At 56.8% G+C, this 57,671-nt stretch carries 40 protein-coding genes (1 of these 40 running past the window's edge); 6 read left to right on the forward strand and 34 right to left on the reverse strand.

The window, feature by feature from the left end; translation table 11 throughout:
• Positions 1–182: 182 nt before the first annotated feature.
• The 25 genes from D7M11_RS24445 to D7M11_RS36530 all read right to left on the reverse strand — a co-directional run bounded on the left by D7M11_RS24445 (position 183) and on the right by D7M11_RS36530 (position 37,260).
• A complete protein-coding gene (locus tag D7M11_RS24445; protein WP_120749889.1) occupies positions 183–1,058 on the reverse strand; it encodes a radical SAM/SPASM domain-containing protein in 876 nt (291 codons plus the stop codon).
• Positions 1,059–1,101: 43 nt separating this feature from the next.
• The gene (locus tag D7M11_RS24450) at positions 1,102–2,238 is read right to left on the reverse strand and encodes a YecA family protein (protein WP_193556269.1); all 1,137 of its coding nucleotides are present in this window, start codon (positions 2,236–2,238) and stop codon (positions 1,102–1,104) included.
• Positions 2,239–2,514: 276 nt separating this feature from the next.
• On the reverse strand, positions 2,515–3,699 hold the full coding sequence (locus D7M11_RS24455) for a VWA domain-containing protein (RefSeq protein ID WP_240041290.1): 1,185 nt from the start codon (positions 3,697–3,699) through the stop codon (positions 2,515–2,517).
• Between the two features lie 30 nt (positions 3,700–3,729).
• Complete coding sequence (locus tag D7M11_RS24460; RefSeq protein ID WP_120749892.1) at positions 3,730–6,093, reverse strand: DUF5682 family protein; 2,364 nt, start codon at positions 6,091–6,093, stop codon at positions 3,730–3,732.
• Positions 6,072–7,163, reverse strand: coding sequence for an ATP-binding protein (locus D7M11_RS24465; RefSeq protein ID WP_120749893.1), 1,092 nt, complete (start codon positions 7,161–7,163; stop codon positions 6,072–6,074). The genes D7M11_RS24460 and D7M11_RS24465 overlap by 22 nt, the downstream gene beginning before the upstream one ends.
• A gap of 42 nt (positions 7,164–7,205) precedes the next feature.
• Positions 7,206–8,927, reverse strand: coding sequence for a HEAT repeat domain-containing protein (locus tag D7M11_RS24470; protein WP_120749894.1), 1,722 nt, complete (start codon positions 8,925–8,927; stop codon positions 7,206–7,208).
• 24 nt (positions 8,928–8,951) lie between these two features.
• Positions 8,952–10,385 carry an SWIM zinc finger family protein gene (locus D7M11_RS24475; RefSeq protein WP_120749895.1) on the reverse strand — a complete coding sequence of 478 codons (1,434 nt, stop codon included), beginning with the start codon at positions 10,383–10,385 and terminating at the stop codon, positions 8,952–8,954.
• 503 nt (positions 10,386–10,888) lie between these two features.
• Complete coding sequence (locus D7M11_RS24480; RefSeq protein WP_120749896.1) at positions 10,889–12,544, reverse strand: hypothetical protein; 1,656 nt, start codon at positions 12,542–12,544, stop codon at positions 10,889–10,891.
• Between the two features lie 44 nt (positions 12,545–12,588).
• The gene (locus tag D7M11_RS24485; RefSeq protein WP_120749897.1) at positions 12,589–14,694 is read right to left on the reverse strand and encodes a phage tail protein; all 2,106 of its coding nucleotides are present in this window, start codon (positions 14,692–14,694) and stop codon (positions 12,589–12,591) included.
• Between the two features lie 58 nt (positions 14,695–14,752).
• On the reverse strand, positions 14,753–16,990 hold the full coding sequence (locus D7M11_RS24490) for a putative baseplate assembly protein (RefSeq protein WP_120749898.1): 2,238 nt from the start codon (positions 16,988–16,990) through the stop codon (positions 14,753–14,755).
• Positions 16,991–17,027: 37 nt separating this feature from the next.
• Positions 17,028–20,108 carry a baseplate J/gp47 family protein gene (locus D7M11_RS24495; protein WP_158606809.1) on the reverse strand — a complete coding sequence of 1,027 codons (3,081 nt, stop codon included), beginning with the start codon at positions 20,106–20,108 and terminating at the stop codon, positions 17,028–17,030.
• Positions 20,109–20,172: 64 nt separating this feature from the next.
• Positions 20,173–20,574, reverse strand: coding sequence for a GPW/gp25 family protein (locus D7M11_RS24500; protein WP_120749900.1), 402 nt, complete (start codon positions 20,572–20,574; stop codon positions 20,173–20,175).
• 45 nt (positions 20,575–20,619) lie between these two features.
• A complete protein-coding gene (locus D7M11_RS24505; protein ID WP_120749901.1) occupies positions 20,620–21,336 on the reverse strand; it encodes a phage baseplate assembly protein V in 717 nt (238 codons plus the stop codon).
• On the reverse strand, positions 21,333–22,421 hold the full coding sequence (locus tag D7M11_RS24510) for a phage late control D family protein (RefSeq protein WP_120749902.1): 1,089 nt from the start codon (positions 22,419–22,421) through the stop codon (positions 21,333–21,335). Before D7M11_RS24510 ends, D7M11_RS24505 begins: the two co-directional genes overlap by 4 nt.
• Before the next feature lie 3 nt (positions 22,422–22,424).
• Positions 22,425–23,051 carry a CIS tube protein gene (locus tag D7M11_RS24515; RefSeq protein WP_120749903.1) on the reverse strand — a complete coding sequence of 209 codons (627 nt, stop codon included), beginning with the start codon at positions 23,049–23,051 and terminating at the stop codon, positions 22,425–22,427.
• Between the two features lie 44 nt (positions 23,052–23,095).
• A complete protein-coding gene (locus D7M11_RS24520; RefSeq protein ID WP_120749904.1) occupies positions 23,096–28,432 on the reverse strand; it encodes a hypothetical protein in 5,337 nt (1,778 codons plus the stop codon).
• Between the two features lie 24 nt (positions 28,433–28,456).
• The gene (locus tag D7M11_RS24525; RefSeq protein ID WP_120749905.1) at positions 28,457–28,903 is read right to left on the reverse strand and encodes a phage tail protein; all 447 of its coding nucleotides are present in this window, start codon (positions 28,901–28,903) and stop codon (positions 28,457–28,459) included.
• 8 nt (positions 28,904–28,911) lie between these two features.
• Positions 28,912–29,115, reverse strand: a complete 204-nt coding sequence (locus tag D7M11_RS37950; protein WP_120749906.1) for a DUF6760 family protein — start codon at positions 29,113–29,115, stop codon at positions 28,912–28,914.
• Entirely contained in the window at positions 29,112–29,489 is a 378-nt protein-coding gene (locus D7M11_RS24535; protein ID WP_120749907.1) for a phage tail assembly protein, read from the reverse strand. Before D7M11_RS24535 ends, D7M11_RS37950 begins: the two co-directional genes overlap by 4 nt.
• Before the next feature lie 71 nt (positions 29,490–29,560).
• Positions 29,561–29,998, reverse strand: a complete 438-nt coding sequence (locus D7M11_RS24540; protein ID WP_120749908.1) for a phage tail protein — start codon at positions 29,996–29,998, stop codon at positions 29,561–29,563.
• A 51-nt stretch (positions 29,999–30,049) separates the two neighbouring features.
• A complete protein-coding gene (locus tag D7M11_RS24545; RefSeq protein WP_120750005.1) occupies positions 30,050–31,798 on the reverse strand; it encodes a phage tail sheath subtilisin-like domain-containing protein in 1,749 nt (582 codons plus the stop codon).
• 125 nt (positions 31,799–31,923) lie between these two features.
• Positions 31,924–32,724: a hypothetical protein gene (locus D7M11_RS24550; RefSeq protein WP_120749909.1), complete on the reverse strand. Its 801-nt coding sequence runs from the start codon at positions 32,722–32,724 to the stop codon at positions 31,924–31,926.
• A 22-nt stretch (positions 32,725–32,746) separates the two neighbouring features.
• Positions 32,747–33,379: a Pvc16 family protein gene (locus D7M11_RS24555; RefSeq protein WP_240041292.1), complete on the reverse strand. Its 633-nt coding sequence runs from the start codon at positions 33,377–33,379 to the stop codon at positions 32,747–32,749.
• Between the two features lie 81 nt (positions 33,380–33,460).
• The gene (locus D7M11_RS24560; RefSeq protein ID WP_120749910.1) at positions 33,461–35,665 is read right to left on the reverse strand and encodes an ATP-binding protein; all 2,205 of its coding nucleotides are present in this window, start codon (positions 35,663–35,665) and stop codon (positions 33,461–33,463) included.
• Positions 35,666–35,760: 95 nt separating this feature from the next.
• Positions 35,761–37,260 (reverse strand): sensor histidine kinase, encoded by a 1,500-nt coding sequence (locus tag D7M11_RS36530; protein WP_205127106.1) that lies wholly within the window; start codon positions 37,258–37,260, stop codon positions 35,761–35,763.
• Between the two features lie 915 nt (positions 37,261–38,175).
• On the opposite strand from D7M11_RS36530, the gene D7M11_RS36535 reads away from it, so the two are divergent.
• Positions 38,176–38,352: a hypothetical protein gene (locus D7M11_RS36535; protein ID WP_158606811.1), complete on the forward strand. Its 177-nt coding sequence runs from the start codon at positions 38,176–38,178 to the stop codon at positions 38,350–38,352.
• Positions 38,353–38,609: 257 nt separating this feature from the next.
• Here D7M11_RS36535 and D7M11_RS24570 read toward each other — a convergent pair whose 3' ends face one another.
• On the reverse strand, positions 38,610–39,305 hold the full coding sequence (locus D7M11_RS24570; protein WP_120749912.1) for a gamma-glutamyl-gamma-aminobutyrate hydrolase family protein: 696 nt from the start codon (positions 39,303–39,305) through the stop codon (positions 38,610–38,612).
• A gap of 168 nt (positions 39,306–39,473) precedes the next feature.
• Positions 39,474–41,027, reverse strand: a complete 1,554-nt coding sequence (locus D7M11_RS24575) for a DUF4127 family protein (RefSeq protein WP_120749913.1) — start codon at positions 41,025–41,027, stop codon at positions 39,474–39,476.
• A gap of 279 nt (positions 41,028–41,306) precedes the next feature.
• Here D7M11_RS24575 and nagZ point away from each other — a divergent pair, with 279 nt between their 5' ends.
• The gene (gene nagZ, locus D7M11_RS24580; RefSeq protein WP_120749914.1) at positions 41,307–42,563 is read left to right on the forward strand and encodes a beta-N-acetylhexosaminidase; all 1,257 of its coding nucleotides are present in this window, start codon (positions 41,307–41,309) and stop codon (positions 42,561–42,563) included.
• Positions 42,564–42,712: 149 nt separating this feature from the next.
• Complete coding sequence (locus D7M11_RS24585) at positions 42,713–43,228, forward strand: VOC family protein (RefSeq protein ID WP_120749915.1); 516 nt, start codon at positions 42,713–42,715, stop codon at positions 43,226–43,228.
• Between the two features lie 311 nt (positions 43,229–43,539).
• On the opposite strand, the gene D7M11_RS36965 is transcribed toward D7M11_RS24585, so the two are convergent.
• Genes D7M11_RS36965 through D7M11_RS24600 form a run of 3 tightly spaced genes read right to left on the reverse strand, consistent with a single transcriptional unit; the run spans position 43,540 to position 48,352 of the window.
• A complete protein-coding gene (locus D7M11_RS36965) occupies positions 43,540–45,654 on the reverse strand; it encodes a right-handed parallel beta-helix repeat-containing protein (protein ID WP_193556270.1) in 2,115 nt (704 codons plus the stop codon).
• Positions 45,655–45,714: 60 nt separating this feature from the next.
• Entirely contained in the window at positions 45,715–46,971 is a 1,257-nt protein-coding gene (locus D7M11_RS24595; protein WP_120749916.1) for a sialidase family protein, read from the reverse strand.
• Positions 46,972–47,011: 40 nt separating this feature from the next.
• Complete coding sequence (locus D7M11_RS24600) at positions 47,012–48,352, reverse strand: extracellular solute-binding protein (protein ID WP_120749917.1); 1,341 nt, start codon at positions 48,350–48,352, stop codon at positions 47,012–47,014.
• Between the two features lie 281 nt (positions 48,353–48,633).
• Between D7M11_RS24600 and D7M11_RS24605 the strand changes: the two genes are divergently transcribed.
• From D7M11_RS24605 to D7M11_RS37515, 3 genes are all read left to right on the forward strand, one after another.
• Positions 48,634–49,578, forward strand: coding sequence for a helix-turn-helix domain-containing protein (locus D7M11_RS24605; protein ID WP_120749918.1), 945 nt, complete (start codon positions 48,634–48,636; stop codon positions 49,576–49,578).
• A gap of 287 nt (positions 49,579–49,865) precedes the next feature.
• Positions 49,866–51,482, forward strand: coding sequence for a sensor histidine kinase (locus D7M11_RS37510; RefSeq protein WP_240041293.1), 1,617 nt, complete (start codon positions 49,866–49,868; stop codon positions 51,480–51,482).
• Positions 51,437–53,068, forward strand: coding sequence for an ATP-binding protein (locus D7M11_RS37515; RefSeq protein WP_240041294.1), 1,632 nt, complete (start codon positions 51,437–51,439; stop codon positions 53,066–53,068). The genes D7M11_RS37510 and D7M11_RS37515 overlap by 46 nt, the downstream gene beginning before the upstream one ends.
• 360 nt (positions 53,069–53,428) lie before the next feature.
• Here D7M11_RS37515 and D7M11_RS24615 read toward each other — a convergent pair whose 3' ends face one another.
• From D7M11_RS24615 to D7M11_RS24635, 4 genes are all read right to left on the reverse strand, one after another.
• Positions 53,429–53,980, reverse strand: a complete 552-nt coding sequence (locus tag D7M11_RS24615; protein WP_120749919.1) for a MarR family winged helix-turn-helix transcriptional regulator — start codon at positions 53,978–53,980, stop codon at positions 53,429–53,431.
• A 189-nt stretch (positions 53,981–54,169) separates the two neighbouring features.
• On the reverse strand, positions 54,170–54,907 hold the full coding sequence (locus tag D7M11_RS24620; RefSeq protein WP_120749920.1) for an SDR family oxidoreductase: 738 nt from the start codon (positions 54,905–54,907) through the stop codon (positions 54,170–54,172).
• A gap of 141 nt (positions 54,908–55,048) precedes the next feature.
• Positions 55,049–56,059: an aromatic acid exporter family protein gene (locus D7M11_RS24625; RefSeq protein WP_240041295.1), complete on the reverse strand. Its 1,011-nt coding sequence runs from the start codon at positions 56,057–56,059 to the stop codon at positions 55,049–55,051.
• Positions 56,060–56,603: 544 nt separating this feature from the next.
• A protein-coding gene (locus D7M11_RS24635) for an MFS transporter (protein WP_120749923.1) crosses the window boundary here: on the reverse strand, positions 56,604–57,671 show its 3' portion. It continues 96 nt past the right edge of the window; the window shows 1,068 of its 1,164 coding nt (coding positions 97–1,164); its start codon lies off the right edge, out of view; the stop codon is at positions 56,604–56,606.

Raw genomic sequence — 57,671 nt, forward strand, 5'->3', positions numbered from 1 at the left:
TAACACGCCTACCTTTTTACAATAGGAGATTTTTTTTATTTGGGCCATGAAAACACATCATAATTTAACAGATATAGTAAATACAAGAGATTGTATTTTTCATGTTAACTTCTTTGCAACGCTAGTGTCTTCAGAGGCACGTATTCTAAACAAATATTACCCGTTCATCTCGCCCGTTGCGCTCACATGCCGAACCGTTTGCGGTAGCCGCATTTTCTGCACAACTCCTCGACCGCTTCCCGCCGCGAAAATCCGTCGATTAGCCTGTTCGCCCGCTCTCCCTCGACAATGTCCGAAAACGAGGTTTGGTGAACGTTGCCGAGGTTGATGACGCCTTCGCCGTCCAGGCAGCAAGGCACTACCGTCCCGTCGACCAAAATCGCCGAGTGGCTACGGAGCGCATGGCAAAAGCCTTTCCCCTCATCCTCGGGCGCCTGCAGGCTCGGCCAGTCGAATTCGTGGTCCTGGTTCAAATAAATCCGCTCGGCCACCTTGATTCCGCCGCCGGGAACGACCTTTTCCTCAATCTTATAATCCAGCCCGAACTCCCGCTCAAGCAGCTCCAGCGTCTCCCGGTTCCGTCTGCGCTCCGCAATCGTCGCCTCGTCACGCTGCAAGTTCCATAAACGGAATGACACGAGCACGTTAAAAGCAACGACCTCGCGAACGAATGAGAAAATGTCGCTCAAATACCGCTCCCGGTCGGTCGAACCGATGTGGCCGTCGAAGCTGTGGAGCGAAAAATTCATCTGCCGGATCGCAGGCTTGCCGAGCAGCTTCGGCTTCGCTTTGTTGATCAGCGTGCCGTTGGTCGTAATATTGACCTTAAACCCTCTATCGTGAGCGGCATCCAGCAGCTCGTCCAGCTTCGGATGCAGCAAAGGTTCGCCTTTAACGTGAAGATAAATATGGTTCGTATGCGGCTTGATTTGATCCAGAACGGCGGTGAACGCATCCAGCTTGATAAAATTCGCCTTCCGTTCCGTCGGCGGGCAGAAGGTGCAGGCCAGATTGCATACGCTGGTGATCTCGATATACACTTTTTTGAATGTTTTCAATGGACGTGCGCCTCATTTCGGATCATCCGGCAGCCGCTTTCGTTCACTTGCCGCAGCATTTTTTGAACTTGTTGCCGCTGCCGCAAGGACATGGATCGTTACGGCCGATTTTTTTGCGAGTGGCCATATCGATAACTTCGGCGCCTTGTGCGCTTGCGGACGATGCCGGAGCTCGCCTTGCGGCAGACAGCGCATTTGGGGAATACCCTTTCAGCGCCCATTGGCCCGTATGATTATATAATGGAACCAGATGATCCATGCAGCGGCTGATCATCTCGAATTCTCTCATTTTCAAGCGAGATTGCAGCTTACCGACGAGATCGTTCGGCAGCGTTCCGTTTTTGAATGCCAGCACGCACTCATCCGCGATACGTTCTGCTTCCTCCCGGGACAAATCGCCGGCCTCCGTCAAAAATTCGGCAAACGGCCGATAATACGGATTCCGTTCAACATACCCCGGCTCCCCGGCAGCGAGGAGCTGCTCCTTCGTTACCGGAACAGGCGAGAGCTGCTCCCTGAACTGCTGCTCCTTCTCGATAGCGATCGGGTCTTGAATTCGGCTGTCCGAGAATCCCCAATCTTCGCAGCTAATCTGCCGGTAATACCACTGGGATTCGTAGAACATAAAGAGCTTGTCCATGCTCTCTAAAAAGCTGGTCTCCCCCAGCAGCTCCTCGATCCGCTGATCGAATTCTTCCTTCCCTACAAGGCCATAATAATAAAGCAGCCCATGCGCAAGCTTGATATATTCCGTGTTAGCGCGGATTTTTTTGCGATACGCTCCGTTGTCATGAAGCTCGAAAGCTCGAACTACTTCCTCCGGCATCGCGATCGTTTTTTTGCCGCGGTACATTCCCGTAAACAGCAGTCCCCGGCCCTTGAAGTAATCCAATTGTTCCGGTTCCAATGGAACAAAGCCGTGACCGCCGCCATCGGCGATTTTCTTCAAAACTTTATATCTCTCTTCGTCCATCTGGTCCAGCATGCCCGATAACGACTCGGGAATACGGTCCACCAGCACTTCTGCCAATCGCTGTTTAGTAAGCGTGCTAACCCCACGAATATCCAAAGCGGAACGTATGCTCGAAAGCTCATCCTTCGTAAGCTTTGCGAGTGCGCCGGCTAAAGATAACGGAATCTCCATTTCGGCCCAACGCTTTTCTTCTTCTTTGGTCTGCATTTGCATTTGTTTCGTATTCTCCGGAGCACTTAACAGCGCTTTTGGGTCTTGGCGACTCAAGCGCTTGTCCATGATCTCACCCTCTCAACATATGCCTGTTATCCTTTGGCATTCCCAATAGATGATTATACCATACGAGTCAAGCCAAATCGAAAACGCCGTTCATAACGGACATTTCCGCCGGTAAAAAACAGCCTACCGGAGCGCGAATGACTCGGCTCTGACAGGCTTATATCCCCAGTTTCGAAGCCTAAGCTCCACTTAGCTGGGGAATTTTCAATTCGTCCGCGAAGACTTGACCCGCCCCGCGATCGCTTTCAAATCAAACCCTTTAAGCGCGCCTTCGACCAGCTCCGGAAGCTTGTCGGGCGTGCAGCCGAAGCAGGGAATGCCGAAACCGGACAGCTTGCTTGCGACCGTATCGTCATACGACGGCGTTCCCTCATCGGACAAGGCAAGCAGGCAGAGGACTTGTACGCCGGCCTGCTTCATTTCAGCCAGACGGCGAATCAGGCTGGAGCGGTTTCCGCCCTCGTACAGGTCGGAGACGAGGATGAATATCGTTTTCCTCGGTTCCTCGATGAACGCCTCGCAGTAAGCGACCGATTTATTGATGTCCGTACCTCCGCCAAGCTGGATGCCGAACAGCATGTCGACCGGGTCGGTCTCGCAAGCCTCGCTCAGGTCGACGACCTCGGTATCGAAGGCGACGACTTTCGTGCTAAGCGACGGCATACTGGCGAATATCGAACCGACAATTGAAGCGTAGATGACCGAGCTGGCCATCGAGCCGCTTTGGTCGATATCGAGAATGACCGTCCATTCTCGGCTTTTGCGGGCGCGATCGAAAAAATACACTTTGTCGGGAATGAGCAGCTTTCGCTCACGATCGTAATGCTTCAAATTTTTGCGGATCGTCGCGTGAAAATCAAGGCCGGACAGCGCGGGCAGCGGCGAATGCCGCCTCCGGTTCAGCGCCCCCGTAACCGCGCGCCGTAAATCCTGCTCGAGGCGCTTCATGATTTCTTCGACGACGGACCGGATCAATTGCCTGGCCGTTTCCTTCGTCTTCTCGGGAATTTTGCCTTTGAGCGCCATCAGCGTCGCCACCATCTGGATATCCGGCTTCACCTGCGACAGCAGCTCGGGCTCGAACAGCAGCTGCTTCAGCCCTTTACGCTCGATCGCATCCGCCTGAATGACCGATACGACGTCGGACGGGAAGAAGGAACGGATATCCCCGAGCCACTTGGCCAGCTTCGGCGAGGACGACCCGAGTCCGGCGGACTTCGCGCCTCCCGGTCCGCGCGAGGCGAAACCGGCTGCATCGTAAGTCTCGTCATAGATGGCGGCAAGCGCCTCGTCCATCAACCGCGACTGATCGTCCAGCAGCGGACCGGCCCCGTAGGACTCCAGCTTTTCGTCCGCCGCCGCGCCCAGAATGAGGCGCCAACGTTTCATTTGCTCGTGCTTCTCTGCCGTTACCATAGGTTACAAATCGCCGAAATCGAAATCGTTAAGTTCATTCAGCTTCTCCTTCTCTTCCTCGGTCAGCGGCTCCTGCAGCTGGCTGCCGATCTGCTCCGCCTGGAAGCCCCACAGATCGCCCATCATTTCGGCGACGGCCGCTTTCTCGCGAGGCTCGAACGCCCCGAACGCGCGGCGCAAAAAGACGAGCGCCCGGTGAAACGCCTCCTCATCCAGCGTGGCGATATATTCGTCCAGCCTGCTCCACAGCGACATCCTCGACAGGAGCGCATACCGGTTCCGCATCGATACGCCCTCAAACCAGCCGGCGCCCAGATCGGCCGGAATCCCCGGAGACAACCGGCGCGATACTTCTATCGAACACTGTTCGTCGGACACTTCGTTTTTCTCCAGCAGCACCGCAAACGACAAGCCCGACAGCTTCGCATTGCGGTCGTCCCGCGAGGACAGCTGCCGCAGCTGTTCCAGCCATAGTCCGCTATCCACCGTTTCATAATGCTCCTGGGCTACCGTGTGCATCGTTTGGATCGCCGAAGCCATCGATACGGCAGCTTCGTCATTGCACGATGCGGCGTCAATCAGCAGCAGTGCGCCGCGAAGGAACAGCTGCCGCAGCAGCGGTACAAGCGGCTCCGTATCGATTCGGCGAACGGAACCGTAACTGATAAGCACGGACAGTTCGTAAACGGCTGCCGCTACTTGCTCGAAATTGCCCGCGTCGACCGCGAGCTGCTGCAGCGCCGCCCTCGCCTGCTCCATCAGCTTGCCGAGCGCGCAATCGCAGGCGATCCGGATGAGCCGGGACGCTTCGGCAATATCGCCGCAAGCTTCCAGCTTTTCCTTCAGCTCGAAGGCGGCCGCGAGCTCGATCGTCTCGCCTTTCAAGGTCGATTCGACCGTCTGAATTTCTGCTTCCGGGGTCCACTGCAGCGTCCACATCTCGGCCCAAGTCGCCGACTGCTGCCTTGCCCCCTGCTTCCGCGCAAAGCCGATGCCAAGCAGCTCCAGCCGGTGCAGCAGCACCGAGCGATTCAAGTCGAGGAACGCGGCGTCCGCAGACGAAACGCGGCGATTTTCGCGCAAATCCAGCTCCAGCGTCGTCGCCACCGCCGATTTGTACTTCTCCAGCTTCAGACGCTTCAGCTCCCGGTTTAAATCGTCCTGCACCGGTGTTTGGCTGACGCCTTCCGGCAAGCGGCCGATCGCCGTTCCGACATTCGTGCGGGCCAGCGCTTCCGCCACGACCGACAATTCGCCATAGCCGAGACCTACGATGGCCGCGTCCTGCAAATCCCGCCAGGTTGGCAAGCTGCCTTCCCGCAGCGAGGCGAGCGCCTCGGCCAGCCGCACGCATTCGATAACGGATGCCGTCGAGCGGTACGTCCCTTGCTCCCGCAAATGGGAAACGACCTCGGACATGTACAGCGCGGGCAGCTTGCCGATATCGCGCTGGCGCATACAGCGCCAAAGCAGCTCGAAGTAGGCCGGAGCCTGGTTGCCCGCGCCGTATCCCGATTGCGACGACAACTTGTAATACGAATACGGCATGAGCGTCAGCCGCGTCGGCGCCTTCGGGAGCAGCAGCAAATCCGCGTCCGACATCGCCGGAAGCCGCAGATCGAGCGCCGAGGCGTGATGCGCGCCGGTTACAACCACAATGCGTTCCGGGTCGTGGCCCGCTTCGATCGTTTCGCGAATTTTGCGTCTCATGTACGCTTCGCGAACTTCGTTATAGGCTGCTTCCGCGGGGGCCAGCTTCCATTCCTGCTCTTCGGTATGGCTTCTCATCAGCTCCGAGAACCGGTAAACCGCCTTTTCGTAAACGCGCGGCTGCAAGTTATGCTCGAACTCCCGCTCCCAGAACGATTCGTAGTCCGTCTCCCCGCTAAGCTCTGCGATCGCCAAGTATAGCGACGATTGGTCGGCCGCGTAGTCGGACGAACGGCGACCCGTGCCCTCGCCGCCTTCCCCCGTATCCGCATCCGATTCCGCTTCCGCACGGACCGTTCTCCGGTCATAGAGCGAAAGCGACCGGTCCGTCGGCAGGTCGATGAACTCCGCATGCACCCGGTTCTGGGATGCCCATACGAACGCCTGATATTCCGGCGAATAGTCGGCGAACGGATACATTACGGTCCGAATCGGGAGCTGATCGGTGTAAGCAAGCAGGGCAACCGGCGGGACGACTCCTTTGGCCGTCAGATGGGAAATGAGCCCGTTCGCATCGCTCGGTCCTTCGACGAGGACGGCCGTGGGCTTCGCTTCATCCAAGAAAGACAGCAGATGATAAGCGCCCGCCGGCGATAAATGCCGAATGCCGAATACGCGAAACGGCCGGTCGGCGCTTACTTGTTCATCTCCGAGCATGCGTGGTACAGATTTCTCCATGTCGCCCCCCGCTTTTTCATTACGTTGTCCAAGTACTCTTTCCACACGGTCCGGTCCTTCTCTTCGTCTTTCACAATGGCGCCTTGAAGTCCTGCGGCAATGTCCGCTTCGGTGATGTCCCCGCTTCCGAAGCTGGCGGCAAGCGCCATACTGCCGGTCAGCAGAGAGATCGCTTCCGCCGTCGAGATGACGCCGCTCGGGCCCTTCACTTTTTCCTTGCCGTCGAGCGTCATGCCGCTGCGCAGCTCGCGGAATATCGTCACGACCTTGCGCACCGCTTCCTCGTCAGGCAAAGCCGCCCGCAGCTCATAGCTGCCGGATATTTCCGCGACGCGCTTGCGGACGATTTCGATCTCGGTCTCGATGTCGGCGGGCGCCGGCAGCACGATGATGTTGAACCGGCGCTTCAGCGCCGCCGACATCTCATTGACGCCGCGGTCGCGCGTATTCGCCGTAGCGATGACGGAAAAGCCGCGTACGGCGGACATTTCCCGGCCCAGCTCGGGAATCGAAATCGTCTTTTCCGACAAGATCGAGATCAGCGCGTCCTGCACCTCCGATGCGCAGCGGGATATTTCCTCGAAACGGGCAATGCCTCCCGTCTCCATCGCGCGGTAGATCGGGCTGCGGATCAACGCCTGATCGGACGGCCCCTGCGCCAGCAGCATCGCGTAGTTCCATGAATAGCGGACATGCTCCTCGCTCGTTCCGGCCGTGCCCTGAATCACCTTGGACGAGTCGCCGTGAATCGCCGCGGTCAAATTTTCCGACAGCCACGACTTAGCCGTCCCCGGTTCGCCGATGAGCAGCAGCGCCCGGTCCGTCAGCAGAGTGGCGATCGCCATTTCGACGAGCCGCCGGTGGCCGATATATTTCGGCGTTATCGCAACGCCCTTCGCGCTTCCTCCGACAAGAAATGTCAGCACCGATTTCGGCGACAGCTGCCAGCCTGCCGGCTTAACATCCGTATCCGCCGCTTTCAGCGCCTCCAGCTCCTTCTCGTACAGAAGCTCCGCTGGCAATCTTACCGCATTTTGCATCTCAGCCATTCCCCTATCCCATTCCCTTCTATTTCGCTATGTATAGCGGCTTTACGCCTGATCTGCAAGCGAATCGGCAACGTCCAGCACCTGCCGCTTCACGCTTTCGTACGTCAGCGTTTCGGCGAAGGCGCGCAAGCGGTCGCCGTACGATGGCGGCAATTGCCGCAGCAGCCCAAGCTGCTCATCGTCCAAGTAATACAGCTGGCGTTTTCCGCCGCCCTCGAGTATACTCATCAGCAGCTCCGGCATGTCGCCGTAGCCGATCCGATGCAGCGCCGACAGCAGGCGGACCGTCCGGAAATGGCCGAAGTTCGGCTTTTCCTTGCACTTTTTGAGCAGGTAAGCCTCTATTTCGCGATCGGCGCCGGTCGCAAGTCGGCAAACGAGCTCCTCCTCGTCAATACCGGCGAGCAGCGTCACCCATCTCGGGTCGAACGCCGTCTGGCCCGGCGAACGCGGATCGTCCAGATCGTATTCGGTTTTGTACAGCGCCGCGATCAGATCGTTGCCGACCTTATTCCGCCTGCTCTTCAATAGAGGGGCGAACCGGTCGAACAATTCCGCTGCGGGAAGCAGCCGATAAGCCGCCCTGAAGCTGTACGATATAAATTTCCGGTTGTACTTCTCATCCAATGTGAGGGCGAACCGGTCCGCTTCGGGCTGGCGCGTATCCAGCAGCATATCTGCGGCCGCAACCTGAACGTCATCGGTGTCCGACGCGACAAACTTCGCCGAAGATAGCAGCCGGATAAGCAGCTCGGTAACTTCCGGCTGCGGCTTGCCTTCCAGACTACGAAGGTTTGCGAGCAACTGCTGTGCCGGCCGGGATACTTCCTCGCCGGACTCGATCTGCGCAAGCAGTTGCTCCGAAGAGCCGATTACGGTGAGCGCCATCGAAAACGTCTCGCATAGCCTTACCGGCTCGATCGCAAGCTCGCGGTCTTTGGAAGCCAGCGCTTCGTGCAATCTGCGGATCGCTTCGTCCGAGCCGATCCGCGACAAGGCGTAATACGCCGCAGAGCGAATCTCTTTTTTCTTGTCATCCGCCTGCTCCAGCACGAGGGGCAACTGCTCGGGATAATGCCCAAGCAGCTCGACCGCAGCCGCCCGCACCTCCACAGAGCCGGCCTCAGCCGCTTCCAGCAGCAGCTCCAGGGCGTCCAGACCGAGCAAACCATGAATCAGCTCCAGTCTCCGCGCGGCCCCCTTGCCGCCATCCATCCGGAACTGGCTGCGCAACTCGTACAACGCCTCCATCCCGTACTGCGGCAGGACGCTCTTGTGCAGGAACTCGGGGATTTCCGAGTAACCGTCATCCAGCGCTCTCACCGCCGCCGGAATAACGCGAAAATCGTGAAACAGCCGCTGCTCGAAGCCGGCTTGAAGCTGCTCGAGCCGCCCCTGCCCTTTCTGGGTCAACGCCTCCAGCAGAGGCTGCAGCTTGCGATACGGCACCGCTGTGGATGTCGTGTACGCAGTACCTTCAACATCGGTCAGCTCCCCGGGCACATCGGATTTTCCCTGCGTGTACAAAACAGCGTTCAGCAGCGCTCCCAGCTCCAGCAGCGCCGCTGCGGAAGCGGGCGGCGCCGCCTCTATCGCTTGCTGCACCGCGCTCGCGATACGCTGGAACACGGGTGCGGTCTCGCCGAGCTTTTGCAGCCCGGGCAGCATGCCTAACAAGCGTCTATCTCCGGCCGCCATACCGCTTCCGGCAACAAACAGGCGGGTTACTTCGCTTCGCAGGTCGAACAATACGGTTATGCTCATCCTCTATTCTCCTAATCGTTGTCTTCAATACAGCAGCCGGATGACGGCGTCGTCCGTGACGATGCTAAGCGGCTGCGCCGCCAGCCGTCCCAGCGCCATGTCATGCTCGAACATGACGAGATAGGCTTGATCCTTCAGCCACCGCTCGTTCAGCATAGGCAGCAGCGGTACGGTGGGATGGCCGAGACAGTCGATATCCGTCAGCAGAAGCCGATTTCCGCTCTCGTCCAGCAGAGCGTATAACCCGTCGTCCGTTCGTCCGATCGACGCCGCATGCAGCAGCAGCACCGGGTGCTTATCGGAGAGCGGATTTTTCATCTGGTTCTTCACCTGCTTAACCGCATCCGCTACCGACTTGACGGCATAAGAGCGAACGCGGCTGTAATCGCCCGCTTCCGCCTCCCGCATCGTCGCTTCCTCCCAACGCACTCTGGCGTTGCGATCGCCGGGATAACGGAACAGCTCCTTCGCCCGGATTACCTCATAAAACGAATCATCCTCGCGTATGTACTTCGCGGCGCGAAACGGCCGATACGTCTTCGTCGTATGGATACGGCCGGTGGGCAGATCGGCCCAAAAGCCCTCGTCGATATATTCTCCCCGCGCCTCGTCCGCATAAGATCGGAACGCGAGCTGGAGCAGCTCCGTTTCTCCCTCCGCCAGTCCGCTGTCCCGCAGCTCGGCGATCTGGAAGGCGTGGCCGATTCTCTCCTCAAGCGGCGTTTCGGTATCAAGCGGCGTATCCGGCTGGTCGGCCCGAATCTGCAAGTGCTCCCTGCTCTTCTTCAGCAGCGAATGCAGGTTGATCATGCCCTCGACCGCGCGGGCATAAACGGCTGTCCTGTCATCCTCGGAGCGAAGCACGAGCAGCAGTTCGCGCAGAGTCGTCTGAATGCCGGGAATGTAATGGTTCCCAAGCTGCTTGGCCTGCTCCTCCGCGGTTTGCAAGCTTTTTTTATCCAAGCTGCCGAGTCCTGACTGGACGATATGGTGCAGCAGCTTTTCGGCAATGCCGATTCCTTCAAGCTGAGCCGCCGCTTTTTTGGCGGCTGCCGCTTTGTTTGTTTTTCGTTTGACCGGCGTTTCCGTTTCGGCCGCTTCCTTCTTTTTCTCCTCGCGCTTCTCCGCCTTCTCCCGCTTCTCCAGCAAATCCGGCGGAATCGCCGCTACGCCGAACGTTTTGCCCGTTGTGCGCGAATAGAGCAGTCCCAACACGTGCTTGCACGGAAACTGTCTGCTTGGGCAGGAGCACCGGAATACCGGGCTCTCCTCTTTTACAAAATCGGCGGAGCAGCGGTACGGCTCTTTCCCGCTTCCCTGGCATTCGCCGAACAGCACTGTCTGATCCTCGGATATGCCGAGCAGGGTGAAGCTGTTCTTTTTGGCCAGATCGCGCCCGTTCTTGATCGCTCCGCTATTGAGCGCCAGGCTGTCCACATAAGCTTCGGTTACATTCATCGTCGCATACCTCTCGTGACTTGAGTTCACATGCAGGTGGTGAAAAAACAGGCGCTATCTCCCGATGGGGACAATACGCCTCTCCTTATCATCGGTAAAAACAGGCCGCACCGACAGGTCGTTTGGACCTATAATTTCTACAAATTCCTCATTCGACATTTTTCGCGATGTGAGGATGTACAAGGAAAACACTGAATTTATCCCGTCCAGCACCTCGACACAGCGTTAGCGGAACTACGAGTTCCGTTATTGCGGCTTCGCGTGTGGTATATACCCCTATAGAGGAAGCGCCGCTTCCTTTATGCCCCCTTTTCCAGCGTTTACTCGGCGTGCTGGTGGCCATAACGGAAATCTCGCTTCCTCTATCGCCCCATGCAGCGGAGCACCGCGAGCCATAGCGGAACTTTTACTTCCGCTCGCCCGCCGCCAAGGCAGCGCCGCAAGGCGCAAAAAAAGAGGGCTTTCGCCCTCTTCTGCCGATCCCCTGTACGCTTCGCGCCCGATTACAACTCGTTCTTGCTTTCCGCTCCGGCCGCCGCTTCCGATAACGTAACGCTGTCCGGGGACGATCCCGTTTCGCTTCCGCTCGCTTGACCGTTCCGATACGCCCACCAGCGAATGCGGATGGTGCGCGATTCGGATACTTGGCCCAGCTTGATGCCGACGCGGAACGTTCCCCGGTCCGGGTAGGAAACGGCGCCGAGCTGGTGCTCCGGAAGCCCCGATTCGAATTCGCTTCCCGTAAACACGTCCGCGGCCCCGAAGTAGGAGCGCTGCGAGCTGCCCGGAAACGCCCCGGACGTCTCCACGCTCGTCACGATCAGCACGTCGCCCGTACCGAGTCCGTGCTCGATCTCCGGCGACACGAAGCTTTTGACCGCCTTGCCGAACGATAGCGCCGACTTGGCGAACGGCGATATGGCGATATCTACCGTACCGGTCTGAATATCCGCAGCGCCCGGGACCCGGGAATGAAGGTGATGTTGATCCGCTGCGGTATGGGACGGCCTCTCTTGAACCGCAGCGGCGGCCGGTTCCGCTTCGGCGGCGCCAGCCGGGCGTTCCGCAGTCCCCTCCGGCTCGGAGCGGTGCCGGTCCCGCTTCGCCTGCGCCAGCGCCAGCCGGTACGATACGGAAGGGTTATAGACGTATTCGTCGAACGGAACCTGCTCCACCCGCTCGATGACGTAGGTCGGCCCCATTTGCAGCAGACTGATTTTGGCCAAATACAGGCAAGGCTCGGAAGGCGAGTCCAGCGCGGCCTCGAGCGGCTGCTTCAAATAATCGTCCATGAGCTGCTCCTCGATCGCGGCCGTCACGATGCTGATGTTCGCCATGTCCTTGACCAAAGAGCCGAGCTGTTTGTCACCGACGCGCAAACTGGACGATCCCGGTTTGACGCCAACGAGTGCTGTGCCGGAATGGAGCGCGTCGGCGCGCAGCTCCACCCGGAATTCGTATTCCGTCTCCTGGGCGTCCTGAGGCTCGCTGAACCGGACGGAGCGGCCCTCGAGCGCTTCCAGGCGATCGGTCGCCAGCTCGTACTCCAGCTCGATCTTGCCCGCCTGCAGCGTCTTCTCGATCCGAATGACGGCCTCTAACGTATGGCCCGGATTGACGTACTTCGGCGTTGTTTGCAGAACGCGGACTTGCGCATCCTGATACAACACGACGGTTTGCTCCGTCAGCTCGGCAAGCGGAAACGAAGACGGCTCGGGGGCTTCCTCGCGGATAAACAAACGGTAGCTTTCCAGCACGCGGTTGTATTCGCTCACTTCGTCCGCACGCACCGACGAATTGGCGATCGAGTGGACCGGTTCTTTCCCTTTTTCGTCGTAAGCGAGGCACAAGTATACATTTTTGGCATACTCGTTGTTCGTGAAGCCTTCCATCATCGACAGCTTCATCGTTACCGGCGCGGGTACGATTATTTCCCGTCCGAGCGCGTCGATCGCCGCCCCCATCTCGACTGAAACGGACTTGTCGTCGACGGCGATGACCTGAAGACCCGTAATGACACCCGGGCCGAACAACAGCCGGTTCATCATGCGCCGCTTGTCGTTAAAATATTTTTGCTCGGAATCGAAATCCCGAACCGTCAGCAGTTTGCCGTAAAAGTACCGGTTTCTCTCGAACGGGTAGTACCGCGATTTTCTCATGAGGCTTCCCCTTCCCCTTTCGTTACTTACTTCGGTAAGTTGCCTTAATCCAGTTCCGAATCGAGTCCCATGCGGGTATGGATATCGATCCGCTTATCCCGATCCTTGTCGACCAGCACGGTATGATGCGGCATGGACGATTGCTTGTCGAGCGTCAGTACGGTAGGCTCGGAGAGCACCGTGTTGATCCCGAGGTACGTATGCATATCCGTATGCATCCATGGCTGCAGGACGATCAGCTTGCCTTCCGTGTAAGCCGGCTTCTGGTCGTCGATGATTGTCTCTACCATGAGACGCTGCTTGTCGGTCCGCACGCAATCCGGCGGCAGCATCACGCAGAAGCTGTACGGATTGTCTCCGTAGAGCCGCCCGAGCAGCTGTCGCAACTCGGATTGCTCCTGCATATGCTTCAGCTCATGATGCTCGACGACAAACGGCTCCACTCCCGTATAAATATGCAGCATTCGCTTGAGTCCTGCCCGCGTCCCGCGCATCTTGTACAGCTCGGGCGCCTGCTTCATCAGCTCCCTGAGGTTCGGCTCCTCCCAGCTGTCCGCGATATCGAGCGCCAGCCAGCCGCCGAGCCATCTCAGATAAGCTCCCGTCACCGAATCCGGGTCGAAGTTCGAGCTGACGCCGGCGATGCGCTCCTCCATCTCCGCGAAAAACGTGCCGAATATGGCGAGAAACCGCTCCAGAAATCCGCCGCCGTCCGGATCTTCCTGATAGATCGGGGGCAAATAAACGATCGGCGATAACCGCGGAAAATGCAGGCGCAGCCTACGGATGACAGGCCCGCTGCGATCGCTGCCGGCCAGTTCGAGCCGGAACCGCAAATACCGGCCTCTGGCGTTCATCAGCAGCGCATCCTGCGGATTCACGACCGGCTCGGACCACAGATGGCGGCTCGCCGACCATTTTTGCGTCATCGGGATGGCTGGATCGGCAAAATAGCTCTCGTAGTCGACGACCTGGCCGTCCAGCACGCCGAAGCGCTCATCCGTGGCAAAATAGGAAATGCGCACTTGCGTTTCTTCCGGTATATCCGCCAGCAGCTCCATTTTATGCCACTCGGTTTCGTCCTCCGTGCTGTCGAGGGGGGCGGATATATACCAAGCCTCGGGCAGCCCGGTCGCAGGCATCGCCATCGTTCGCGATTGCAGATCGAGCAGAGTGACCGATCCCTTCTCCAGATCGAGCGCATACATCCGGGCGCGCCCGTCGTGCAGCAGCTTGTCGGCTCTGGCGCGATAGCCGGATACTTTGCCAAGCAGCTTGCCGCCGGCCGCGCAGCTGCGGATGAAGCGCTCGTTTTCCGCCGGGTCGCCCTCCTGGGCTTCCCCGATGTACAGCAGCCCGCGGGCATCGACCGATACGGACGCAAAGGCCGCCCCCGGCTCGGCGCGAAAAGCGGCTTTCAGCGAGCCGTCCGCGTGAAAGGACACGACCTGGCCGCTTGCCGTGTCGAGCATCGCAGGTTCGCCGCTGTCGCTCACCGTTACGGCGAAGCGTCTGTGCAGCGCAGACAAGGGGCTTGCGTGCTCCAGCCTGAACTCATCGTGCCCGAATTGCCGCATCATTTCGCCGGACAGCCCCCACTGGACAATGACGATACGGCCGCCTTCCGGCACTTCCGGCTCGTCCGCTTGTCCCGGCTGGGTGTCCAGCGGCACCGCCGTGTACAGCCGGCGCATACCATCAACGGCAACCGCCAGCGGGAACAGCTCCAGTCCGTTCCATTCGTGCGCCGCCCATACGATCTGGCCGTTAGACGGCGATATGGAGACGATACGCCGGTCCTGGCTTCGATCGGCGATATACAGCGAATCGCCCCGGGCCGCCAGCAGCGACTGACCCGTGAACAGATTATGGCCCGGAACGTAGAACGGCTCCGTGTAACGATTCTCGTAATCGTGGACCCATAGCGCCGCCTTCGCGTCCAGCACGTACAGCTTGCTGCCGGAACCTACGGCGAAGTCGGCGATGGCATCCGCGCCGTCGATGTCGGCCGTATGCACGGTCCGGTATATGGAATATTTATCGACCCGTCCGATCGTAACGCCGTCTTCGTTTATCGTCATATTCGACGCCGTGCCGGTTTCCCAGTCGGAAGGTTTGTTAAGCGAGAAAAACCGCGCCGGTTGCCGCATATCGTCCCTCCTTTCCGTTAGCTCCCTGGCTTCCTTACACCATGCGTATGGCGCCTGTCTACAAATCTGTAACGCCGATCAGCTCGACTTCGTGTTCGCCCGAATAAACGAGCCCGTACGGCGGAAGATGAATGTCGCCGCCGCCGTCCTTGCGAACAGCCGGCCCTTCCGCATCGATCCAGATGTCCTGCACGTAGACGACGCCCTTCAGCTTGCTGATGGCGCCGATAATGTCGCCCTTATGCACCGACCGGCCGAATTGCCAGCCCTCGCCGTCTCCATGCCCCATCGGACGCAGCAAACGCCTCAGCACATTCGCGACCGCCGACGTCTGCTCTTTATAGGCCGGCTCCACGACGACAACCGCGTGCACGGTCACTTTGATATAGGCGGCCGACATGACGTGCAGCTCGGTAGCGAGCAGCCGGTACGGCTCCAGATACCGGCGCACCGTCTCGAGAAAGCCGGGGCCTGCGAATGGCCGGTCGCTCTCGCTGTACGGCACGACAACTACGGTCATCTGGGCCGGCGCTTTTTCCCGCGGGTAGTCCCGCATGCCCGGCTTGAACAGCGGAATCGCCTTGACTCGGGCGACCCGCAGCCCCGGCGTATCGCGCACAATCTCCTCATAGTCGGCGGCCGTCACGGCCCGGGTCGGGACGCTCAGCTCCCGCTGCGCCCTTCGCTTCGCCTGCTCCAGTGTTTCCTCCTCGGAGCCGCCTGTCGCTTCGGCCGGATTCGTTACGTCAATGCCTTCCCACTCGGGGATAAAATCGGCGAACGCGCTAATCATCCCCATTTTGACGTTGCCGCGGGCTCCTCCGCCAGTCCGCAGCGCGACGAACCGAATGTTCGCCGCCCCCGAGCTCGGCGGGATGCGTCCCCGCTCATTGTCGCCGAACCGGATCAAACCTTCCGCGCGGTCATAGACGAAATGGCGGTCGGACGGACCGGAATGGTCGAAGTCGTCGACAGGCTCCCAATCCTCCCACAGCCATTCGTCCGTATCTCCGCTATGGACGGCGACTTGTATAAGCATGCCGTCTTTGCGAAACGTACCTTTCCGCGAGATGTCAAACGACTGGCCGGGCAAGCCGTCACTCGCCCCGATCCAGAGAAGCGGTTCTTTCTCAGAATCACTGCATACAATCCGAAGCGGCTGCACTCTGCCGGGTACCGCGCCATGGACGCCGTCGCCGAAACGGAGCTTCAGCCTCCTTGCCTCCGTGTCCCGCTCCAGCTCAAAGCGATAATCCCCGGCGCCGCACTTCTCCAGACCGGAGACGCTCCTCCATTCCCGCCACCGTCCGAGCTCATCGCACGTTTGCACGGCGATCGTCCCGGCATTTGCCAGATAGCCTTCCGGCTCCAGAACGAGTCCCGCCTCGCCGTCCGTATCGAAATGGACATATTCGCTTATCGTTTGCCGCTGCTCGGCCTGGACTGCATTGATGCACAAGTGCTCCACCTTCGGCGATAGTTCGTAGCCGCCGTGCTCGAGCGTACAGATCAGCCAGTACCGTTTCTTGTCGTCGGCCGGATACATCGACAGCGGCTTCATCGGTTCGGTCAGCCGGAGTGTCACATGACCGCTTTGCGATAAGTGGGCGGTCGTATCGCGAACGACGTGAAGCGGCTGCCAGCTGTCGCCTTCTTCTCCGGCCGCATATTTCCACGAGACGGATGCCGAAGCGACCAGAGAATGCTCCTGCGCCAAATCTCCGCCTCGCCCTACCGGAACCGGATAATGATCGGACAAGCGGACGGAGAGCGTAATATCCGTATGCAAGGGCAGTTCCCGGTCGAAGCCGACGAACATGCGGCTGCCTTCCCCGGCCTCTTGTCCGAACGCATAGAAGGCGATACCCGAGCGCAAATTCGAGGTCACGTCGCCGGTTGCCGTTTCCGTCCTCACAATCACCTTCTCCAGCACGGCGGGAATTAGCTCCAGCGTCTCCAGCGTCTCGAACGACTGGTCGTACGCATACAGCGGCGTACCGCGCGGAATCGTGACCGTTCGGCTCGCGCCGGCGAAGGCGACCTCGCATACGGCGGACGTCTCGCCCTGCGGGCTTAATCCGAGCAGCTTCAGAAACTTCCGCTCGCTCCGGGTTGTAATCCGGTCCAAATAATACTGCTGCATTTCCGAAATCCAGGCCAGCAGCTCAAGCAGCGTCAAGCCGGGATCGTGCGCATTTTCGTCCGTCCACCTGGGAAACAGCTTCGGAATTTTGTCTTTGGCTTCCCGGACGATCTGATCGTAGGTACGGTCGTCCAGATTGGGCAACGGTAGCATATGCCTCCTCCTTTCGCAGAGGTGAAGTCAGCCAAGTTTACAGCGTGTAACGGACCGACACTTTATGTTTGCCGCTGACGATGACGCCGTGCGGAATCTGCACCGGTCGGTTGCCGTCCAGCTCAATGCGGCTCTCGTCCTCCAGCTTGTATACGGTCATGTACAGCTTTTCCACGAACGATATCGTGCGGATCGTTTTGAGCAGCGCGTAAAATACCGACGGATGGATCGTCTGGCCGATGCCCCAGCCTAACCCGTCGAAGTTGCCCGTTAACGGATCGAGAAACCGCTCCAGCTTGCGGATGGCTTCGAGCTCCGTAGGCAGTACATTGTCGAAATGCTCGACCGCGACGATCGCCGTAATCGAAATTTCGAGAAATACCGGCGGAACCGCCTGAATATGTTCCGGCCAGGCGACCAGAGAGGACGCTCTTTCGATCAAGTACGCCTCCACCCTTTTTTTCAGCTCGCCGAAAGCCGGTATACCCGCCTGACCATCCTTCGGCAGCACGACCAGCGTCATCGAACCGGGCTCGTGCTCCATCCGGCTGTTGCGGTTCGCCATACATTTCACTTTTGCGATGTTCGGATACGCTTCGCGGGCCAGCCATTCGAAATCTTCGGTCGTCACCGCCCGACCGCGATGCTTCAGCGCTTGCGGCCCTCTGCGGATCGCCGCTTCGAGCGGCTCCGGATCGCAGCCGCCGGCGGCGGGTTCGACGTTCGTGACCCCGCTTACAAAGGCGATCGAATTTTCCAGATTTACGATCGTCCCGATATCGGCGTTCCCTCTTTGTCCGAGCGTGACGCTGTAGCGTACCTTTACGTTCTCAAGACCGTCCTGCGGCGGCTCCATGCCGTGGATGCCGTCGCCGAAGCGAAGCTTGCCCAGTGCGCGGTCGATCTGGTACAAACGCGCCTTGCCGCCGCTGCCAGCCAGCCGGTCGGTTTCGCTCCAGCGGACCCAAGCCTTCTGCAGCTTGCCGTCACTATCCCGCAGCGTTTCCACAATCGGATCGCCGCTTTCTTCGATAGCGGCAATATCTTCCTCCGTCAGCCGCTCCGTCTCATCCACCCAGACTTCCTCGGATACGATGTTGGGGCCGCTCAGCAAATAGACGTCGCCTTCCTCCAGCTCCCGGCGTTCGGGAAACTCCTCGGGCATCGCTTCCTGCTGTATCGCGCGCACCGTGTTCAGGAACAATCCGCATAGTCTGGGGAACGGCTGAGCCCCCTCCACATCCTCATACCGGTTATCCCGGTTGACCGCGCGAATCCAGTACCCGTACGTATCGAACAGGCGGCTGCCGGCAAAATCGGGCGGACCGGCAAATTGAATCGTGCCGCTTTCCGTAAGTCCCTTCGTTTCGTCGATCACCTTAAGCGGCGCCCACTCGGGCTTCCCGCTCGGCACGGCCGGCTCTCGCAAATATTCCCATTCCAGCCACGGACGGGCTTCGCCGCTCATCCGCTGGGGGAGGACCGCAGCGTAGATCGATATCGGTCCCTTCACCGGCGGCGAGTCGAAGGCGATATGCAATGTCGGATGCTCGGCGGCAAGCGGAACGAACGGCTCGAAGCCGCCCGCTTCGCCGCGGCAATACGGCGTCCGGTCCTCGTACACCATGTTGTTCAGCGTGAGGCACCGATCCGTCCGGTATACTCGGTCGTCGAAGCCGTAGCTAAGCCTGACATCGGTCAGCCACGGAGACATATAGATGGGATACGGCGCATACAGGTTCTCGATCTGCAAAACGCGGGCCCGAATCCAGCAGCTCTCGTGGCCGTTAACATGCAGCGCAGCCAGGTCACCCGGGCAGCGGAACGCCACCCGTTTTCGTTCGCCCTCTGTGTCCGGGCGGTAAAACAGCTGCTCCGCTTCTTTCCCGGCATGCAGCCGCACCCAGGCGCCGCCGTTCCAATATTCCCAGACCACTTGAGCGACGGAGGCTCTTGGCAGCTCCTTTTTGTCGAACTTGGACTTTTTCATAATCGGCTTCCAGTCGATTTGCTGCTCCGGCTCCGGCAGGAAGCGGTTTTCAATCGCCCGCAGCGTAAAATCGAGATGAATCCAGCCGTCCTTTTTGGTCAGCGCCTCGCGGCTCGCCAAATAAAACGCTCCGTACTGCACGAACTGGTCTCCGAACGGATAAAAGCCCGACGGATCGGCCTGAATATCGTTATAAAACATCAGATCCGGCTCCAAACCGCCTTGCTGCAGGCAGTCGGCGTAATCGGTTTTCAGTGCGATACGGTCAAGTATGACACCGCCGCCCGCAAGCGATTTCTTCCCCGGCACATGGTCCGGAAGCCGGCACTGAATCCAGCGGTGCGTATGACCCGACACGTCGCGTTCGACAATTTCGCCCGGCTCCGACTTCGTGAGCACGATGCGGCTCCCCTGCGCCTCCACCCGGTCAAACGGCTTCCAGCCATCCGAGGAAGCGTACAGCCACTCGGCAAGCCCGGGGTTCGTCAGCAGATTGCACATGCCGGTTTCGTCGAAGCGCCGCGCGGAATTGCCGATTTCCACTGCGATAACGGCCGTACCATACACGGTGAGCAGATCGTCATGCGCCAGGAACAGCGCATGCGATTGCAAGTTGTCCTCGCCGCGCAAGCGAAAGAGCGGGGCGGGAGCCGTTTTGCCGGTCACGGCATCGGTCAGCAGCCGCTGCGGAACGCGGACGATGCTGTCGTGCTGCTGGCTGGTCAAAAAGGCGGCCTGCCAGCGGGCCGGCGTCAGCAGCACGGTCCTCTCCGTCTCGAACGGGATGCTGACGTCGTCGCCGGCACTATTAATGCGGGTACCCGCGCGAATGAGCACAGGCTCCTTCGTCCCTTCGCTTAACGTGAACGCCGCGTAAGTGGCGGATGGACGGGCAGGCAGCAGCGACACGTCGAACATATTCAGGAAGGCGACGAGATTTTTGTAAGGGACCCGGTTGAGCCGCCTTACATTTTCGTGATACATATCCGCAAACAGCAGAAAAAGCGCCGTGCCGGGATCGGGATCGTCCGGCGTAAATCTCCACTCGGGCGTATAATAAGGCGCCAGCTCCTTCATGCGGGCGATCAGATCCGCCATCGTGCGGCCATCAAGCTGCGGAGGATTCACCCCTTCCTCCCCCCTTCGTTCGTTTTCGGCATACGGCGCGCTCCTTCGCGGCCGGGCAGCGCCCTTAGTTGGTTCCTTCATGCAAGTAGAACGGATAGACCTGGTTGAATAAATTGTTCGTCGTTCGGACGATATACCCGATCCGGATTTGCACTTTGCCCGGATCGAGCTTGTCCGGGACGGCCTTGACTTCGACTTCGTCCACCCTTGGCTCCCATACCCGGATCGCATCTAGAATGCTGCCCTCGAGCAAACGCAGCGTCATGTCGTCGGTCGTGCCGAACACAAAGCTCCGCATCTCGCAGCCGAAGCCCGGCCGCATGACGCGTTCCCCCCGGGATGTGCCGAGAATGATGCGGATCGACTCGGCAATATCTTCCTCGTACTCCGACAAACGAATCCGGCCGGTCGCGGGATCGACCTGGATCGGAAATTTCCAGCCGCGTCCGAGAAATTCGCTGGACATCGCTTCTTTCGCCCCTTTGCCTGCCGCAGCGGCGCTCGCCCGGCGTCAGTTGATTTTGACCAGCGAGCCTTTGATATTGATCATGCCGTCCGATTTAATGTCGAGCATGGCTCCCGCTTTGAGCTCCATCTTCGCCGATGCTTCGATGCCGATCTGCGCGGATTTGATCTTGACCTCTTTGACGCTTTCGATCGCCACGTTGCCTTTGGCGTCGATCGTAATTTTCGTGGAGCTGCTCTTAATGGAAATTTCGTTCGCGGAGCCGCCCTTGATCGTAATCGTATTGTTGCCGCTCTGATCGGCCACCTGGAGCGAATCGTCCTTGTCCGCGAGGACGACGGTTTGCCCCTTCTTCGTTTTGATCGTAATCGTTTCTTCACCGGATTTGTCGGAAAACAAAATATGACTGCCCGAGCGGGACACGATTTTGCGCTCGTCGTTTTTGTCGGCGGGAGCAGGCGGCGCATTTTTTTTGTTCCATAACGTTCCGATGACGATCGGATAGCGGATTTGGCCCAAATGAAAAGCGACCAGCACCTCGTCGCCGACCTCGGGAATGAACAGGCTGCCCATTTCCTTGCCCGCCATCATCGTGGCGATGCGCACCCAGTCCGTCTCCGATTGCTCGTCGTGAAGCGGGAGATGCAGCTTGACCCTTCCGAGCTTGTCCGGATCGTTGTTATTTGTCACGACTCCGATCATGACGCCGTCGATGCGGGGATTGAGCACATTCGGCATCAGGTCGATCGGAAATTCCATCATACGGCGTTCCCTCCTAATCGGAATCGCGTTACGTAGCCGTCCCCGTCGAGCAGATGGGTTGCGGAAGTGATGTAGTACGGCTGATTGTACGTCTTTCCTGCGCCGCTAATTTTCAAATACCGTCCCGCCCGGATTTCGGGGATACCGCCGCATTCGCCTGTCCCTGCCACGAGCTTCATCGAGCGACTGTTCAAGTAGGCGTTCGCATAGTTTTTCGCTTCGTCCGCAGAGCCCGCATTCATATACAGCGTTTCCGTATAATCGCCGATGGCGGCCAGCAAGTCTTTGCCCGTCTTGGAATTGCCGCCGAGCTTCTGAATCGCGCCGGCTTCGTTCAGCACAACCTTCTGCTCCTTGTCGTCCCAGAAACGGATTTTGACTCCGGTCAGCTGCTCGGCCAGATTATGCTCGATGGACAGCGACCGCAGTTCTCTCCCCAAAGCGAGCGTCACAACAGGCGACGTCTGTGTTAGCGGCTTGCGGAAATACAGATGCTTGCCGATGACGAAAAAATCGAAACCTAGCAGTTTGGCAAGGTGTTGGATGAAATGAAAATCGTCCATCATGTTTTGCGAAATGGTCGGCAGCTTCTCCGCCGTAGCGTCGATATGCGGCGTCGCTTTGTGCCGCGATGCGATCTCCTGCACCACATCGCTGATCTTCTTCTCATTCCACGTCTGCATCCGCGTGCCCTTCATCATGAAAAAACTTAAGTCCATGCCGCTGACGAGAAGCATCGCGCCTTCTTCCTGAGACTCGACCGTGACCGACGTAATGTACCCGCTGAACACCGGCGTAACCATATCGACGTAGCCGAACTTGATATCGATCGGCGCGCCGATCGGAAATACGCTCAGCCATAACCACTCACTCGATTTCCAGTCGAAGGCGTTCGTGATGCGGATCGTAAACGAGTCTGCGGTCGGCTCGATCGTCGTATGGACTCTGACGGAGGCTATGGCGATCCCATCCGATATTTTGCTGCCGTTTACGGTAATTTCGGCGGCCGGCGCGTAAAACTGCTTGTATTTGCTCTCCAGATCGGAGTAAGAGAATGAGCTCGTTTCAAGCTGCAACTGGGCCATAGCTTAGTACAACCTCGGAACCGTTATTTTTTTGCCGGACGGCGGCTTCGACGGGTTGTCGATCCGGTTCGCTCTGGCGATTTCCCGCCAAAGGCCCGGGTCCTGATATTCTTCGGCCGCAATCATCCACAGCTCCTCGCCCTGTTTGAGCATCTTCTGCTTCGTTCGGTCGGCGGAATGGCGCGGAATGTGCTGAAGCTGCTCCTCCTTTGTGTACCAAGAGGTTAGATTTACTTTCAGCTTGGCCCGCACCGGGATTCCCGTATCGAGAAACATCGTGAACGACTGCGTTACTTTTTCGACGACTCCCTTGAAGTCGAACGAACCCCATACGAACCGGCAAATCGGCGGAGCGTGAAGCTCCTTCTCCACATCGAGCAGGCCCGTAATTTTTTTCGTATATTCCCGCACATCCGTCTTTTTCTCGTATGTATCGAAAAACAAGTCGAGCGACAGCGTGGTATTGTTCCCGTTCACGAACTGCCCGAGCGGCAGCGACAGTCCGGGCACCCGCTCCCAATTGAAGTTGTTGCTCGACTCCAGATTGTATTCGTTAGGATTGAACAGCACTTCGATATCTTCCTTGCTGCCGCCCCGGTCTACGACGAATTTCGCTTTTTTGAGCGCCAAAGCCGTTTTCCCGCCTTTCTGCGATTGCCGATTTCATCGTTCGGTTAAAAGCCTCGCGTTTGCCGGTCAAAACGCATTTTCCGCTCGATCTCGCGATACACCCGTTCGGCGAGCTTCTTGATATCGAACTGCGGCAGCTTCTTGACCATCTTGAGCAGCTCTTCCATATCGGCCTTGGAATCCCTCGGAGCCTGCTCCACAGCCGCATTCGCGGTCGGACGCGGCATATAGCTTCTCCTGTAATCGAGATCGGCAGGCTCCATGACATGAACGCCGGACGGCGATTCGAAGCCGAGCTTGTGCTCCAGCAGCGGCGATGAAACGTTAGCCGAGTGCTGCACGCCTGTCTGCCCGCCGATTGTGGAAATGGCTCTGCCGGAATCGACCAGCGTCAGCGACGCTCGGCTCACGCCGCCGATTGTGTCGTTCGAAGCCGATCTTCTGGCGAAGGAACGCTGGAAGGCGACATCGTTTGCAGAAGCGAGGCTCGGACTGACGGCCGTTCGTGGCGCGACCGGTGACGGCATAACGGTCGATGCGGCAGACATGCGGCGCCGGATCGTATCCGCTTGTCCGTTTGCCCGTACCATCGAAGGACCGGACAGCGAGTGCGGCCGATTAGGTGAAAATCCGCTTGCGGCCGAATCGCCAGCCGTACCGGCCCCTGCGGCGATGCGTCTGCTTCCCGCGTACAGGGCTAATGTTGTTGTTTCCCCCACTGCCCGCTGCCAGATCGGCTTTACGACCGTTTCGAAGGAACGACTTACTTGCATCCCGGCATGATGCAGATTCGTATGCGATCTCCATAGGTGCTGCTCAAGCGCTCCGGACGCAAGACGGCGCTGCACTTCGCCCGGCAACTTCACCGCGGAATGGGATGCCGGCGCTCCTGTTATGGCTGCAATACGGCGCCCGGCAGCAGACGCTGCCGCCGTCCACGCTTCGCTTGGAATCACTTGTCTGCGTAGCGTCCTTAACGATCCGGCGTCCGTCCCCCGGCCGCCGAAGCTAATCGCCGGCACCGCAGCTCTCCCGGCCGTTTGACCGGGAAAAGCGGACCGAACCGGCTGCGAAACGATTCGTTGCAACATGGCCGCTTCTTCGCCCGCGGGAGAATACGGCGTACGCCGCCAAGCAAACGGAGGCGGGAAACGGCCCGCTCCAGCCACCGGAACGCTCGGTTTTACAGCTACTCTCTCCGGCAACCCCGCCCCTGCAACGGGCTGCCGCCCATCTGTTCGTCGGCGTGTCTGCATCTGCTGCCAGATAAACTCCTGCACGGTCTGCAAGAGCGTTCTTGCGGTCCTGATCCCCGGTTCCGCCGCTTTTGGCAGTATGCCGCGCCGCGCCGCAAGTTCGCCCGAGACTTGCGGCGGCTGCGCCGGGCCATTCATGTCCGTTACGATGACCGTACGGGCCGGCGTGTGCCGCCGTAAAATCGAGCTTGCTGCGGTTTGGAACCCGCCAATATCGCGTGACGGCGCATCCCCCTTGACTGGTCCCTCGTGAAGCCGATTTACAGAATCAAACCGGCGCCGAACGGGAGTATCCGTGGGCCACTGCACCGACACTGGAGCAAACGCATTCTCCCGTTGAATCGGCCCGGATAAGCGGCGTTGGATCGATGCCAAGGGGGATTCTGCCAAACCAGCCGCCGGCTTTTCGTTCGATGGAAATCCGCGAAGCGAGCTGCGCAATGATGCCGTTCGCCGGAACAGGCCCGGTTCAAACCGGTCGCTGTTCATATCTGTACTGCCTGCTGCCGGTGAGTTCGACCTGGTACCGGATAAGATCGTTCCGGTTCTGTACGTCCGTTCCGCTGGCGCTTCGTTTCGGCCGCTCCGGCTGTGTGCCGCTTCGGGCGGAACCATAGGCCATTGCGGGTTGATGCGCACGTCCAGTTTTTCGCGTTGCGAATTCGTTCGGAACGTTTCCGGAATGATACGAGTTAGCCGCCCGATCGAAGCAGTTCCTAACGGCGCTGGTTCTGTTGCCGTTGTGAGACGCTGCACTACTCGCTGCGTTTCCGGTTGCTGCTCAATTCGTGCCGAAAGCGGCGGACGGCTCGTTTCCGTTACCGACCGGATAAACTGCTTCATCTCTTGGGATGCGTAGAGCGGCTTTGGCTGTTCCTGCGTTGTCGCGCGACGCTGCACTACTCGCTGCGTTTCCGGTTGCCGCTCGGTTCGTGCCAAGAGCGGCGACCGATTCGCTTCCGTTATCAACCGGACGAGCCTTCTCGTCTCTTCGGTTGTATAGAGCGGCTTCGGCTGCTCCTGCAACGTCGCGCGACGCTGTACTACAACTCGCTGACCTCGCGGTTGCTGCTCAGCTCGTGCCGAGAGCGGAGACAGGCTCGCTTCCGTTATCAACCGGACAAGCCTTCTCGCCTCTTCGGATACGTAAAGCGGCTTCGGCTGCTCAAGCGCCGCCGTACGACGCTGCACTATTACTCGCCGATCTTCCGTTTGCATCTCGGTCCGTGACGCCAGCTGTTGACGGTTCACTTCCGCAACCATTCGAACGAGCCTTCTCGCTTCAGCTGTGAATAGCGGCCCTGGCTCCGGCAGCGTCGTCGTACTGCGCCGCACAACTCGTTGTGCCCCCGGCCAGCTATCTCCCCGGTACGGACGGAATAGCGCATTTGTCTCCGCTCGGGCGAGTAACGGCAGCCGCTTCCCTTTCCTCAAGACATCCTTGCCTAAGCTGAAGCGGCTTGCTGCATATGCCGTTCGAGTGTCAGCCGGAAGAGATTCCGCGGGCAACTGGCTTCGCGCTTGCATACGATCAGGCACATCTGCCTCGTTCGGACTTCTCCGCAGCGTTTGATCCGTAGTGGACCTCGCGCCGCTTGTAGAGCGATCCGGCTTGCCGCTACCTGTAACGGCGCCCCTCCCGCTCATGCCAAGCTTCCGGAGTAAACTTCTTGCATCCGAAATCGCCGTTCCTGGCAACCGAGGTAAAACCTCACTTCGTTCAATTGGCTCTAACCGACTCTTGCGAAACAGCCAATCATCGAAAGCGGGCTGCGCCGCTAGCGTATGTGCCGACAGCGTTGTGGACGGTGAGGCGACCGGCCTGCCTTCCTTGCTCACCTTCCTGAGCACCACGGCTGCGGGAATCGCCCGTGTTGGACTCGCTCCCGGAGCTTGGCGAATGAGTCTTGCAACCGGAGTCTCCCTCGTGCCATCGTCTTTAGCCGAAGCCAAACGGCGAATCGATTCCGTACGGGTCATCCCGCTCGATCGTTTGGCAGGAAACTCCCGGAGCCAAGCCGCGAAATCGCGAACAGGGCCGGGCAGCATCCGGTCGCCGTGGAAACGTGGGTTCGGCAAAGCCGTTCTCTTCGCTTCTGCGGTTCCGCCGGCGGCGCCAGCTCCCGTTCCCGCACTTGCCGTTGTCGCGACGATCGCGTCAGCGCCAGCCGCGAAATCCGGGTTGGGCGCTCTCTGTTCTCCCTCGCGCCGTCCCTCTGGCGAAACCCGCGTCGACGTCAAGAATCGTCTGTCCCCAACGCCTAAACTTTCGCTAGCCACCTGCTGAAACGAAGCAGGGACCGCTAGATGCGAACGGAACACAAGGCCGGTCATCGAGCTGCCTGATAGGAACGGCTTCCGGAGTATCGGATCGCTTGACGCGCTGTTTCTTACCGTCTGCAACACTGGCCGGTTAACGGCCGGCAGCCGGATCACGCCGGACGAGCGGTATATCGCCCCTTCTTCGGCCCGTACATGCTGTTCGGCAGGCATAGCGAGTGCTCTCTGTCCCCCGAAAGCAGCAGGAAAGCGTCCGGATTGCCGAAAAGGAGACAATACTTGATTCGCAAGAATCGAATCCATCGAAGCAGCCTCAGCGTCCCTCCGCGCTAATTGCCGACCGGCGGAAGACGCCAGGGAATCGGTAGCGGCGGAGCCGACTTTTCGTCCACTCAGGAAAACAGGATTTATTTGCGAATGCTGCGTACTATATAAGCTTCGCCTTATCAGGGCGATTGGATCTGCGCTGTGTATGTATTCGACTCGCGCCGCTATCTTCGCTATCGGCAGCGTCAATCGGGACTTAGTTTCAGTCATGCTGTGCTCCTGCGCATTAATCCATGGAGCCAAATGGGTAAAATATGTATATGGAAGTCGGATCGTTTCGGTACGGCCATGCCTTGACGTATCGCCTTCCGTCGCGAAAACCGCGCCGGGGCGTCCCGCTCGGCGGCCAAACGGCGCTACCGATCCTTCATCGTTTTCGTTGTTGACAGGCTTCTCGCGCGCGACATAGCGGCCGCTGCGAGCTTCGTGCTGCTCGGTGTCCATGGTGCGGAAGACAGTCCGGGTTCGGCTGTCCCCTTGAGTCACGCTGGCGTTCCGCAGCGGTAACGTTTCCTGCTCGGATCGCTGCCGGTTATATCGCAAATCTACTAGCTTAATTGGTAATTGCGTATCGATCCGATTCATCCGAATCGGATATCGTAATCGCTCCCGTTCGGCTGCTGCCCTGCTCGCTCGCAAGACGACCGGTACATCGTGTGTCTGGTTTAGACCTGTCGTCGATATCTGCCTAGCAGCCCGTTTGTCCGAAAAGGAGGCTGTATCCGGAGCCAGTGCGGGGAACCATAAGCTTCTATTAACGGTAAAGAAAGATTGCACATCTTGCTGCCGGATCACACCGGCCTTTTCTTCCGTATAACGGGTAAACCGATCATGCTGGCGCTCCGCTGCCGGGTCACGATCTTTCTGACCGGGTATAAACGGCCGACTCGCGCCGATTCCTTCCGGTCCGCGGCTCCCCCTTGCATCAGCTGTTGCGGATTTATTGCTTGTCACAGAGGCAGGCAACCCCCCAAGCTGCGACGTTGCAACAGACAAAACTCCATATGGCGGGCGAGGAGCATCATACTCGAATCGCGGCGACGGTACCGCATTCTGTCCGGGGAAGCTTAATTTGGCGATGGAAACGTTCGGCGTGACGACCGCCGGCTCGGCTCTCTCACGGATCACTCGGTTCACGAACGACACACTGCCGGTCGCGGGACCGACACTCCGACTATCGGCTGCCGTTAAGGCCGGCTTTACCGGCTGCTTCGCCCTGGTATCGTCGGCTGCGGCTTGCTTCGCTTGCTGCATCAGGATCAGCCGCTCGCCCGGCGTACCGCTTCGGCTGCCGGACCCGCCCATCACCTGACGAACGAGCTCTCGCTGCTGCTTGAATATGAGCGATATACGTCCCAGATAGTCGCCGTGTGCAACCCCGTACTTGCTCATAATACCGGAAGCGAACTCGGCAGCTCCGTTAAAGGTCAGAGTCTGTCTTCGCTTTCCGAAATCGGAATCGGCCGATCGCGTCATATCGGTCGGGATTCGGGATGTATGCGGTTGTCGCAAATGCATGAACGAATCCCCCTAACGCGAAAACTACTTGCTGAAAATCGCTTTCAGACCGTTATGCACAATCTCGATCGATTCGACCGCAAGGCTGTTTCCGGCTGCGTTCAAGCTCGGCCCGATCCATTTGACCGGAAAGGCTTCAAAAAAATTCCAGCGACAGATTTCATTACCGCCGTGATTGTACAAAATAACGGAACCGTTCTTCCGCTGCACGTTCCCGCCTGCCACGCCGTCATACCAATCCCATAGCTCGCTTGATTGCGTCATTCCGCGTTTGAGCACGATCCGGGTATACTTCGTTTGCTTGATCCAGTAATGAACGTGCGTATTCAGGCCCCCTTCGGGGAATTCCATCACTTCGGTTTCCGATCCTACGCCCGTCACCTCGGAAAATCCGCCTACGAGAAGCCCGTCCAGCTCCACCTTGAATCGGAAAGCGCCGATTGCGTCGTTTAATCGAGTGGGTGGGGCCATCGGTTTCGTCACCTCTTGTTAAACACATCGAACGGATTGCTCGGCTTGTCCTGCCCGTCCTCGTTCAAATTGCGGTTGATTTTCGATATTTCCTCGCACCAGCGTCTGCGCTCGCGATGCTCCATCGACATGATCTGCTCATGAGGCCAGTGAAAGTAGTAGGCGATGAAGCTCGCCTCCTCATAAATCTTGTCGATGGGATATCCGCTTATGCTTCCGCCGTCTCGTCCAAAAAAGACACGTCCACATCGAACTCATGATCGCATTTCGGGCAAGTACAGTGAACCTTCGGCGCCTCTACCTCGTTGATCGTGCGGTACATATTTTGCAAATACGCGAGGTCGGCCGTAAACAGCCCTTCGATCGTACGCGTGTCGATCGCCCGCAGGTCGCCCAGCTTCGTAATGACGCGGGCAAGCAAAATGATGCTGAGGTAGCCCGGATTTTGCTGTACGCGCGGATCGCGCATCGGCAAAATTTCGTCGGCCGCCGTAGCCAGCCTCATCGTGCCGCGCTTGTGCAGCGTGCCGCTGTCATCCACATAGCCGCGTGGAAGCTCGAATGGATACTCGGTTTGAAATGCCATGCTATTGCCCTCCTACTGGCTGCGGAGAGCGCCTGCCCCTAGGGCCGGCGCCGCTTCCGCAAAGTAACTGTCTATTTCGTGCGGGTCATGCCTTCGTGTGCCAGCTCCAAATTTTCGATCGCGACTTCGTTGCCGGAGCCGTTGAAGTTAGGAGCCGTATACTTGGTCGGCCAAGCTTCGATCACTTGCCATTGGGCCACGTCCTGGCCCTCTTCGTTAATGGCGATGATCGTCACCGTTTTACGCGAAATTTTGCCTTGCACCGTTTCGGACATCCAGTTGTACATATCCAAGGAATCCGTCACGCCCCATTTGAGCGTAATATTGCCGTACTTCGTCAGCCCGGGCAGCTTGCGCGGCGTTGTAACCTGGTTGCCCTCCCGGTATTCGATCACGGATACGCTCGCGTCAAAGCCGGATACCTCGCTGAAGCCGGCTTGCTGAATGCCGGCCACTTCGACGCGAAATCTAAAATTGCGGTATGGATCTTTGCGTTCACCTGCAGCCATAAGATACCCCTTTCTCCAATATCAAGTATACAGTTCGAAATTGGCGAATCATTATTCTTCCCGCGTTTTTTGCGTAAGGCGGAAGATGACGAATTCGGCAGGCTTCACCGGAGCGACGCCGATTACGCATATAAGCCGGCCGTTATCGATATCATCCTGCGTCATCGTACTGCGGCCGATATTGATATAAAACGCCTCGCCCGGACTGCTTCCCATCAGCGCGCCGTCTCTCCACACTCTCGTCAGGAAAGCGTCGATCGTGCGCTGTACGCGTGCCCAGAGCTGCTCGTCGTTCGGTTCGAACACGACCCAGTTCGTGCCGTTGCGAATCGATTCCTCCAGGAAAATAAACAAACGCCGTACATTCACATATTTCCACAAGCCGTTGGAAGAGCACGTGCGTGCGCCCCATACGCGAATGCCTTGTCCAGCGAATTGGCGGATCAGGTTGACCCCTTGCGGATTCAAGATGTCCTGCTCGCCCTTGTTATACTGGCAATCCAGTCCCACGACGCCGCGCACGACTTCGTTCGCCGGAGCCTTGTGTACGCCTCTGGAGTTGTCGGAGCGCGCGTAAATACCAACGATGGAACCCGAAGGAGGTATGTAAATATTGCGTTTGTCGAGAGGGTCGAACACTTGCAGCCACGGATTGTACATGGCGGCGTATTGGCTGTCGAAAATGTTGCGGTGCGTCATGACGTCCGCCACTTTCGTTTTGTCGCGGGGAATGTCCAGCACGGCAAAGCGGCTGCCCAAGTTTTCGCAATGCGCGACAAGAGCGAGCTGCACGTTCGGATCGGTTACGCCCGGCACGGCCATAATGCTGACGAAGTCGTTGTCGATGAACGCCTGGATGCCGGTCCGTTTGCCCGGTCCGCGGTCCTGGCCCATGAAATCCGATGCGGACAAGTTCGCGACCGTACCGTCGCTGCCGCCGGAAAGCGCGATCTGGAATTTGCCTGCCGTCTCGTTTTCTCCCGAGATCACTTCGAACGGAGCGACCGCCCCGGCGCTGCCTCCCGATATATCCTGCACCTTGATGATGTTGGAGCGGGCCGTTACTTTCTCGATATGGTTCGCCGCAGACACGTTAAGCGACATTTTCTCGAACGTTTCGGCTTCGTCCCCGTAGAAGACGTGCATCGTGAATTCGCAAGTCGTCAGCACCTTCGCCGGCAGCAGGTTTTGGTCGATGACCGCCTCGCCGCCCTCAAGCGCGGACTCCAGCTCGATAATGTTGTCTTGCGAAGAAATGACCTTGTTGTATTGCTTCGCGCCGTCCGCTTCGAAAGCGATGACGTCGCCCACGTTGAAGCCGGCGTTGTTTTTGACGCGATACTGCTTGGATTCGTCCGCATCGCCCAAAATTTCGTAAATTTGCGTCTTCGCCTTGCTCGACGGTACGATCGCGATCCGCACCTGGTTGCCCCATGCGCCCGGATTTTTCGATGAGATGCTCAGTACGGATGCTTCCTTGTTCGCTCCGGACTGATTGCCGGAAACCTTCGCATCGGAAGGCGCCACCCGCATGATGAAAGCCCTCGATCCTCCGTTCAGGAAGAAATGCTCCACGGCGTACGACAAAAAGCGGTAATCGCCGAAGGCGTTCTCGGACAAGTAGCTGCCGAAAATGCGATGGAAATCCGCTACACTCGTTACTAACTGAGGCAAGCCCTCGATCTCCCCGCGCTGCGCAAGACCGATAAAGCCGGCTGTACTGGTGCTGGCACCTTCTAACGGCGCTGCGCCGCTGTCAAACTCTTCCACATACACCCCTGGCGATAAATATTCAGCCATTGTTTCCCGGTCCAAATTGGCCGGCTGGCGGCCTGTAAACAGGCTCCCTCGCCGTACCTTTCGACCAGTTCTCTCCTTTCAGCATGGTATATAGGTTTCAAAATGGAAATGAATCTTGCGTTCCGCTAAACGATCCATGTTCCAAGATTGACCGCAACGCCTTCTTCCACGGTCACTTCCCTGACCGCAGACGGCTCCTCCTCATCGCTTCCGATCCGCAGCGAAGCCGTAAGCTTCTTCGCCCGTACATTCGGAAAGGCGATTGCCAGCTCTCCCCGCTCCGAAACCCGCGATACATAGACGGGGTACAAAAGCGAACCCCGCAAATAAGCGGAGCCGACTCCCTCTTCCAGCCTGAACCGCTTCTGGTAATCCAGCACCTCGCGAATCTGCACGATTTCGCTCAAATCCCCGGAGCCTCTCCCGACCAGAAGCAGCCGGTCGCCGGGGCGGATAATTCCGGTCAGCGAAGCGACCGTTATCGTATCGCTTCCTTCCGGTACATCGTGCTCGGAAATTCGCCCCTTGACGCTTTCTTCCGACATGACCGAAGCCGTTGCTAGAGCGCCGGACATCGGCCCGCCTGTGCGGCTCTCGATTTTCGCTCTCAGCATCGTCTCGTTAGGACGAAACGGATAAGAAGAAACCGGCATCAGCACAAGTTGAACAAGCTTGTTCGCGCTACCGACCGAAATCGTTCGGGTCTCGCGAAAGTAATAAGTAGATTCGATTTCCAGTATGTAAGTACCCGGCTCCAAGTTCGTGTATATGTATGTGCCGTCCGGTTTGCCAATCGGTTTGGTAGGATATCCGACAAGCCTGACCTGTATATCGCGATCAACAGGCGGACCCGAGACATACCCGTCGCGCAAAGCCAAGACCAAAGATACGCGCGTCCTCATCCTGACAATGCGCAGATGCTCCATATATCCTTCCTCCCGACCGGCTTCAGCCCTGGATCGAAACGTCCCGCTCCAATACGCGCTTGACCGACTTGACGCGCGTCGAATCGATCATCACCGGTCCGACCATATAACTGATCGAAAGCCGGTACGGCGTTTCGGCGAAATTCCACATGCTCAGCATGCCCTCGCCGGAAACGTTATCCATGACGATCCGCACCTCTTCCTCTCGCTCGGCCAGCGTTCCCACAACCGTCGATCCTCGCAGCACCGAATTGTCGTAGAGCACCTGCATGGCACGCCCGAGAATGCGATGCTCGTCGAGCGCCCGGGACTGCAGCTCGGCAGGCGACTGTACGGTGAGCATATAGTGCAGATCCACCGCCAGCGGCGGATACTGCATCTGATCCGTTCCGCGCGAAATCATCTGGGTTCTCCGATTGTTTCCGCTTTCTTTGACATTGAACAGAAACAGAGACAAGTAAAAATCCCCTTTGTCGACCGGCGAGCCCAGGCCGATCAGCTCGGGCTGCGGAATCGGGTCCGGTGTCATCTGCTCCCGAAGCAGCTTTAACAGCGAGGCGCTGACATCGGCAATAACCGAATAATCGCCTATGGTGAACCCTCCCCTCATCCGGCCGCTTCGCGTATCGAAGTACGTCCGCGACATGCGGGCCATACCGACAAGTTCCGACCCTAATCTATTATACTTTTTATTCCTACCCGTGACTATAGGTAAAATCGTATAGTTTCCAATATGTCAATAGTCTTCCAGTTCGTTCCTGGCAACAATTTTCCCCGACTTTTGCAGTTCGTGGCGCACCGCGCTCATTATATGGGCCATCCCTACCCGCTGCTGCTGCTCGGCGGCGAGAAACGCGGCCGAGAGGGCGACATTTTTAATGTTCCCGCCGGCAATCTCGATTTTTTGGGCTATGTATTTGAAGTCGACGGCGCCGTCAAGCGGCACCTCCGGCGGAAACATCGCTCTCCATATTTGCTCCCGGTACTCCGCATCCGGAAACGGAAACTTGATAACGAACTGGATGCGCCGCAGAAACGCCTCGTCGATATTGTTCAGCAGGTTCGTAGCCAGAACGGATATGCCGTCGTATTCCTCCATCTTCTGGAGCAAATACGCCGTCTCAATATTCGCATACTTGTCGTGGGCATCCTTCACCTCGGACCGTTTCCCGAACAAAGCGTCCGTTTCGTCGAAAAACAGAATCGCCCCGCTTTTCTTGCCTTCCTCGAATATTTCGTGCAAGTTTTTTTCCGTCTCGCCGATATACTTGCTGATGACCTGGGACAGATCGATTTTGTACAGCTCCATCCGCAAATCTTTGGCGACGACTTGCGCCGACATCGTTTTCCCCGTTCCCGGAGGACCGGCGAACAGCATGGAGAGCCCTTTGCCATACGCCAGCTTCCTGCCGAAGCCCCACTCCCCGAATACGACCGACCGGTACTTGACCTGATTGCACGCATTGCGAAGCAGCTGCTTCTGCTCGCTCGGCAGAACGATATCGTCCCAGCCGTATTTGGGCTCGATCCGGACCGCCTTCCGCTCCAGCTTGTGGCGGATCTGCCGGTAGCACGCTTCGCCGAGCACATCTTGGAGCTTCTTGCCCCTCCAAGCGAACAGCTTCGCGGCATCGCCGGCCGCGCTGCGGATCTGGCCCGGGGTGAAGCGAAACTGCGCGGCGATCGGCCCATGCTCCACCACGTCGCCAAGTCCCACAAGCCGTCCGAACTCGCGCCATAGCGTTGCCCGCTCGGCTTCATTCGGCACGGCGAGCTCCCGCTCCATCCAGACGATTCCGCCCGAGGGCCACTCCAGCCGGATATCACGATCCGACAGCAAAAAAAGCGGCAGCCCATGCCGGTCCAGCTCGCTGCGAAACACCCGGACCCGCTCCGCCGCTTCCGCATCCGGCTCTTCTACAAATAGCGACTCGGCATGCGCGAAAGCAAGCGCCGCCTGATGCATAATCGCCTCCCGAAGCACTTGCCCGAGCAGCGGAGCAAATCGCTCCCGGTCCGGCGTGATCGCTCGCAAGTCTGCGATCAAGAGGTTCTTGCCCCATGTCGCGCATAGATGACGCAGCTGCAACTTCTTTCCCGCTCCCGCCGGACCGTGCAGATGAACGGCTGCGGGTGCTTCTCCGGGACGGCGCGCCTTCGCCAGCTCGGCGATATAGCCGGCAAGCTGCTGCTGCACGTCCTGCTGGACGATCAAGGGCTCCGGCGCCTCATCCGGATAATGAATCGATGCTACCTGGCGCAGCTCGCGGTCCAACTCGCCCGTATCGAGCAAAAAGGCGGTCATTCTGCGGTCGAGCGCGATCGGCATGGACAGCAGCGACCGGCCGAACGGGACCGTTTCCTCGCGGGACAAAAAATAACGGCTCAGCTTCGCTTCCGGCGCGAAAGCGAGCCTTGCCGCGCGCATATCTTCAGCGCTGTCGCATACGAGCTGAAGCGCCAGACCGACATTCGGCAGTCGAACGGTCAAGTCGTCGAGTAAATAGCCGAAGATGCGCTCATATTTGCGATCCAGCTCGACAGCCAGCGCCAGTAGAATCAGATCCCGCTCCACCTGGCTCAGCCCGAAAACGCCGCTCAAGTGAACGATCGGCAAAAATACGCCGCGTTTTACGCTGGCGGCCAGGCGGGCGGCGATACCGAAGCGAAGCCGGCGAACGTCGTCTTCCTCCTCCGCCAGTTGCGGAATCGGTTCCTCCTCGGCGGCTCCGACCATTCGCATAAATTCGTCCTCGGATACGTACATGCCGCGAAACGCATCCGTTTGCGGATCGGCGGCGGCGAGCTGCCGTCTTGCATACAGTAGCCGCAGCTTGCCATCCAGCAGCCGCAGCTCGTCCGCATAATAGTCCCACACTTTGGCATACGCTTCGGCGGCGGGGGCAGCCGGATCCGCTGCCGGAAGCTTCTTGTCTCGCATGATCTACATCCCTTCTCCTGAAGCTCGACCGTCAGAATCGGCACGGCTATGATTCCTAAATTATATCCGATTTCGGCCGCAGACGCAGCACCGCTTCAGGAGGCGCTATACTCTTCGTTCATCGGGAATGAAATGTTCAAACGCACGCCGCTTCCCTTCCTCGTATCCAGCTCCAGCCTGCCTTGCAGGTAAAGAATCCGGCTCCTTAACTGCTCCATGCCGACGCCGGAGGCGCGAATCCCTGCCGGCCTGCTCTCGTCCGGATCGAACCCGACGCCGTCGTCTTCGTATTGCAGCAGAAACCGCCCCTTCTCCAGCTTCAGCCGCAAGGTGACGAGCGAGGCGCGCGAATGTTTTCTCGCATTGTTTAGCAGCTCCTGCACGATCCGGAACAAGTGGCGCTTCGTCTCCAGTCCTCGTCTCTCGATCTCATACGTGCCGGAAGCGTCGAACCGAATATCGAACGGACTCGAATATTTTTCCCGCTCGATAATTTTCTCGACCGTACGCACGAATCCGATTTCCTGAAGCAAATACGGATGCAGATCGAAGCAATTTTGCCGCAAATTGACATTAATGATCTCAACGTACTCCACAAGATTGCGTATCGCTTCCTTCCCCGCTGCGGGTACCGTGCCGCTGTCGCCGAGCGCCGTAATTTTGCGCTTCAAGTAGAACAGATCCTGCATCGTCGTGTCGTGCATATCCGCGGCGATCCGCATTCGCTCCCGCTCCTGAAGCTCGAACATCAGCTTGCGGAACCAGTTCAGCGCCCGCGATTCCTGCTCGTCCGGCGATTGCGAAGCGAACCCCTGCAGCTTGTCCGTCAGCTTGCGGATGAGGAAAACGTTCTCCAGACTGACGGCGAGATACGACACGATCAGGTTCAGCCACTGGACCTCCTCCATGACGAGATGCGTATTGGAGCGCTTGTGCGTCATGACCAGATAGCTTGTATATTCTTCGTGGCGATTAATTTCCAGCAGCACGAGGTCCGGCTGATCCGACATCATATCGCCGCCCACAAACTTCTCCACCTCGGTATGATCGATCTCGCCTTCGCTCAAGATTTCCGTGCTGTCCTGGTATTTCAGAACAATCGCGCCGCCGCGCACCTGCAGCGTATTGACGATGTCCAATAGGATCAAGTCCTTCAAATCGTGGAAACTCGATGTCGACGTCAAGCTTTTGGCAATCTTCTTCAACGCGGCTTGCAGCAGATGCTTCCGCGGGAACATGTAACGCTCCATTCGCGTGTACATGTACTCCGTAGAATACAGAACGAACGTGAGCACGACCAGACTCAGACAGAAAAAGAGCACGACTCTATGAATCGAAAAATGGTCGAATGTGAGCGCCACAAATAAAGCCGTAAAAAAGACGTTAGGAAGCAATGCCATAATAACGGTAAAAAACACGCGCCGCAGCACCATATGAATGTCGTAGATTTGTTTGGTTATGATGAGGTAGGCGAACGCTAGTGGAAAGATGAGCACAAACCAGCTTGTAAGATACGACGATGACCCGAAATCTTTCCCGTACAATATTTTAGGGCCGAAGGAGAAAACGATGACCGGAAAAAAAGAAATTGTCATAGACGTTATGACGAAACGTATAATCGATGACAAACTGGACTGAACTTTACGATGTCGAAAAAATATATAGTAGAGAATGCCAAGATCGATTACAATTCCGCACAAGAAAGATACTAGTACGACCATTACGATGATGTTGTATAGTACATTACTGACTTGATCGGTCCCCATCCACGAGATCCAGACGAAACTTTGAAAAAGGACTGGAAGATATAATATCGGCATAAATTTAAATTTCAGGTCTATGTCGCCTTTTTCTTTAAAAAACACGATAATAAAACGCAAGAACATGATCGGAACAAGCGTAAGACCCAACCCGAGCAAGAACTTCCCTATAATATCCCCTTTGATCGATCCTCCCAAGCTCATAAAGATGACGCCGATATCAAAAAAGAGATAAGCTAAATAAAGAGCAGACTTCGAGTTGCGAACTTTCAAATATAGCATTAGTGATGCTCCGAAACATATCAGTTCGGCCAGTATAGGCAAAATGTCATGCCTTAGCGAATTTCGGACTTGGGTCATATCGAGCGTCATCGACTCGCCGTCTCGAATCAATTCGACAGTATCCGCTTGTTCAAGCACCCTCCATTTTTTTACTGATAGATGGTCGGAAGGTTCGGCACCGTCGACCCGATATATGATATCTCCTTTCTTGACCTGCAATCCGGACGTTTCGCGGCCGATTTCCGAGACACGCCACTGCCCCTCATTCGTTGGTGTCAACATAATCCCCAAATAGGGATAGCGGTAGTGAAGATATCCGAACCAAACTTGTGCGGCTATCAGAAGAATGAAACATGTCGAAATAAAAATTTTTTTTCGAAACATCGGCTTCCACCTTCCATTTGTCCCCTAAATAGTCGTATAATACTAGTGTAATATATTTCCACCAAAATGAGGAGGTCTTTAAAAATGAAAACTCTTACTTGGTCTGTCGAATTGGAAACAAACGTTCGGAGTCTGAAGAAACAAAAGCTCGCAGCACTTCATCAAGGTTCCCTTTCCCGCCAAGAACAGCAAGGCATCAATCGCGCATTCAACAAGACCTCTTCCAAAGTAGAGGAAAAATCTTTCGAAGATTGGCTTTAATCTTCCTTCGCAAAAACCAGGCCCCTAAAGCCTGGTTTTTGTTATAAATGCGCTACCTCTTCGACTAGCTTCTGCAATTCTCCCCCCTTTCTACGATCCTCCCCATAGGAACACAGACCCTCTCTTCATCCCGATTTTCAGTTCAACTTTCGTCTATCACTCATACCTGTTCACTAGACAATCTGCCCTACTAATATTCCTCCGCTGGATTTAAATAGTTGAAAAGCCGCCGTTAGCAGTCCTAACTATTAGACCAGCTATATCCGACATGCCGCCACGAACTTGACAAACAAATTTCGCGACACCTCGTCGACTTCTGCCGTATCCTCGGGATGCCACTGAACGCCCAGGACAAAACGATGATTTTCGCTCTCGATCGCTTCGACGATCCCATCCTCCGATCGGGCGGTAATACGCAAGCCTGGGGCGGCGTCCTTCACAGCCTGATGATGAAAGCTGTTCACGCGGAACTCGGACGCGCCGGCGATCCGGCTGACGATGCTGTTTTCTTCCGCCCGGATGCGATGCGTGGCGTAGGATCGCGGCGCTTTCTGGTTGTGCTGGAGTCCACCGCACTGGGAATGGATATCTTGGTACAAGCTGCCGCCGAGCGCTACGTTCAACACCTGATGCCCGCGGCAAATGGCAAAGATCGGCTTATCCTTCGCGGCAAACTCCCGCACCAGCAGCAGCTCCAGCCGGTCCCGCTCCGGCGTAACCCGCCCCAGCTCGGGCAGCGGCTCTTCCCCGTAGTGAGCCGGATCGATGTCCGATCCGCCGGATAACAGCAATCCGTGCGTGATGCCGCACAACTCGCGGACTTCCTCTTCACCGAGACCGAACGGAACCACGACGGGAATACCTCCCGCCTTCAACACCCAGCTGGCGTACCTATGTTTCAGGCCGGCATAATCTTCCTCATAACTCGCTGTTATCGCAATAATCGGCTTCATCCTATTCCCTCCGCGTTTGGTTGCTTCTGTCTCTCCTCTTTATACCTTATGCACCGTTAGGTGTAAACGGATCCAAAGACCCGCATTCTATATTTTTCCAAATGAACGACAAAGAGGCAGTCCCAGGGGACAGCCTCTTCGAATCGATCACCGGACAGCACGCCGGCCTTATTGCTCCAAACGAACTTCAAACCCAACCTCGAACATTCGGCTCCAAGGCAAATGCACATCCTCGATGCGAACTTGTCCCGGACAGCCAGCCTGCACGTATTCGGCGAAAAATTGCTCAAGCTTTCCGCGAATGACTGCGTACACCTCATCTTTCACATGGTTCAGCTCGTAGTAGCTGGCCCCGAGCTTCGGCAGCTCGTTATGGATAACGTCCTTGCGTACGATCGCCTGGTAGCCCCAGTCTTCGATCAACCGGAAGTAATAGTAGGCCCGGCTGCGATTCAGCCGCTCGGCCGAGTCCTCGTCCTTGCCGCGGTAGTACGATTCGATCACCGCATGGGAGACGACCGTTCCCATCGTATTGCCCGACGTGTTCCACGCCGCGTATGCCGCGATGTCGTGGATCAGCCCGCTGCGGCTGACCAGCTTCATGAACGGATGATCCGAGCCGTTGCTGACGGCCACATCGGCAAGTGCGACCATATGCCCTTCGCGGAGGTAATACCGGATCGCCTGCACGAACTCCTTCGTATTCACTTCCGAGAAATATGCCCGGTTCCGTTGCCCGTAAGGCGTCGAGCATTCGGCCATTTCCTTCTGCCCGACCGGCGGCGAGTTGGTCATCAGAATGAAGTCGGTGCCTGCGGAATGATCATGAGCTACCGCTCCGGCAGCCGTAAGATGGTACTTGATGCTTTCTCCGAGCGAGCGGTCCTCGTACTTCGGCACGATGAACGGGCCGTGCACGGAAGAATAACGCACGAATGCCTTCGGCACGTATCCCTTCGCTTCGCAAAACGCGCGGGCAAACAGCGTGCAGCCGATTTCGTCGGCTCCCGGATAGATCATGACGTTGTCGCCGAGATCAAGATCCTCCGCGAGCAGCGACAGCTTTCTTTGCTCCAGAGGGCTGAACCCGTACTTCGAATTGTCGTCCAGCGGAATGATCAAGAAATCGATCACACCGTCACGGACCAGCTTCATCGTTTCGCGGTTAACGAACGAGTTCGTTTCGCGGCGGGTCAGGAAATCGCTCAGCACTTCGGGCGGGATTTTCGCGGTTATCGCCTTCAGTCGTTCCGTCTCCTCCTCGTCTAGCGTCTCCTGTTCCGCCTTGTCGTTCAGCCAGCCGTAGGTGTAAATCTCGTTGCCGTAATCCGCGTAGTAATCAGGCTCCTCCTCCGAGCTCGAGTACGCCGGCACGCGGGTAATCAGATTGAAAGCATATATGCGAAGACGCGGATTGCTTTCCTTCAAACGGGCAAGGACGTCAAGCCGCTTCATACATTCTTCCTCGGACGTGTGGTGAAGACGCGAAGGCACGATACCGCCGTGAACGAGCATGTCGATCGAGACGATCAAGGCGTCCGCGTCCCGCACGGCGCCGGTCAGCCAATCGCGTACCGCATCGGTGTCGGCGGCTGTTTTCTTGCGTCCGAGCAAGCTGATCTCGGGCACTTCCAGCGTCATGTCGGTCATCGAAGCCAAATATTGCGGATAGCGGTAATTACATGGTCTTTCGTCAAGCGGGACGTACACAATCTTTTGCATGAGGTTCTCTCCCTGTAAACTTGAAGTGATAGAGATTTTTTTCTTTAGTTATTATTACTTTGGAGAATAACTCCATTCTATCATGTGCGCGCCTTTGAGAAAAGCGAATTTCCGACAATTTAGCGTCATCCTGTTCGGCGCTTTTGGCCCCTGATACCATTCCGTCTAGGCGCCGTGTGCTTCGGAGCGAAAGTGATCGCCCGCTTTTTCTATGATACGATAGGATTAGCGGATCAAGAAGGCGGGTATATTGCAAAAGTAAGGAGTGATGATGCAACTATGAGACCTATTCGTTTCGCCTCTGCCCTGCTGCTGTCTGTCCTGCTGACAGCTGGCTGCACCGGAGCGAAAGTCCCTTCCGAAAACTTGCAGGGAGCGGCCTCGCCTCAGGAAACGAAGCCGCCAAACACGCAGCCCGAAACGCCGCAGAAGCCGGTACCGGAAGATCCGATTCAAAAGAAACTCGGATCGATGACTCTAGAGCAAAAGCTGGGGCAGATGGTGATGGCCGGCGTCGACGGAACCAAAATGGACGAACAAGCGAAAAGCTTGATCGCCAACGATTTTATCGGCGGCTTTATTTTGTATAAACCGAACATCGAATCGACCGCGCAAACCGCTACGCTCCTGAATGAACTAAAGGAAGCAAATCGCGGCAATCCCGCTCCGCTGCTGCTAAGCGTAGATCAGGAAGGCGGCAAAGTGAGCCGGATGCCAGGGACGCTTGTCCCCACACCGGCCAGCCGGGATATCGCCAAGACGGGAGACAAGGAAAAAGCGCGGGCGATCGGGAAAGCGATCGGCGCCGAAGTTCGGGCGCTTGGGTTCAACGTCGATTTCGCGCCCGTGCTCGACATCGACAGCAATCCGAACAATCCCGTCATCGGCAACCGTTCGTTCGGACCCACTGCGGCGATCGTCAGCTCGTTCGGACTTCAGCAGATGGAAGGGCTCCGTTCGGAGCGGGTCATTCCCGTCGTGAAGCATTTTCCCGGGCACGGAGACACCTCCGTCGACTCCCACCTCGAGCTGCCCGTCGTGAGCAAGACGCTGGACCAGTTGCGCAAGCTTGAGCTTGTCCCTTTTGCCGATGCGATCCGGTCGGATGCCGACATGGTGATGGTCGCCCATATTTTGCTGCCGCAGCTCGATCCGGACCATCCTTCCTCGATGTCGCCCACAGTGATCGGCGACCTGCTGCGCAAGGAGATGGGCTTTGGCGGCGTCGTCATTACCGACGACATGACGATGGGGGCGATTCTGAAGCATAACGATCTGGGAGAGGCCGCCGTTCAATCGGTCAAGGCCGGTGCAGACATCGTGCTCGTCGCCCACGAATACGCGAAGGCGAAGATGGTCATCGGCGCACTCAAACAAGCGGTGCAATCCGGCGCGATAACGGCGGATTCCATCGACCGCAGCGTGTACCGGATTCTTGCGCTTAAGGAGCGTTACAAGCTGAGCGACGCGGCTTCCGGCCCCGTGAACGAGAAGGAAATTAATGACAAGCTGCAAAAAGCGGTCGGAAGTCCGTAACGGCCGCCACGTGGGGCTGCCTGCCGGTGCGCGAAGACAAACCGGTCGAGTGCAGCGCCGCGTTGTCGCCTTTTTACAATACACCCCGATTTCCTTCCTCTATACTGAAGAGGATCGGATGTCTACCTGAGAAAACGGAGGGAACGGAATTGGAACAATCTAAAAGCACGGGCGTAACTGGAACGCACACCCGAAACGGAACACCTACCGGCTACACCGCCCTTACGCCGTTTATCGTCGTAAGCAATCCGGCGGAAGCGATCGAATTTTACAAAACCGTCTTCGGCGCAGTCGCGAAAAGCGTAACCCGCGTAGGCGAAGGCGATAACGCCATGATCATCCATGCCGACATCGATTTCGGCAGCGGCTACTTGCAGCTTGGGGCCGCGAATCCGGCTTATCATCTGGTGCCGCCGCCGGGCGAAGGCAATGCCTGTTACTCGCTGGCCGTCTATGTGCCGGACGCCGATCGGGCGTTCGAGCTGGCCATCGCACACGGCGCTACCGTTCGGGAGCCGCTCACGAACTTTGTTTCTGGCGACCGGTATGCCAGCATATGGGACCCGTTCGGCATCCGCTGGACGATCATGACCCGCATCGAGGACATTTCGGAGGAAGAGAGCTTCCGCCGGGTGGCGGAGTGGAGCAAAAGCCTGCAAGGCTGACAAGGCTGAAACGAATCAAACCGGTAAACGGGCAACCTTCATCTACTGTTGAGGGGGGTCCGTTTTTTTGTTCATTCCGGCGCCGGGGACTTCGGAATACATTTCACTTTGGGCCTTTGCAGCCCTTGCGGGGCAAGGGCTCAAAGGTGCGTTGTCGCTTCCCGTACAGAGAGCGTGGATTGAAACTAAGCACTGCTCTTCATGACGTAAACCGTCAGCTTATGCGAAGGCAAATCGACATCCGCTCCTGTGAGGTTTGCATACACCACCGTCACCGTGTCGTTCGCGGTGACGGCGCCGCTTACCAGAAGTCACGCCGTGCTAACCGATGCGGAGACAAGGACCGCATCCGCATCCGTGGCACGGCATCCCGGCACCGTGACGGTCGTTGAGACTGACGCTCCAGAAGCTAGGCTAGACGGGTCGTAAGCCTTGGAGCCTTTGAGGCGCTCGTCCCTGTTAACGATCGCATTGTTTGACGTGCCCGCAAAGCCGGGTGAGTTGTTCACGTGAATGGAGTTTCGATCAAACGTAACGGTCGCGGTGCGGAAGTCATAGCTGCCAGCGTCCAGCTCCGTGATTCGCGAGCAATTGTCCAGCATAATCCCGCGCGCTCCTACAGTGAGATTATCGAACTCGAAAACGTGCACAGACTCACCCGCCTCCGGGGCGAGGAGGCAGTCTCTCGCAAAGCACGTCGCCGTGCCGGTTAAGTAGACTAGCGCAGTCGTGCCGTTTCCGAAGCAGCCTGACAGAGACAAGCGAACGTGCTTGCCCCATATGCCGAAAAGCGACTTCTTGCTCAGCGGCTGGCGGTCGATCACACTTCCGCCCTCAACCCTCAGTTCAATAAAAATCGACGAAGAAATTCTCAGCGCACTGATCTCCTGCTTGCCGGTATGCGATGCGTTGCAACTTATGACGTTGTTATTTCGCACGGTGTTATTCACAAGCGGCACTTGGTTTGTTTTCAGCCAAGCGCCCCTTGCAGGGTTTCCGAGCACGCCAGCCTCGAACCTGATCGGCAGGTTTACGTCTTCAAACGTATTGTTTTCGAATAGTTCATTCGATCCTGATGTGCGTATGCCCACATTGCTGATGTTGCGGAAATAGCAATTGCGCACCGTATGGTTGTCGAACCGGTAGCTGCTCGCCTCATTGAAGTCCAAGCCGTTGCTGTCATCAACATAATCGAACACGCAGGAATCGATCAGGCCGCCGTCGGATTCCCAGTTCACCGCTCCCTTGGTAAAGAAATAGAAATGGCTGTTGCGCATCTCCGACGACGGATGGCAGTTAATCACATTCAGCGCAGACGACGACCATTTTGTGCTTGGATTGTTATCCCGCGCCTTGGTTGCATACAGTCGGTTGATCTTCAGTACCGTTCTGGCGTCGTCCGACTGCACCTGCACCATTTCCCCGGGAGAAGATCGCAGGGTGCAGTCGTCCATCCAGACGTGATCCAGATTATAGAGCAGGATTTCCATATTGCGGGCTTCCAGCAGCAGAGTCGGGGCGGCGATGCCAGAGCCTGATGTGTAGCAGCGGTTTGAACCTCGCGTCAACACCACATTATTCATAATGACCTTGGAATTTGCGGGAGACGCCGGCCCCCTGAAATCGATTAGCGGCGTCCCGCCGGTCATCCGATACGCTGGACTGCTCTGGCCGTTGATGGTCATGTTTTTCAGCGTTACAGACGGCGCGTCGGCCGCCACCGAATAAAACACGTTCCTGGTCCAGTAGATCGGCGCGGCGTCTACCGAGTGCGCCCCCCACGCTCCAAAATCTCCGAGGATCGTCGCGCCGCCAAGATTTATCTCGATATCATCGGTAATCTGGAGCTCTACAATCTTGAATTGCTTAGTCGAGTTTCTGCACACTATACGGTTCAGACCGAGGAACTGCGACAGGGAGATGGCCGCGGCGAATGCCGTAGTCGTGTTGGAGCCGTCACCCGCGGCGCCGAACCAGCACACGTCGATTTCGTCATAGATGCGCACCCAGGCGCCGGTAGCAGCGGCAATCGCATCCGCTTTTATAAAGATACCCTCGGCCGTGTCGGCGGCGATAAGCGCAGAATAGTCGCCAGCGGTCCACCTAAAGATCCCCTCGCGCCCCGATTCGCCAAGAAAGGCAAGCGTAGTCGCTACCGTATTGAGCGCTTTTAGTGCAGTCCTGCTCGCCACGTTGCGAATACTGGCATTACCGTGCCCCTCGCCGCCGTAAACATCGCCGCTCACCGATCCCCCGGCCGCGAACGTCGTGCCTAACGTTCCTCCGACCACGCTGACAGCGGCCATGGCCGCCCCGGCTATGCCGAGTGATGAGAGCATCGCCCTTCTCGTAAGCAACGGCCGATTTCCGCCGAGATTTACCTCCTTATTCTCCTGGATTTCATCCATTTCCCGCCTTTCCGTCATGTACGCCGCCTCCCGCTTCAATTGGATTTTGTGTACGTTTTAATGCCTCGTTATTACGCGTTATATGTTAAGGTTGGGACTATCCCATAATATACGGGCGGCATATACGCTATTGTCGGCGCCAAATGCAGTCATCAGCCCGCTCATATAAGGCGCCGATTCGAGCGGAGCCAATTCCTCTTTCGTGTACGATTCAAGCAGCAGTCGCCGCATCTCCTCGCCCCACACGCCGCCGTTCTGCATCCATTCGGCCACAGTCACCCATGTCTCCCGTTCGTTCACATTCACCACCCCGAAGTTGCACAGTCTCGCTCCCCGTTCCGGGACGAGTATGCGTTCGGTCGCGCGGATCAAGATCAGCTGTTCCGGATCGACCTCGGCGATAAACAGAGGAGCCCGGTGTCTGAAAATGTGATCGTTGTTGTCCGTCTTTCTCGTATAGACCAAGAACAGACCGCCGCTGTGCGTTACCCAATGCTGCTGGGTGTTGGATGTGGGCACATCGCTCCCGTCATCCCAAGTCCAGAGCTTGGGCTCCCCGAACTGTAGTCCGTCCGCGCTTCGCGCGACAGCCCCATGATCGTCCGCCCGCAACGTCAAGTAAAACTGTCCCCGGAACCGTGTCAAGGAAGGCTCGACATAACCGCGATGCCGGCGAACCGTGAGCTCCGTACCATGCTCGACATAGCGCAGGCTCTCGCCGTCGAAACGGCAACGGACAACCGTAGAGTAGTTGAAAAAACGGCCGTTGTTTAAATCGTCGGCGGATTTCGAAAAATAAATCGGCAATAAAATGTCGCCGTTTTCCAAATCGAAGCGCTGCGTCGAGCCCGCACCCGAAGTAAAAAAAGTCGGCGGCATCGCCATTTCCCGCCAATCGCTCCAGCTTTGGCGATCCGCATCGAATACCGCATATGCCGTTTTACGGATCGGCCGGTATATATGATGGCCTTTGTACGTTACGGTATGACCGATGCCCAGCAGCTTTCCCGACGCTTCATGCCAAGCGGGAGTAAAATCGCCGATCACTTCCTCCAGTCCGTCATGCAGCGTGCGTCGTCCGAGCGACGAATGTTCGGAGGGAGGCGACCACGTCCGCCCTCCGTCTTCGGAGCTCATCCCGGCCAACGCATGGAAAACATCGCTGCCGGTCAAGTCGAGCGGAGACATCGTCAATACGACGGATGGCTTCTCCCCCTTCACAATGCCGGCTCGCGGATGCGTCCAGCAGTATTTCTGTCCCGGAACGAAACCCGAACGGATCGTATCGAGCTTTATGTTATAGCCGGGACTTTTTGACGTGACCTGCTCGTCCATCGTTGTCGCCTCCTCATTCAACCCTTGCGGCCCGTTATCCTCACTTGCTCGATCCGATTTGCGCTTCGATCGCCTTGTCGGCCGCCTCCGCCGCTTGTCGGAGCGCGGTGTTCACATCGGCGACCGAGCCGGCCGACAGCTTCTCCATTTCCGCGACAAAAGCAGCGTTCGCTTTACCGTCATAAGGCGTAACGGCATAGGCGTCGGCGAATTTTTTCGGAAACCAGGCGGATGTGTTAACTTTTCTTTCTGTCATCCATGCGTTGTCTTTACCGTATTCCGCCCGGAGCTGCGGGTCTTCAATAACCGGCAACGAACCGGTTCCCGTTCTCGCTTGCGCCAACTGGTACTCTTTCGATGTCAACACAGAAATCGCTTGAAATGCCGCATCCTTATGTTTGCTAATGCTCGTCACACCGAAGAAATTCGGGATGAGTCCCCCTCCGACTCCGGGTTTGTCGGGAAATACCGGAAAGGTTGCGACGTCCACCCGGCCTTTCCAATCTTTGCTCATATTATTGGCCGTCAGCACCATGGCGGCTGTTCCATTCACAAATTCGTCGAATTGTGTTTTCCATTTGGAGCTTGCCGCATCGACTTCGTTGCCGGGAATTTGGTAAAAACGGATCAAATTCGAGACTAGCTTTTGCCACTTCTCATCCTTTGCGAATAAGGCTTTGTTCGTCTTGGGATCGACCAGACCGGCGCCCATCTGATTAAAAGTGGCTATGTAAGTCCAACCGATCGAAAGCCCTCTATACTTGATGCCGACTTCGGTACGGGCCATCTTTTTGGTCAATTCGTACAATTGATCCCAAGTCAAACCGTCCTGGGGATACGCCACCCCGAATTTGTCAAACAGGTCCTTGTTGTAATACAGATACAAGCTTCCAACGCCCGAGGGCAATCCGTAAAGCACGCCGCCGCCTAATCCTTTAATCGCATCGACCGTTTGGGGGACTAGCGCATTCAAATTGTAGTTATGCTTTTTAATCAGCTCGGCATGATCGTACTGCAGCCCGTACGGAAGCAACGATTGCGACACATTGGCAAGACTTGCGTACAACACATCGATAGGCGTTCCCGTTGCGACCGCGTCGGCAAGCGATATCCCTTCCGAACCGTTTGCTTTTGACGTTTGGTAATATTTAATCGAAATATGCGGGTATTTCTTCATGATTGGGTCCCCGATAATTTCCATGAACCGTTGTTCGCCATAGTTGCCCCCCGAGTAATAAAACGATAATTCGACAGGCTCCTCGCTTTGCTTCTTCGTTTCCGGAAGCGATGACGTCCCTTTTTCACCGCCGGCGCATGCCGCCAGAAGCAATGCCGGCATAGCAGCTGCCGCGAAAAACCGTAAGTTCGTCCATTTTTGCATCGTTGTATCCCCTCTTTTTGCTTGTTATTCGATTGGACCCTACTGCTCCCTCTCGCCTTTCTCAGAGGCAGCGGTTACTGCGCGTTCGTCGAGACATGAGCAAGTTTGCCGTCCTCCTTTACCGTAATGTTATATGATCTTTGGATGCGGTTACAATCTGACCGATCACTCTTCTTTTTATCCATTTGTGCCAATGCCAAGCTAGACTTGAGGAGCATTATGCCATTTGCTATGATGATCTTGTGCGGCTTATCGCTATTGCGGTTAAGGGGGCAGGGCCGGTGACGATCGAAGTCGCTTTCAGGAAAACGATGAACACGATTCAAGTGTTAAACAGCAAATTCGGAAGCAGAGTGCCGGGGTGGTCTTACGAGAAGCACTATCACCCTTATTGCGAACTGCTCCACTGCCGGGAAGGCGAGATTCAGCTCGAACTGGATGGACACCCGCTCGTGCTGCGACGGGGAGATTGGTTGATCATCAAATCTCACGTGAAGCATCGGCTTTGGAACGGATCCGCACAGCCCTACTATTTCTTCCACTGCCACTTCGATATAGACGATCACGGACTTCGCCAGCTGCTGTATGCCGAGCCTTATAAGCATGTTTCCGTTCTTACGGAATCGGACGGCTTTCCTTCCTTCCTGAGCGATATCGGATATCGCCTGGAAGGACTGATGCACAGCCATATCCCTGAATCAGCTAAGCACATGCACTTGACTAACTATTTTTTTAAACATTTGTCCCTTCAGGGAAGACTTATGATGCAAGCTTATGTCACGCTCGCGATAGCCGAGATGGTGGCGCTGCAGCCGGGCAACTCCGCGCCATTCGGCGATGAATCAGCCGCAGCACAGTATAGTTCGCGGATGGAAGTCGAGATGGCCCACAAGATCGAGCGCATGCTGGAGGAACACATCCGCACCAACGTAACGATTACGGATTTGGCTGGCCGGCTCGGTTTAAGCCGTACGCAATTTACGAAAATTTTCACAAGGGTGTACGGGATTTCTCCCCGGCAATTCGTCAGCCGCCAAAAATTAAATATGGCCAAAACGATGATCGTAAACTCCGACGAACCGATCGGTGCTATAGCGAACCAGCTCGGATTTTCGAATATCAACCATTTTTCACGCCAATTTCGCCGCTGGGTCGGTAAGCCGCCTAGCCACTACCGTCCCAAATACAAGCTGGACGTGCCGAAGCCGGAATCCGCTCCCACCTGAATCGGTTCCCCCATTTCGAAGCCAAAGCCCGCAAGGCTGAAACGAATCGAACCGGTAACCGTTGCCTTTCGAGTCTTACTTCGGAAGGCGCGGCAATCCGAAAAACAAAACGAACCGCTAACCGAGCGCCTTCGGACTATCGAAGGGCCTCGGTTTTTTATTTTCCTCCCCTCCTGTATACTCTTTCAAGGAGGGATTGGAACGATGTCGGGAGAAAGTATAAAAGAGTTTAGCCGGTCCAAAGTAATATACATTTTAAAAGCTGACTGAAAGAGGGAAAATCCGACTTGCATCGAACAATACGGTTCCTGAAACTAAAAGGGTCTTCTATTATCGGCAACCCCGTCGTTCTGCTCCTTTTATTCTCCCTATTTCTGTTCGGCGCCCGGGCGGTTTGGTACGTTCATTACTCGCCGCCCGAACACCCCCGAGCGATCGGCGGAGTCCTCGACTTGCGGGGCTGGGACTTTCAGAACAGCAAGATGATACCGCTGGATGGACAGTGGGAATTTTACCCGGATCAACTGCTGACCGGCCGGCGCTTGAACGAAGAACAACCTGGAAAATCGCAATATTTGCAAGTGCCGGGCGATTGGCGGAGTGCGTGGATCTCCGAACGCAACCATTCGTACGGTTTCGGAACGTACCGGTTGCGGATTTTGATCGACGGCCCGCTGGACCGACAGCCCTACGAATTCTGGTTTAGCGACATTTACAGTTCATCTCAGGTAGAGGTCAACGGAAACGTGATGGCCGGACTCGGTCAGTTGGGTGTTAACCGGCAGCAGTACGAACCGCAAGTGCGTTCCTTCACGGTATCTTACACCCCGGAACAGGAGCGGGAGATCGAACTGCTGGTGCAGGTCGCCAATTTCGATCGCCCAACTAAAGGCGGCATTACGTCGGCCATCCGTTTTGGTTCACAGGCGAGAATCGATACAGAGCGTTGGAATTCGATCGGCATGCAGCTAGTCGGCTCAACCGTATTTCTGCTTCATTCCATTTACACCCTAATTCTGTATGCGTTCAATTCGCGGCAAAAAAGCATTCTCGCGTCTTTCGGCATGATGATCTGCGTCGGCATCTCCATTCTGTCCAGCTCCGACCGGTTGATTACCGTATGGCTGCCTCTTACCGACTCTATACGGGTTAAAGTATTGCTGCTCTCGTATTTGTACCTGACTTATTTTATGGTGATGCTTACCATACATCTGCTTAACCGCAGCACGCGAAGCTGGCTGTTTCGGATTTATTCGGCCAGCCTGCTGCTCTATACGTTATTCCTATGCGCGGCGCCGTACAGAGCGGTATACCATGTTATCTTTCTGATTAATTTGTTTTACCTGCTTCCCATAGCTGCCGTGTTTGTTTTGTTTGCCCTACAAGTCATCCGCCAACGGAGGCGCCCCGGCGACGACCTGCTATTGTTTATGGCGGCGATCTGCGTCGCATCGAGCGTGCTTTGGGGTGCTCTGAAATCGTATATCTCGGTGCCTGTCGACTACTACCCGATCGACATGATTTTGGCGCTGATCGCCTTTTCCTCCTACTGGTTTAGGCGTTATTTCCGCAACGCCGAGGAAAATGCGCGGCTGACCGAGCGGTTGACTCTGGACGACCGGCGCAAAGACGAGTTTCTTGCCCATACGGCGCATGAGCTTCGAACGCCGCTGCACGGGCTAATCAATATCGCAAGGACGGTTCTGAACGAAGAAAGCGGCTCACTCCGGCCGAGGAACGCCGAAGGCATGAGGCTGCTGCTGACGATCGGCAGTCGCATGTCGCAGCTGATCAACGATTTGCTGGATGCGGCGAGGCTGAAGGAGAAGCGGCTTTCCTGGACACCGGCAAGCTGCCCATGCAGTCGGTTGCCCCCGCTGTTTTTTCGATGCTGGCCCATTTAACGGAAGGAAAGCCGGTTCAGATGCGAATGGCGATTCCGGCTGCGTTCCCGCCCGTGTATGCGGACGAAAAACGCGTCGTGCAAATTTTGCTTAATCTGCTGCACAATGCGATCAAATATACCGATTCGGGGACGATCACCGTGTCGTCGGATCTAACGGGCGACATGGCCGCCGTTCATGTTGCCGATACGGGGATGGGCATGGATCAGGCAACGCTAGCCCGCATCTTTGACGCCTATGAGCAAGGAGCGGAGAACGGCGGCGGCGGCATCGGGCTCGGCCTCAGCATCGCGAAACAGCTCGTGGAACTGCAGGGCGGAGAGCTGACTGTACGCTCGTCCAGGGGCGAAGGCACGGTCTTCACCTTCACCCTGCCCCTATACCAGCATGGGGAGAAGGACCATGTGGCAAGCGAGCCTGTAATGGCGTCCGAATCGGTTGCTGCGCTGGAATCGGCCGTTGTTAAGGGAACGGATATTTCGCCGCGCGATCCGGACGCCGCGGGTATACACGGGATTACGGGTATGCAAAATCCGGCGGCATGGTCGGCGAAATCGAATGCAGTTGAAAAAACAGCCAACCATGCTCTGTCGAACGTTCTGATCGTAGACGACGATCCCGTGAACCTGAAAGTGTTGGCCGCCATTTTACCGAAGGATCTGTATCGCGTCAAACCCGCCCTTTCCGGCGAAGAAGCGCTAAAACTTTTGGATGGCGGGTTCTGGGACCTCGTGATTATCGACGTCATGATGCCGCTCATGTCCGGTTATGAGCTGACACGCGCAATCCGCGGCAAATACTCGAGGTCGGAGCTGCCGATTTTGCTGCTGACGGCGCGCAGCCAATTGGAGGACGTGTATACCGGCTTCGAGGCCGGAGCCAATGATTACATCACCAAGCCGGCCGACGCCATGGAACTAAATTATCGCGTCTGGTCGTTAACGTCGATGAAGCAGTCGGTACACAAAAGCCTTCGTATGGAGGCTGCCTACTTGCAAGCGCAAATCCAGCCTCATTTTTTGCTAAACACCTTGAATTCGTTAATGGCGCTCAGTGACATTGACTCGGAACGCATGCGCAAGCTCGGCGAAGCTTTTGCATCGTTTCTGCGTATCAGCTTCGACTTCCTGAATACTCAATCCATGGTGTCCTTGGAGCACGAGCTGGCACTGGTCCGGGCGTATCTGTACATCGAGCGGGAGCGATTCGGCAATCGTCTGTCCGTTCATTGGGAACTGGAAGAAAACATGCTCCGGGATCTGGAGCTACCGCCGCTAACCGTACAGCCGCTGGTGGAAAACGCCGTAAGGCACGGCCTTCTGAGCCGGCCCTCCGGCGGGACAGTGAGCATACGTTTCGTTCGGATGTCGGACGGCGTCGGGGTGATGGTGGCGGACAACGGCAAAGGCATGGACGAGCATAAAGTACGTGATTTGCTGGCAAGCGACCTCGAAGGTTCGTCCGGTATCGGCATACGAAACACCGACCGCAGACTTCGGCAAGCCTATGGCATGGGCCTGACGATCCGGAGCAAGCCCGGCGAGGGTACGAGCGTATCGTTTCTTATTCCAGTTCAGCGAAAATGAAGCTTACTGGGGAGACGTCATGTGGCATTGGCGTCTGATATCGAAGCCGGCCCTTTTAGACTACCGCCGCTAAGAGCGGGCGGTTTCGACCGAAGTATCGCTACGAATCAGACAGGCCGCCAATAAGCCGACGCCGAGGATAACGGCGAGCAATACAAATGCTAGCCGATCACTCCCCCATTCCATGAAACGGATTGACAGGACCGGCCCGAGACTCGTTCCCGAAAACAGGATATCATTCCAGACCAACAAAGAATAACGGTCATATGAGAATAGTTTTTTCGTGACATGGCACACCTCATCTTCGTTTAATCGCCTTTACTTAATAGTTAGATAATCTAATTATATACACAAAAAAATTTATCTACCCACCCCCAGCTTTTTTTCGATACCAGCGTTCAATTTCACCAACATTTTATCCAAAAGAGCAACCTCGTCATGATCCAGATCGTTCATGATCGAGGAGCACGCGGACCAAAATGCGGGCAATACACGATCCAGCAGTTCCTGGCCTTCCTTCGTAATTTGCACGTGAATCCTGCGGCGATCGAGCTCGCTTTGCTCACGGATGATCAAATTCCGCTTTTCCAGCCAGTCCAACAATGCCGTCACCGAAGCTCGCCTTATTCCCAATCTGTCTGCAAGGGACGAAGGGGCAATATAGGTTCTGTTTTCGTGAAGCTTCAGCAGCAGCAGCAGATCCAGCTTGCTTTCGGTAATGCCGAATGGCGCTAATTCCAGATCGACCGCATCCAAAAAATGATCACTGAACCACAGCATCAATAGACCCAAACGGCTATGCGCGCCGTTTCTCTCTTTCCCGGCGGTTTTGTCCATTAGTTCCAAGTAAGGCTGAATACCGAGCTTGGGCAATTGGTCCGTAGCTTGATCCTTGTTGTTTTTTTGACTCATCAACTCACCTGCATATAATTAGATAGTCTAACTAAATGGAATATAGCCGATATCTAACGTAAACGCAATACCGGGATCGTTATATTGAAGTTCAGTTGCCATCAACGTCTACTCCTTACTCGATCGGTCGCACATAAACAACTACCACGCCTATCGAAGCGACAGACGCGGTTAAACTTGCATATTTTTTTAATTGAACCCGCCGTTTACGCGGATCGTCTGCCCCGTGATCCAACGGGCTTTGTCGCTGACGAGCAATTCGATCGCGTTTGCGATGTCATCCGGCTCGCCAAGCCGCCCGAACGCATTCATCCGGCGGTACGAATCGATCAGCTCCTCGGACTTGCCGTTCAAAAACAGCTCCGTCGACACTTGACCGGGCGCAATACAATTGATAACAATACCCTTCGGCCCGAATTCCTTGGCTAATTGGCGGGTCAACTGCTCGATTGCACCTTTTGTGGCGGCGTAGACGCTATAAGTCGGGAGCATCGCCCCTGACACGGAGGTTGAAAAATTGATAATCGTTCCGCCTTCGGCCATATGCTTCATTGCTTGCTGACAGGCGAAAAAGGTCCCTTTTACGTTTACCGCAAATTGCCGATCAAATATATCCTCGGTTACATCCGCGATTGCCCTACACTCCATAATACCGGCGTTATTGACCAGAATGTCCAAGCGCCCGAACCGCTCGAGCGTTTTCGAGAACAACGCTTCGACCTCGCTCACCCTGCTTACGTCGGCTCCGATCGCCGCTGCTTGGCCTCCGGTTTGCTCTATCGTTCTTACAACCTCCTCGGCCTTCTCCCGATTCGACGAATAATTCACGACCACCTTCGCGCCGGCCATCGCCAATTGAAGGGCGGCTTGCCGTCCTATGCCCCGCGACGCGCCGGTTACGATTGCGACTTTTCCGTTTAAACTCATACCGTTCACTCCTTTAACCTTCGTATGGCCGAGCCTTGTTGTTTCGCAATCGACCCTATGGGTGTATTATACTTCATGCTGGCAGTAATCCGTTAGAATATACCTGTCTCGGAAACGTTCCCCGGTTTTCCGCGGACTGCGCTACCCCGCTACCCGAAAAAAAGCTTCCCTGCCCTCCACGATCGACCGGGACGAGATGAACAGGAACGTCTGGTTGATCCCGGAAAACTGCTCCACATATTCCGACAGCGCCTCATACGCCTGATAATACGGAAACAGCAGATGCGGCGGCTCGCCGGGGACCGCTCGCAGCAGCTCCGGCCGGAGCGCCTTCAGCATTAGTTCGGTGTGGATTTTACGGCCCTGCATGACGCGCTCCTGCAGCCGGACGGTGAGCCCGATCGCCCGAATGAACCGCTGCCGCTCCACGCTGGCCGGGTCGGCCTTCTCCAGCGCCTTCACAATGTCCCTCACCCGCTCGATCATCGTTTCGTACGTGCGGAACAGTTCTCCCGGTTCGATCGGATCGCTGCGGTTCATCCAGCGGTCTTCACGGATAAGCACTGAGATGCCTTTGCCCGTTTCGATGTAGGAGCGCACCTCTTCGATCTGCATCCGCATTTGCGGCTTATACGGCGTCATCCGGCCAACCATCAGATCGTGCTGGATGTAGTAAAGCAGCGTTCGCAGCATGCTCTCCGCCTTCACAAGCAGCACCTCCTCCCGCTCCCGGTGCACGGGCTTGCGAATCATGTTGACCGCCGTACCAACAAGCATGCCAATGACGACAAGCATGAGCTGATGGTAGGCCGCGTTGCCGTGCAGCTCATCGGATGTGCCGATCGTGTTGACGGCGACGATAACGGCGAGGGTGAGCGACTCCGTCCTTCGCAGCTTCACGTGGATCGCCATGACGAGCAGCGCCACGGCGGCGATTACGATCGAATAGTCGCCGATAACGATAGCGGCGCCGATGCCGAGCAGGGCTGCGAATAAAGCGCTGGCGAGATGGGACAACGTATGCTTGAGCGACCGGTAAACCGAAGGCTGAACGGCGAGCATCGAGATGATGCCCGCGAAATGATCCGGCTCCAGATGCAGCATGCGGGCGATTGAGATGCTGATCGCTATAGATATGACAGTTTTTATCACTCGAAGTCCGACCACCATGTAAAAAACCACCCCGATTATTATTTTATGTTATAAATAATAACATAAAATCGCGGTTTCAGAGCGAATTTTCTTCTTAAATGTTATATTAAGTGACATTTATTCCTTTCCCCCCTCAACTTCCAAACCAATATCGGAAGTATTTTCCGCTATAAAGTCTGTTCACCCCTGCATAAAAAAAATAACGGATTTCATTTCCGCTATGGCCGCCCCAGGAAATAAGTTCCTCACGAAAAAGCCAAAAATGCCGAGGATAACGGAAAAATAATCCTTTATTTCTCGCAAAACCACACGTTTCGCCGATTTAGTGGAATTCCGTTCCGCTATTCTTATCGTCCAACGGCCCGCAATCGCAAAAAAGCTCCTCGCGAACGGATCGTTCCGTCCGGGAAGAGCTTTCGGCGAAATAACCGCCACTCGAGTCGACCAGCGGCCGCCAACCTAACGAGCCTATGCCGGCTTACAGCCGCTTATCTCACATCACCCTTGTCAGCTAGAGCAGTTCGCCCGCCTAACCGGGCCGAAGTCAGCGGCTACCCGCCTCGCCTGCTTTTTGTCCTAGCCGCCTGGTGGCGACAAATCCAATCCCCCCAAGCAGGCATAACAGGGCGGCAAGCCGAAACATGAGCGGAAAGCCGGTCTGGTCGATCAGCCAGCCGCCGAAGTTGCTCGCGATCAGCACCGCCATGCTGATATAGACCATACTGAACAGCGTCTGCGCTGTCGTCTTCCAGCCTTCCGGGCACAGATCGTTCGCGCACTGGACGCCGGCCGCGTAAAACAGCGCGTACGTAATGCCCTGCAGCATTTGACTCGGCAGCAGCACCGCCATCGGAGGATCGAAGGAGATGATCACGAGGCGCAAGGCAGCCGCAAACGCCCCTAACGCCAGCATGTTGCGGTAGCCGAATCTTTCGGACAGCCGCGTGGCGAACACGAAAAACGGCAGTTCGGACAAGGCCGACACGGCGGTGAGCCAGCCGATCTTCTCGGACACGTTCCCTCCCGTCGTCCCGAGGTATACCGAGAAAAAGACGCTGAAGCTTTGGTTGCCGCAAGCGACGAGCAAAACGAGCAGCAAAAAATAGGCGAAAGGTTTATTTTGCAGCAGCTTGCCTACATCGCGCAGCGAGGCCGATTTGCGGACCCGGCCCTTTTTCAGCACGAACGTGATGGCGAAGACGACTACCATAAACGCCATATAAAAAGTAAACATATACTGGATGCCGATATGCGTGTACAACATCCCGATCGGCGATACGATCAGCGCGAAGCCGATCGAGCCCCACACCCGGGCGGCGCCGTACGTTTGCCGGTGCTTCTCCGCATGGGCGATGGCGATCGCATCGGCCAGCGGCACCATCGGCGAGTTGAATATAGCGAGTGCGACAGCCGTAGCCGCATACAGCGCAAAACCTCCGCCCGTCGAATAGCCGAAGGCGATCGCAGGCGTAAGCAGACTGCACAGCAGGAGCACGGCTTTCTCGATCCCGTGTTTATCGCACAGCAGTCCCCAGACCGGCTGCACGAACAGGGCGACAAGCGGTCCGACCGCGTACAGGAAGCCGATTTGTTGGTTGGTGAGTCCCGCTTC

This window comes from Paenibacillus ginsengarvi, from assembly GCF_003626695.1.
Taxonomy (GTDB): Bacteria; Bacillota; Bacilli; order Paenibacillales; family NBRC-103111; genus Paenibacillus_AB; species Paenibacillus_AB ginsengarvi.

What these genes read in the sequence shown, in the direction of transcription:
- D7M11_RS24615 (WP_120749919.1), bottom strand. Translation starts at nt 53,980, where the DNA reads ATGAGTCAAAAAAACAACAAGGATCAAGCTACGGACCAATTGCCCAAG.
- D7M11_RS24575 (WP_120749913.1), bottom strand. Translation starts at nt 41,027, where the DNA reads ATGCAAAAGATTGTGTACGTCCCGCTTGACGAAAGACCATGTAATTAC.
- D7M11_RS36965 (WP_193556270.1), bottom strand. Translation starts at nt 45,654, where the DNA reads ATGACGGAAAGGCGGGAAATGGATGAAATCCAGGAGAATAAGGAGGTA.
- D7M11_RS24490 (WP_120749898.1), bottom strand. Translation starts at nt 16,990, where the DNA reads ATGCTACCGTTGCCCAATCTGGACGACCGTACCTACGATCAGATCGTC.
- D7M11_RS24475 (WP_120749895.1), bottom strand. Translation starts at nt 10,385, where the DNA reads ATGAATGTAACCGAAGCTTATGTGGACAGCCTGGCGCTCAATAGCGGA.
- D7M11_RS24555 (WP_240041292.1), bottom strand. Translation starts at nt 33,379, where the DNA reads ATGGCCCGCATGTCGCGGACGTACTTCGATACGCGAAGCGGCCGGATG.
- D7M11_RS24540 (WP_120749908.1), bottom strand. Translation starts at nt 29,998, where the DNA reads ATGGCTGCAGGTGAACGCAAAGATCCATACCGCAATTTTAGATTTCGC.
- D7M11_RS24620 (WP_120749920.1), bottom strand. Translation starts at nt 54,907, where the DNA reads ATGAGTTTAAACGGAAAAGTCGCAATCGTAACCGGCGCGTCGCGGGGC.
- D7M11_RS24450 (WP_193556269.1), bottom strand. Translation starts at nt 2,238, where the DNA reads ATGCAGACCAAAGAAGAAGAAAAGCGTTGGGCCGAAATGGAGATTCCG.
- D7M11_RS24510 (WP_120749902.1), bottom strand. Translation starts at nt 22,421, where the DNA reads ATGGCCCAGTTGCAGCTTGAAACGAGCTCATTCTCTTACTCCGATCTG.
- D7M11_RS37515 (WP_240041294.1), top strand. Translation starts at nt 51,437, where the DNA reads ATGCAGTCGGTTGCCCCCGCTGTTTTTTCGATGCTGGCCCATTTAACG.
- D7M11_RS24500 (WP_120749900.1), bottom strand. Translation starts at nt 20,574, where the DNA reads ATGTCCAGCGAATTTCTCGGACGCGGCTGGAAATTTCCGATCCAGGTC.
- D7M11_RS24460 (WP_120749892.1), bottom strand. Translation starts at nt 6,093, where the DNA reads ATGCTCGGAGATGAACAAGTAAGCGCCGACCGGCCGTTTCGCGTATTC.
- D7M11_RS24485 (WP_120749897.1), bottom strand. Translation starts at nt 14,694, where the DNA reads ATGCGGCAACCGGCGCGGTTTTTCTCGCTTAACAAACCTTCCGACTGG.
- nagZ (WP_120749914.1), top strand. Translation starts at nt 41,307, where the DNA reads ATGAGACCTATTCGTTTCGCCTCTGCCCTGCTGCTGTCTGTCCTGCTG.
- D7M11_RS24520 (WP_120749904.1), bottom strand. Translation starts at nt 28,432, where the DNA reads ATGCATTTGCGACAACCGCATACATCCCGAATCCCGACCGATATGACG.
- D7M11_RS24535 (WP_120749907.1), bottom strand. Translation starts at nt 29,489, where the DNA reads ATGGCATTTCAAACCGAGTATCCATTCGAGCTTCCACGCGGCTATGTG.
- D7M11_RS36530 (WP_205127106.1), bottom strand. Translation starts at nt 37,260, where the DNA reads ATGACAATTTCTTTTTTTCCGGTCATCGTTTTCTCCTTCGGCCCTAAA.
- D7M11_RS24545 (WP_120750005.1), bottom strand. Translation starts at nt 31,798, where the DNA reads ATGGCTGAATATTTATCGCCAGGGGTGTATGTGGAAGAGTTTGACAGC.
- D7M11_RS24505 (WP_120749901.1), bottom strand. Translation starts at nt 21,336, where the DNA reads ATGATGGAATTTCCGATCGACCTGATGCCGAATGTGCTCAATCCCCGC.
- D7M11_RS24595 (WP_120749916.1), bottom strand. Translation starts at nt 46,971, where the DNA reads ATGGACGAGCAGGTCACGTCAAAAAGTCCCGGCTATAACATAAAGCTC.
- D7M11_RS24560 (WP_120749910.1), bottom strand. Translation starts at nt 35,665, where the DNA reads ATGCGAGACAAGAAGCTTCCGGCAGCGGATCCGGCTGCCCCCGCCGCC.
- D7M11_RS24600 (WP_120749917.1), bottom strand. Translation starts at nt 48,352, where the DNA reads ATGCAAAAATGGACGAACTTACGGTTTTTCGCGGCAGCTGCTATGCCG.
- D7M11_RS24465 (WP_120749893.1), bottom strand. Translation starts at nt 7,163, where the DNA reads ATGGCTGAGATGCAAAATGCGGTAAGATTGCCAGCGGAGCTTCTGTAC.
- D7M11_RS24570 (WP_120749912.1), bottom strand. Translation starts at nt 39,305, where the DNA reads ATGAAGCCGATTATTGCGATAACAGCGAGTTATGAGGAAGATTATGCC.
- D7M11_RS24550 (WP_120749909.1), bottom strand. Translation starts at nt 32,724, where the DNA reads ATGGAGCATCTGCGCATTGTCAGGATGAGGACGCGCGTATCTTTGGTC.
- D7M11_RS24470 (WP_120749894.1), bottom strand. Translation starts at nt 8,927, where the DNA reads ATGAGCATAACCGTATTGTTCGACCTGCGAAGCGAAGTAACCCGCCTG.
- D7M11_RS24525 (WP_120749905.1), bottom strand. Translation starts at nt 28,903, where the DNA reads ATGGCCCCACCCACTCGATTAAACGACGCAATCGGCGCTTTCCGATTC.
- D7M11_RS24455 (WP_240041290.1), bottom strand. Translation starts at nt 3,699, where the DNA reads ATGAAACGTTGGCGCCTCATTCTGGGCGCGGCGGCGGACGAAAAGCTG.
- D7M11_RS36535 (WP_158606811.1), top strand. Translation starts at nt 38,176, where the DNA reads ATGAAAACTCTTACTTGGTCTGTCGAATTGGAAACAAACGTTCGGAGT.
- D7M11_RS24480 (WP_120749896.1), bottom strand. Translation starts at nt 12,544, where the DNA reads ATGAGAAAATCGCGGTACTACCCGTTCGAGAGAAACCGGTACTTTTAC.